Consider the following 56,706-nt stretch of genomic DNA (forward strand, 5'->3'; position numbering starts at 1 on the left):
CATTGGCACGCATTGCGCGCAGCAGAGGCTCCAGCAACGGTGAGGACGCCTTGTCCACGAGGCCGACGGCGCGCGCGCGTCGGACCGCCGCGGGTGCGGGCGGGCTGGCCGCCGTCACCGACGTCACGGAGTCGGACGGGCCCCGGCCGGAGCCGTCGTCGTTCACCAACTTACGAACCTGCTCTCGGAGACGACATCATCATGAGGTGTGTCGGCAATTGTACCCCCGGAGCGCGCTTGTCAGCGCCGTACGTCATCACCCGCCGGATGAGCTCCGCCACCGTCCGGGGTGTGCCCCTCGGGCTCGAACCCGGTGATGACGATCTCCAACGCTTCGGCGTCCTCCTCATCCTCCGGCTCGGGCTCCGGCAGGGGCGGGAAGGGCACCGGCCGACCCTGCTCGTCGAGCGGGGTGCCGGAGAAGGTCACCGTGCCGATCCCGCGCTCCGCCCGCAGGCGCAGGACCTCCTCGGTGTGGGCGACGATGTCGGCGTCGTTCCGGCGCGTCCGCGCATAGAGCGGCGCCTGCACGAAGATCGTGGCCAGGGTGCCGACGATGACCCCGACGAACAGCGCCAGGGAGATGTCACGCAGTGTTCCGGCGCCCAGCAGCCAGGCACCGATGAACAGGATGGATCCCACAGGCAGGATGCCGACCACCGAGGTGTTGATCGAGCGGACCAACGTCTGGTTGACCGCGAGGTTGACGCGTTCGGTGAACGTCTGGTCCTTCTGCTGGCGCAGTGACTGCACATTCTCGCGGATCTTGTCGAAGACGACCATCGTGTCGTAGAGGGCGTAGGACAGGATGGTGAGGAAGCCGATGATCGCACTGGGGGTCACCTCGAAGCCGGTCGCCGAGTAGATGCCGGCCGTGGTGATCACCACGAAGCCCAGGCCGAGGATGGCTGCCAGAGACATCTTCCACGTCCGGAAGTAGAGCGCCATGTACAGCGCCACCAGGATGATGAAGATGACCAGGCCCAGCATCATCTGCTCGGAGACCTGTTCGCCCCAGGTCGGGCCGATGAACGTGGAGGTGACGTGGTCCGGAGTGACCCCGTAGGCCTGCTGCAGGGACTCGGCGACCTCCAGGGTCTCGTCATCCGTGAGCTGCTCGGTCTGCACACGCATCGTGTTGGCGGCGATGTTGGTGACGGTCGCGTCCTGACCGGAGACCTCCGCGACGACCTCCTCGCCCAGGGCGATGTCCGTCTCCTCCGTCTGGGAGATGGTGAACTGCGACCCTCCGGTGAACTCGATGCCCAGGTTGAACCCTTGCCGCACGAAAGGGACGGCGATCGAGATCAGCACTGCGAGAGCGGCCAGGAGGAACCACAGATTGGACTTCTGGATGAACGGGTAGGCCCGCTCACCGGTGTAGAGCTGGTTGCCGGCCTTGGCGAAACCTGCGGCCATCAGCGGGCCTCCTCATCGGTGTCGGTGCGGGAGGGGGACGTCGCGGTCTGAGCCGTGGTGCCAGCGGACTGGCGGGCGCGGCGTGCGCGGGCCCGGCGACGCTCGGCGATGGTCATGGTGGCCAGGTCGGCACCCTCCCCCTCGGCGTCTGGGGCGGAGCCTTCCGGTTCAGCCGGGTCCGTGCCGTCTGCCTCTGCGGTCTGGACAGGACGCGGCTCGTCAGCCTCGTCACTCTCGTCGCCGTCGTGACCGGGCGGGGCCACGGAGGAGCCCGTGTCCCTCGCTCCCGGAGCCAGTGCTGAGGAGGAGTCCGTGACGGCCGCACTCACCTCCGGCGGGGAGCCTGCGCTCGAGGGCACTGCCTCGGCCGAGACGATCTCCCGCCGAGCGAACCTCCCGGCCCCCCGGTAGAGCACGTCGACGCCCAGCTCGCGTTCGGAGAGCCCGGAGAACCGCCGACCTGCCGCGAAGAACTTCCGCCGAGCCAGCATCTGCATCACGGGATGGGTGAACAGGAACACCAGGATGACATCCAGGATGGCTGTCAGCCCGAGGGTGAAGGCGAAGCCGCGGACGTTGCCCACGGCCACCATGTACAGGACGACGGCGGCGATGACGTTGACGGCCTTCGAGGCCAGGATCGTGCGCCGAGCCCGGGCCCACCCTGATTCGACCGCTCCCGCCAGCGATCTGCCCTCGCGCAGCTCGTCCTTCACACGTTCGAAATAGACGATGAACGAGTCAGCCGTCAGACCGATCGACACGATCAGACCGGCGATCCCGGCGAGCGAGAGGCGGTAGCCGTCCGACCAGCCGAGCAGCCCGATCGCCCACCAGGTGAGCAGGCCGACGACGGCCAGGGAGGAGATCGTCACCAGCCCCAGGGCTCGGTACTGGAACAGTGCGTAACCGGCCACCAGGACCAGGCCGATGATGCCCGCGAGCAGACCCATGCGGAGCTGGTCAGAACCGAGGGTGGCGGAGATCTGCTCCTCGGACTGGATCTCGAAGGTCACCGGCAGGGAGCCGTAGCGGAGCTGCTCGGAGAGCCCCCGGGCCTCCTCCTCGGAGAAGGAGCCGGAGATCTCTGCACGGCCGTCCGTGATCGGCGAGTTCATGCGCGGGGCGGAGATGACCCGGCTGTCCATGACGATGGCGAACTGGTTGCGTGCGCCCTCCAGACCGTAGAGGCGGGAGGAGGATTCGGCGAATTCTTCGGTGCCCTCCCTGTCCAGGACCAGGTTCACCACCCATCGGCCGGTCTGCTGGCCGGTCTGGGTCTGTTCCATGCCGAAGCTTGCGTCGGAGAGGTGGGTGCCGGGCACCTCGACAGGGCCCAGCACATACTTCATCCCGGTCTCCGGGTCGCAGGTCACCATGGGGGCGTCCGATTCGGCAGCCTGGTGCTCCTCGATCGACACCTCACGACTGCAGGAGAAGTTGGCGAAGTCGGCCGCCACCTCCTGGGTGATCCAGTTGGGATCAGAGGGGTTCTCCGGATCGGCCGTCGGCTCGGGGAAGTCCTCGGGCTGGGCGGTCTCACCTTCTGGAATCTCGTCCTCAGCCACCTCCTCCTGAGCCTCGGCGGCCTCCTCCAGCTCTTCGGCCTCCTCTTCGGACAGCCCCTCCTCGACCAGCTGGTCGACGTAGGTGGGGTCCATCTCAGCCTGGAGCACCGGGCGGAACTCCATGTCCGCGGATGCCTGGATGAGCTCACGGGTCTCGGGGTCAGGAGTTCCGGGCATCCCGACCACGACGTTCTCGGCACCCTGGGTGGCGATCTCGGCCTCGGACACACCTGATCCGTCCACACGCTGGCGGATGATCTCCACCGCCTGCTCCAACTGCTCACTGTCGAGCTGCTCGTCACCGTCCACATGGGGGGAGAGGACCATCTGTGTGCCTCCCGAGAGGTCCAGAGCCAGCAGCGGGGCCCACTGCGCACGGTCCTGGGAGACTCCGTAGGCCAGCAGGCCGCCCATCCCCAGGATGAGCACCAACAGTCCGATCAGGGCCGCGCGTGCGCGGGCCACCGGTGTGCTTTTCGCCATCAGGCTCTGATCAACCTTCCGCTCGTCGGATGATCCGAGGGCCGGGCGCGGTCGCGCCGTCATGGCCCTCAGACGCCACAGCCCGCGCACCGGTCAGGTGGCGGGCTGTGCAGGGGTGCACGGGGTCAGCGGTCCTCGTGCTCCGAGGTCTCCTCGGAGGGGTCCTCAGAAGGCTCCTCGGACGGTTCCTCGGGGGAGGTCGCCGGGGTGAGCACGTGCTGGACCGCCGGAAGCTGGAAGTCCACGCGGTCGCCTCCGGAGAACTCCAGGGTGACGCGCTGACGCTCCTCGTCGCGAGCCACCACGGTCCCGACGATCCCCCCAGCGGTGACCACCTCGGCGCCCGGGACGGCGCCGCTGACGGCGGCCGACTGCGCGTCACGCATCTTCTTCCCGCGCCGGAAGGTCATCAGCATGAAGAGCGCGAGGATGGCGATCATGATCAGAAGAAAGGGATCCATCAGAGCGCACCCCCGTCCGCCACGTCTGCCGGGTGCATTGCGAAGACTTGAGGTTCGTTCACCGGTTGGGCCAATCTGTTCGCTCGGAGGGCAGGTCACGACTGGATGACGCGCACTGGATGCCAGGCACCGTACGGTGCCGTTCAACCGGACAGACTATCAGCTGTCCCGGCCGTTCCAGGGCCCACTCGGCGCGTCGCCCGGGATCCGTCCGCTCTGAGCGGAGTCAGGAGGGTGGAGCCCCAGGTGGCGCCAGGCGTCGTCCGTGGCGATGCGCCCGCGTGGGGTGCGGGCGAGCAGGCCTTCCCGGACGAGGTACGGCTCCGCCACGGTCTCGACCGTCTCCGTCTCCTCACCCACCAGGATGGCCAGTGTCGAGAGTCCCACCGGTCCGCCGCGGAACTTCACGCACAGCGCCTCCAACACCGCTCGGTCGAGGCGGTCCAGCCCGCGCCGATCCACCTCATAGGTGTCCAGGGCCTCTCCTGCGGCGCCGCTGTCCACCACCGCGACCCCGTGCACCAGCGCCCAGTCGCGGACCCGACGCAGCAGCCGGTTGGCGATGCGGGGGGTCCCTCGGGAGCGTGTGGCGATCTCGGCGAATCCGGCGTCGTCGACCCTGATGTCCAGCATCCCCGCAGACCGCCGGAGCACCCGCTCCAACTCCTCGGCCGAGTAATACTCGAGATGCCCGGTGAACCCGAACCTGTCCCGCAGCGGGCCGGGCAGCAGGCCGGCACGGGTGGTGGCACCCACGAGGGTGAACGGAGGAAGCTCGAGCGGGATGGAGGTGGCACCCGCCCCCTTGCCGACGATGATGTCGACGCGGAAGTCCTCCATCGCCATGTAGAGCATCTCCTCGGCGGGACGAGACATCCGATGGATCTCATCGATGAAGAGCACCTCTCCCTCGGTGAGCGAGGAGAGGATGGCCGCGAGATCCCCGGCGTGCTGGATGGCGGGCCCCGAGGTGATGCGCAGGTGGGCGTTCATCTCGGCGGCGATGATCATCGCCAAGGTGGTCTTCCCCAGGCCGGGCGGCCCGGAGAGGAGCACGTGGTCGGAGGCCGCCTCACGGAGACGCGAGGACTCCAGCACCAGCGAGAGCTGGCCGCGGACGGTCGTCTGCCCGACGAAGTCCTCCAGCGACTTCGGACGCAGAGCGGCTTCGAGGACCTTCTCCTCAGTGGCCGGCGCGGAGCCGACGAGTTCACGCGGATCCCGATCGCTCATCGGCCGATCCCGGCGGGGGTGGAGCCGAGCATCCTCAGGGTGTGCCGCAGCACCACGGCCACCTCGGCGTCGGCGAGTTCAGGCTCTTCCCGAAGCACGCGCTCGACGGCAGACCGTGCATCCTTCTCCGTCCAGCCCAGGGAGCTCAGAGCCTCCTGCACCTGGGCGCCGGTCTCCTCGAGCCGAGAGGGCACCGTCGTGGCAGGTTCGGCCGCGGGCTGATCGATGACGAGCTTGCCGGCCAGCTCCAGCAGGATCCGTTGGGCCGTCTTCTTGCCGATCCCGGGAACCTTGGTGAAGGCGGCGGTATCGGAGTCGGCGATCGCCTGACGCACCTCGGCGGGGACATGCACGCTCAGCACCGCCAGTGCCAGCCGCGGCCCCACTCCCGAGATCCCGAGCAGCGTCGTGAAGATCTCCCGCTCGCCGACGTCGGCGAAGCCGAACAGCAGCGGAGCGTCGTCCTGCCTGGGCACGAACGAGGTCTGCAGCCTGGTCTCCTGGCCGGGGCGAAGCTCGGCGAGCGTCTGCGGTGTGGCCGTCACCTGGAGTCCGAAGCCGGAGACCTCCACGACAGCATGGTCCAACCCCACATGGAGCACCTCGCCCCGGATAGAAGAGATCATCGTCCACCAGTCCTGTCTTGAGCGGGTGCGCCGTCAGGAGCGGCCGATTCGGCCGACGATCGCCACGGCGCCTCGTTAGTACACATCTTCGAAGAGACTACCGTCCGAGGCGGGGATCCCCGCGCCCGACGCGCCCGGCGCGGCCGCCTGCCGCTCGCCGCTCAGCATCTTTCCAAGCCTGCTGGGCGGCGGTGAGGCCGCCGGTTCTGCTCTCAGTCGCCTTCTGCAGAGCTGTTCGGGCGCCCTGATGGGTCCGGGTGCCGGCGGACATGTCCTGCCGCGTCCCGATCCCGGAGCGCCAGGCGTGGCAGATCGCGACGGCGTAGGCATCAGTGGCGTCCACCGGCTTCGGCAGCGTGGGCAGCCGCAGGATCCGCTGGACCATCCGGGCGACGGCCGCCTTGTCTGCGGCTCCGTCGTCGGTCACCGCCGCCTTGACCTCCGACGGCGTGTGCCACGCGACCGGGATCCCCCGGGCGGCGGCCGCCGCGATGACCACTCCCGAGGCCTGGGCGGTGCCGATCACCGTGGGCGCGTTGTTCTGCGCGAAGACGCGCTCGATGGCGAGCACATCAGGGGCATGGACGTCGAGCAGCCGCTCAGCCGCGCGCTGGATCGCGAGGATCCGCTCGGCCAGCTCCTGATCCGAGCGGGTCCCGGTGACCTCCACATGCACTGACTCGCCGGTGCGGTCTCGGTTCATCTCCACGATCGCGAAGCCGCAGCGGGTCAGCCCCGGATCCACTCCCAGGATCCGCTGGGCGACCCGTGAGTCGCCTGCCGTGCCGCCGACGCGCGCCGATGCCGCCATCGCCGGACCCAGGTCAGCTCTCGGCGTCGAGCGCGGCCATGGTGTCCGCGCTGAGGTCGGCGTTGGTGTGGATGTTCTGCACGTCGTCGAGGTCCTCGAGCGCGTCGTGGAGCTTGAGGAATTTCTTGGCCGCCGCGAGGTCCAGATCGACCTTGACCTCGGAGACGAACTCCACCTCATCGGAGTCGCAGGTGATCCCGGCCCCCTCGAGCGCCGTGACGACCTCTTGGAGATCCTGCGGCTCGGACTGCACCTCGAAGGTGTCCTCGTGCTCCAGGAGCTCCTCGACGCCGGCCTCGAGGACCGCGGCGAGCACGTCATCCTCGGTGAGGCCCTCCTTGGGAACGGTGACGACGCCCTTGCGCTGGAACATGTAGGCCACGGAACCCGGGTCCGCCACGGTGCCGCCGGAGCGGGTCACAGCCACCCGCACCTCGGAAGCCGCGCGGTTGCGGTTGTCGGTGAGGCACTCGACGAGCAGCGCAGAACCCTGCGGCCCACGCACCTCGTACATGATCTCCTCATACTCGACGGCGTCGCCGGTCAGGCCGGCCCCACGCTTGATGGCACGGTCGATGTTGTCATTGGGGACCGAGTTCTTCTTGGCCTTGGAGACCGCCAGATCCAACGCCGGGTTGCCGGCAGGGTCAGGGCCGCCGTTGCGCGCGGCGACCTCGATCTGCTTGATGTAGCGAGCGTTGATCTTGGCGCGCTTGGCGTCCACAGCAGCCTTGCGGTGCTTGGTGTTGGCCCATTTGGAGTGGCCGGCCATAGTTCTCCGATCTCGTCAGTCAGGGTTTCAGGGCATGGCATGTCGAGGTGACATGCGACAAGTACTCTGGGGATCAGCCTACCGTCGACACGATCGGAAAGCAGTCGCCTTGAGTCACACCGCCTCCCCCGGCTCACCCCCCACCGAACGAACCGCGGACGCGGCGCCCCAGGCGTCCTCCTCCGGGGATCCCTTCGGGGAGGGGTTCCTCCTGGAACACCAGCACCCGGACCTGCGCCGGGTCTCTTCGACCGACTGGCTGCCGGCGCTGCGGGCCGGAATGGCCGATGCACGTCGGGACCTGGACCAGGTGGCCGACGACGACGCCCCCGCTGACGCGGAGAACACGCTGCGAGCCATCGGCCGCGCCGGTCGCCGGCTCACGCGCGTCCACCGGGCCTTCTCCTGTCGGTTCTCCGCAGACGGCACCGATGAGCTCCAGCAGGTTCAGGCCGAGATCGCCCCCGAGCTGGCCGCGCACCGTGACTGGTTCCAGCTCCATGCCGGTCTGCATCGTCGTCTGCAGGAGCTCGCCGAACGTGCCGCCTCAGGAGAGACCGCCCTGAGTGAGGAGCAGTCACGGATGCTCGGACAGCTGCTGGCGGAGGCCCAGGCGGCCGGAGCGGGTCTCGACGCAGACGCCCGGTCCGAGCTGCGTGCGCTCAACCGAGGCCTCGCCGAGGAGGAGTCCGCCTATCAGCGTCTCCAACGACGAGAAGCTGAGGAGAGCGCCGTGCTCGTGACCGATCCTGCCGCTCTCGCCGGGCTCGAAGGCGCCCCGCGGTCCTCGGCCGCTGAGGCCGCCCGCGACGCCGGCCACGCGGAGAGTCACCTGCTCCGGCTGTCCATGCCGGTCCAGCAGCCGTTGCTGGCCTTCTTGGAGGATCGCGACACCCGCCGCCGCCTCCACGAGGCCTCCGTCTCGCGCGGCACGCTGCCTGGCGAGGACGGGCGCACCACCCGACAGATCGGGGCCCGGATCGCCGTGCTCCGAGCACGGCGGGCCCGACTGCTGGGGCACGCTCACCACCTGGACGCGGTGCTGCCGCTGCGCACCGCCCCGGACAGGAGAGGCATCGAGGAGATGCTGCGTCCGCTGGCCGAGGGCGGACTCCGACGGCTGGCCGCCGAACTGGCCGCCGTCGAATCGCACCTGCACGCTGCAGGAGAGGTCGACGGCGCACTGCAACCCTGGGACATCAGTTACGGGCTGGCCGTCGTCGCACGGGCACGTGCGGCCCGGACCGAGCCGGTCGGTGACCGCGATGACGGCTCCCTGCCGCTGGAGACCGCCCTGAGCCGGGTCTTCGAGGCGGCGCGTCGTGTCTATGGACTGCAGGTCCTCGAACGCGAGGACCTCCCGCCTTTCGTCGAGGGAGCACGGTCCTTCGAGGTGCGTGAGTCGGACGGTGCCGTGCTGGGCCTGTTCCTGCTGGACCTGCACAGCCGCCCCACCAAGGCCGGCGGTGCCTGGATGAACTCGTTCTCTGTGGCCTCCACGCTGACCGGGGCACGCCCGGTCGTCATCAACTGTCTGAATCTGGCGCGGCCCGCTGCCGGTGACCTCCCCCGCGTCACCAGGGCTGAGCAGCGCACCCTGTTCCATGAGTTCGGGCATGCCCTGCACGGGCTGCTGGCCGAGGCAGAGTTCGAGGAGCTCTCCGGCACCGCCGTGCCGAGGGACAACGTCGAGTTCCCCTCCCAGGTCAACGAGGTCTTCGCCGAACTGTGGCGCCACTCCCCCGGCGACGCCCGGCACCACGAAGAGGGCGGCGTCCCCGGACGGGACGATCGTGAGGACATCCGGCTGTGGGGACGCGGGATGAAGACCGTCGAGCACGTGGCCGCCGTCGTGCTCGACCTGGCCTGGCACACCATGAGCGTGGAACAGGCGGAGGAGGCCGCGGAGGATCCGGAGGGGTTCGAGCGTCGGGCCCTGGCCGCCTGGGGCCTTGACCATCCCCTCGTGCCGCCGCGCTACGGCACCGGGTTCTTCAAGCACATCTTCGCCGGCTCCGGATACGCCGCCGGCTACTACTCGTACCTCTGGGCGGAGGTTCTCGCGGCCGACGCCGCCGACTGGTTCCGCGAGCTGATGGGTGACGAGACGGCCCTCGCACGGGCCGGGCAGCACTTCCGCCGTGAGGTGCTCAGCAGGGGCAACACCCGTGCGCCCGAGGAGTCTTTTCGCCGAGCGGTCGGGCACGCTCCCTCGATCACCCCGATGCTGCGCAGCCTGGGTATGGACGTGCCCGCCTGATCAGTGACTCTGCCGGTCCGCCTGAGCTCTGACGCTGACCATCCGTTGGACGACCGTCACGGCCGAGGCGACGGCCAGCAGGGTGAGCACTCCGAGCAGCACACCGGGGTGCAGGCCGAGCCCGGTGAAGCCGGTGAAGACCAACGTCACCACCATGCGTTCGGGCCGTTCGGCGATGCCCACGTCCGCGATGTAGCCCAGAGCCTCGGCCTTGGCGCGGACATAGGAGACCAGACCCCCGAGCAGCAGGCAGGCCGCCGCCGCCACCCCGATCCACGGCTGGTCTCCTCCCGTGAAGAACCAGATCAGGAGCCCGAGGAACACGGCGCCGTCCTGGACACGGTCCAGGGTGGAGTCCAGGAAGCCGCCCAACGGCGAGGTGCGATCGCTCAGGCGGGCCATGAGACCGTCGACGAGGTCCGAGAAGATGAACAGAGTGATGAACACGGTCCCCCAGAAAAGCTCCCCCAACGGGTAGAGCACCAGGGCTCCCAGACTCACCCCGAGGGTGCCGATGATGGTGACCGCGTTCGGCGTCACTCCCATCCTGATCAGCAGCCGCGCGAGCGGGGTGAACAGGGAGGCGAAGAGGTTGCGGGCGTGTCTGTTCAGCATCAGGCCTCACCCTCCTCGACCCGGGCCCGGGGATCCCGCTCGCTGCGGGCCTGCTGCTCGGCGAAGCTGTGGGCGGCGTCGTCCCAGACGTCGTGAAGCATGCGGTGGGTCTCCCCCAGGGTCTGTGCCATGTTCTTGGTCTGGGCGATGATCGGCAGGAAGTTCCCGTCCCCGCCCCAGCGCGGCACCACATGCTGGTGCAGGTGGGCCGAGATGCCGGCGCCGCCGTCCTTGCCCTGATTCAGCCCCAGGTTGAACCCTCCGGGGGCCGCGACGGTGCGCAGGGCCACCATCGCCACCTGGGAGAGCCGGATGAACTCCTGGGACTCCGCGAGGGTGAGATCCGTGAGGTCGGGGACATGCCGGTAGGGGCACACCAGCAGATGCCCGGGGTTGTACGGGTAGAGGTTGAGCAGCACGTAGCAGTGGTGGCCCCGGTGGACGATGAGGGACTCATCGTCGGAGCGCCTCGGCCCGACGCAGAACGGGCAGTCCTCAGCCCCTGAGACCTGGTCCTGGCCGCGCCGCATGTAGGCGATGCGGTGGGGGTTCCAGAGCCGCTGAAACGCATCGGGCACGCCGGCGAGAGGAAAGTCATCCGTCTCTGCGTCAGCACCGCCGGCGACGTCCCGCTCCTGGTCCATCACGAGAAGCTCAGGCCTCTCGGTCTTCGATGGCCTTCAGGATGCGGGACACGGCCTCGTCGACGGGGACCTGGTTGTCCTGGCTGCCATCGCGGAAGCGGAAGGACACCGCTCCGGCCTCGGCATCCTCGCCACCGGCGATGAGCACGAAGGGGATCTTGTCCTTGGAGGCGGTGCGGATCTTCTTCGGGAACCGGTCGCTGCCGTCCTCGAGCTCGGCGCGCACCCCGGCGGCCTTCAGCCGATCGATGACCTCGGCGAGGTAGTCGTTGAAGGGCTCCGCCACCGGAATCCCGCGCACCTGCACCGGGGCCAGCCATGCCGGAAACGCCCCGGCATAGTGCTCCAGCAGAATGGCGAAGAACCGTTCGATGGAGCCGAAGAGCGCCCGATGGATCATGATGGGACGCTGCCTGGTGCCGTCTTCGGCGGCGTACTCGAGCTCGAAGCGTTCAGGCAGGTTCGGGTCCACCTGCACCGTGGAGAGCTGCCACTTGCGTCCGATGGCGTCCGTGACCTTCAAGTCGATCTTCGGGCCGTAGAACGCCGCCTCTCCGGCGATCTCGGTGAGCTTCAGCCCGGAGCTGACGGCGACGTTGCGCAGCGCCTGGGTGGAGGACTCCCAGAACTCGTCCGAGCCGACCCACTTGGCCTTCTCGTCATCACGCATGGACAGTTCGAGCTCGAACGTCTCCAGCCCGAAGTCCCTCAGCAGCGAGACCACGAACTCGACCACCTTGGTGACCTCGTCCTCGAGCTGGTCCTGGCGCACGAACAGATGGGCGTCGTCCTGGGTGAACCCCCGCACCCGGGTGAGTCCGTGCAGGGCGCCGGAGCGCTCGTTGCGGTAGACGGTGCCGTTCTCCGCCAGGCGCAGCGGCAGCTCCCGGTAACTGCGCCCGCGCTCCTTGTAGATGAGGATGTGCATCGGGCAGTTCATGGGCTTCAGGAAGTAGTCCTGGCCCTGCTTGGTGATGTTGCCCTCGTCGTCGCGCTCCTCGTCCATGTGGATGGCGGGCCACATGTCGTCCTGGTAGTTGGCCAGGTGACCGGAGGTCGCGAACAGGTCCGCCTTGGAGATGTGCGGGGTGTACACGTACTGGTAGCCGGACTCCAGGTGCCGTGCCCGTGCGTGCTGCTCCATCAGGCCGCGGACCAGGCCGCCCTTGGGGTGCCAGACAGAGAGGCCCGAGCCGATCTCCTCCGGGAAGCTGAAGAGGTCCAGCTCCCGACCGAGACGACGGTGGTCGCGGCGCTCCGCCTCAGCGAGACGGTCTTTGTAGGCCTTCAGATCATCCTTGGTGGGCCACGCGGTGCCGTAGAGGCGCTGGAGCTGCGGATTGGCCTCCTTGCCGCGCCAGTAGGCGCCCGCTGCCCGCATCACCGAGTAGGCGTTGGCGATCGGCTTGGTGGACGGCAGATGCGGGCCGCGGCAGAGGTCCGCCCAGACCCGCTCTCCGTGGCGGTCCACGTTGTGGTAAAGGGTGATCTCACCCCCGCCGATCTCCACCGAAGCGCCCTCGGTGGCGGAGGCGCCGTTCTGCGAGTCGAGCAGCTCCAGCTTGTACGGCTCCTGGGCCATCGCCGCGCGCGCCTGCTCCTCCGTGACGACCTCACGCTCGAAGCGCTGGCCCTGCTTGACGATCCTCTGCATCGCCTTCTCGATCTTCTTCAGGTCCTCCGGGGTGAAGGGCTCGTCGACGTCGAAGTCGAAGTAGAAGCCGTCGGTGATGTAGGGACCGATGCCCAGCTTGGCATCGGGGAAGAGCTGCTGGACCGCCTGGGCCATGACATGCGCGGTGGAGTGACGCAGCACCTCGAGGCCCGCCTCCTCGGTGATCTGGACCGGCTCGACGACGGCACCTGCGGGGAGCTCACGGGATAGGTCCCAGAGCTGGCCGTCGACGCGCATGACCACGATGGTCGGCTGCTCCGCGAAGAGAGTGGTCCCAGTGGTGCCCGGCGTGATGGCGGTGGCCTCGCCGTCGATCGTGATGGTGATCTTCTCGGACACTGCGTTGTCGGACACTTGGAGCGGTTCTCCTCACGGATCGGCCAGGTTCACCGGCCACGGTCGGGGCACGTGGGACCTCGTCAACGGGGTCGGATGCGATTCTACGGGAATCGGCCCGTGCTTATGCACCGCAGGCAGGACATGCACACCGAGCAAGGGGGCGATCCGCCGGCCCTCAGCGTTGGCATCCCGGGCACCAGTAGAGTCTGCGACCCTGCAGCTCCTGCGCGGCGAGGGTCTCCCCGCAGCGCAGGCAGCTGGTGCCCTGGTGCTGATAGACCCAGTGGCGGCGTCCGGCGGCGCCGTCGTGGGAGGCCGCGGCGTCCTCGGGCCGCAGGGTGCGGATCACACCCTCGGCGACCCCCTGGCGGAGCTGTGCGGTGAGTCGGTGCCAGAGCGAGGCCACGGCCTCCTGGCTGAGACGCTGGGCAGGCGTCTGCGGGTCCATCTGCTCCAGGAAGAGCGACTCGGCCCGGTAGATGTTGCCCACTCCCGCGATGACAGACTGATCCATCAGAGCGGCCGCGATCGGAATGCGCCGGCGTGCCAGCCGGGCTGCGAAGTCCCCCGCGGCCTGCTCACTCAGCACCTCGGCGGGCTGCCGCAGGGGATCCGGGCCGAGGCGAGTGATGACGCGTTCATAGTCCGGGACGTCCAGCACCGCACAGGTGGCAGGGCCACGGAGGTCGGCCCAGCCATGGCGGACGTGGATCCGGGCGCGGACCGCTCCGGCAGGAGCGGCGGGGACGATCCAGCCGGCGTCGTCATAGTGGGCCTCCACGGGCTCGGCGGCCGTCCGCGGCGCACCCAGTGTGGCCGCACCGGAGAACTCCTCGTCGCCGCGGAAGCTGAAGGCGCCGTAGAGCCCGAGGTGGACCTGCCAGATGTCGGCGCCGACGTGGACGAACAGGTGTTTGCCCCACGCCTCGGCCCGCTCCGGGGTCCGGCCGTCGAGGCGCGCGGCACCGGCGGCGAAGCGCCCCTGCGGCGAGCTGACCCGCCAGGGGTGACCGACGAAGAGGCGGTCCAGCTGACGAGCGAGACGGTGGAGGGTGTGACCTTCAGGCATAGGACGTGTGTGAAACGCGTCGACGGCGGGCTCTGGGCTCAGTCGACGATCTCGCCGGACTCCTCATAGCGGGCGATCTTGCCGATGCGGCGCGCATGGCGCTCCGCCTCACTCCACCGGGCGGCGAGAAAGGCCTCGACGATCTCGGCGGCCTGCTCGACGCTGTGCTGGCGTCCCCCCAGCCCCACGACGTTGGCGTCGTTGTGCTCGCGCGCCAGTCGCGCCGTCTCCAGGTTCCAGGCCAGCGCGGCGCGGATGCCCCGGACCTTGTTGGCCGCGATCTGCTCCCCGTTGCCGGAGCCGCCGAGCACGATGCCCAGCGAATCCAGTCCTTGGAGGCGCTCCTGAGCCACGGCCTCGGCCGCACGGAGGCAGAATGCCGGGTAGTCGTCCAGGGCGTCGTACTCCCGGGGCCCGTGGTCGATCATCTCGTAACCCAGGGCGCTGAGGTGCTTCACGAGGTGGGTGGAGAGCTCCATGCCGGCGTGGTCGGTGGCGATGTGGACGCGCATGTCGGGCGGTGTTCCTCTCGGGGACATCAGATGGCGGTCGGCTCGAGGGCGACAGCAGGTGCTGCCGCGCCGATGACATCCTATGGGGAAATCGCCCTGCGCCCGGCACGCCTCGCTCCGGGCGGTATCGTGAGGGAGGAGCGACCACAGATGAGGAGAGCATGCAGATCGACCAGCACACCTTCCGGGTGGAGGTCGCCTGGAGCGACGCCGACGGCGGCACGACCGGAGCGCGCGACTACCGGCGTGAGCACACCATCACGGCGATGCTGAGCGAACGAGAGGTGGCCCGGGGGCTCGAGTCCCCGCCCCCGCTGACCGGTTCGGCCGCGCGCGCCTTCCACGGCGACGCTGAACGGTGGAACCCCGAGCAGCTGCTCCTCGCCGCCCTGGCACAGTGCCACACGTTGTCCTACCTGCACGCCGCGGCCGGGGCAGGAGTGGTGGTCACCGCCATGACGGTGCGCGGCACCGCCGAGCTGCGCGTCCACAGCGACGGCTCCGGGGACATCACCGCCGCCGTGCTCCGCCCCGAGGTCACGTTGGCCGAGGAGTCCCAGCGGACCCAGGCAGACGCACTGCACGCCGAGGCGAGCGGGCGCTGCTTCATCGCGCGCAGCGTGAACTTCCCGGTCACCCACGAACCGGTCACACCGGCCGCGGCGGCCTCCGACGACGACTCACGGCCCACCTTCTCTCGGCGGCTGGGCGCGCCTATCGCCACGGTGAGGCCCGTGGGCAGGCCACCCTCTCAGGTCAGCGGCCTCGCCCGCCGGGACCAGCCGAGCGGAGGGGCGGAACAGGCCCCTCAGCGGCCTGATCCCCGTCCGACGGGTGCCGACATGGGGTATCTGCCGGCACCTGGCGGTCTCCCCCTGGGCGAGGAGGCCCCCTCGCCGGAGGAGAAGAGCTTCTTCGAGGAGGTCGGCGGCCATGAGACGTTCCGCAGGATCGTGGACGTCTTCTATGACCAGGTGGCCGAGGACCCGGAGTTCCGCGCCCTGTACCCGGAGGAGGACCTCGAGCCGGCCAAGCGCCGTCTGCTGATGTTTCTCGAGCAGTATTGGGGCGGGCCCCGCACCTACCAGGCCGAGCGCGGCCATCCTCGTCTGCGCATGCGTCACATGCCCTTCCGCGTGGACGCCGCCGCGCGTGACACCTGGCTGAGGTACATGCGTCGGGCTGTGGAGGAGGCGGAGCTCTCTCCCCTGCATGAGCAGATCCTCTGGGACTACCTGGAGCGGGCAGCCCACTCCATGGTTAACAGCTGAGCGGCTGAGGCCGCGGACGAACCGCTCTGCCTGCGCTGGCCCCGGAGACCCCGGCCTCCTCCGCCGAGGGTCATCGGCGCTCAGAGCCCTGAGCGGCGGCAGAGGATGAATCCCCCTGCGGAGCTGAGCCGCACCCACCGGCCCCGTGAGTGCAGGGTGGTGCGTCCACCGGCGCCCTGTGCGGTCAGGAAGTTCAAGGCGTGGGCGCCGAAGGCGGCACCTGCCGGCACCTCACAAGACTCGGCCTGACCTGCGAGTTCGGCCAGGTCACGGCCCCACACGCGTTCGCGCACCTGCTCCACCACGGCCGCACCGGCGGTGGCGGGAAGAGTCTCGGTGATCTCAGCGATGCCGTTCTCCGCGGCAGCGCGGACCACATCGTCGTCGAGCTCTCCCTGCACCTCCCAGCCCGCACGCGGCGGGGTGACCGCGGCCCACGGCACCGTCAGTCGGCTGGGCGGCAGAGGAAGCACGGTCTCTGCAGGGTTCAGGCGGGCGAGCCGCTCCGTGATGGAGCTGAGTTCCGCCGTGACGTCGGCGTCGGAGGGCTCGGCCAGCGCCATGGTGCGCAGCCCGAGGACCGCGGGGAGTCGGCCGACCAGGGAGCCAGGGGTCATCACCGGCACCCACGCGGCGAGCACCGAACCGACGACCTGCAGTCTGATCCCCTGCTCCTGGATCCGCCGGGCGCGGCGGATGTAGGTGCTCAGGTCCTGCAGCGCGACCGCCTCGGCGAAGCGGAGCACCTCGGTCTCGGCGTCCGAGCCTCCAGAGGACCGGGTCCCGGCGGCGGCCGCCGAGGGCCCGTCGGAGGAGACGTCGGAGGGCTGGGGCGCGCTGCGCGGATCGGTGCTGGTCATGTCTGACATTGTCCCACCCGGGCTGGCCCGGGTCGTCTCGGCGGCCAGGACTGTGTCCCGCAGTGACGCTCCCAGCCGTGCCTCCTCCGGAAAGGGCTCTGTCACGGGGCACGATCACGTCCCCGTGGGGTGGACCGCGCCGACAGGGGGTCGGTCCCCCGGCCCGCTGGAGGTGTCTGGATAGAGTGGTCCTCAGCAGCTGCCCAGCTGTTCGCCCGCGCCGCGCTGACCGAGTCTGGGCGCAGCGCCTGGTGCGCCGTGGACCGGTGACCGGTGACTGTGTCATCTTGCCCACAGCGCCCGCCGACCGCATCGAAGACCGGAGGTCCCATGCCTGAGCGTCCGTACCGCATCCCCACCCCTGCCGAGGCTGTCGAGCGGCTCGTGGGCATGCTGGACCTCGAGCAGCTGGATCCGGCGGAGGCGGCGGGCAGTGAGGAGCGCTTCCGCGGGCCCGTCTTCGATCAGGCGTTCTGGAGGGTCTTCGGCGGTCAGGTGCTCGCCCAGTCGGCGATCGCCGCCGTGCGCACGGTGGATTCCGCACGGGTCATCCACTCGGTGCATGGGTACTTCCTCCGGCCCGGCGACGCCACCAAGCCCCTGGAGATCGGCGTCGAGCGGCTCCGGGACGGCGGTTCGTTCTCGGCCCGCCGCAGCCAGGCCTACCAGGACGGTCGGCCGATCCTGTCGATGATCGCCTCGTTCCAGCGGCCCTCCCCTGGACCCACTCACCAGCAGGAGATGCCGCTGGACATCCCGGCCCCGGAGGAGCTGGCCCCGCCACACGAGCTGGTGGGGCACGTCAAGCATCCGGTGATGCAGGAATGGGGCCATGGCCGGCCGTTCGAGATACGCCATGTGGACCGGCCCATCTACCTGGAGGGGGACACCGTGCCGCGGGCCTCCAACGCCGTGTGGATGCGCGCCCGCGCCCCGCTTCCCGAGGACCCGAACATCCACCGTGCCGCGATCCTCTACGCCTCGGACTACACCTTGTTGGAGCCGGTGCTGCGCCGCCACGGCCTCTATTGGGCGAAGCCCGGCATGAAGGTGGCGTCCCTGGACCACGCCATGTGGTGGCATCGTGATGCGGCCGCCGATGAGTGGCTGCTCTACGTCCAGCACAGCCCCAGCGCGCAGAGCTCCCGCGGGCTCGGTGCCGGAGCGATCTACAACCGCGACGGCGCACTGGTGGCCACCGTCGCCCAGGAGGGCATGGTGCGCCGGCCCCAGGGGCTCAGGCCGCGTATCCAGGAGCGCATCCAGCATTCGATGGTCCGTAGCTCCCGGACCCAGCGGCAGCTCGATCGCAAGTACGGAAGCGCCTGGGCCTCTCGTTACTTCACTCGCTGAACGTCACTCGCTGAGTGACGAGGGAGCAGAGGCGCCCATGCACGTCGGGCCCCTCTGGCCGGTGCTCAGACCGACACCGGGCTGAGGGTGCGATAGAGCCGTCGGCTGGCCGTCGCAGTCGCCGCCCAGGAGTACTCTTCGGCCAGGACGGCGGCGGTGCCGCTGTAGCGTGCCCAGGCGCGGCGGTGCAGGATCAGCCACCGCATCTCCTCGGCCCATGCGGCAGGATCCAGGGTCTGCACGAGGCGGCCGGTGCGCTGGTGACGGACCAGCTCTGACAGCCCGCCGACGTCGTGGGCCAGCACCGGGGTGCCGCAGGCCATAGCCTCCAGGGCGACCAGCCCGAAGGATTCGCTGTAGGACGGCATCAGCACCGCGTCGCTGTCTCGGAAGAGGTCGGCGAGCTGGGGATGCGGCAGCGGGTCCGTGGTGCGCACCAGGTCCTCGACGCCGTGGGCGGCGGCGAGCTCAGCGATGTCGAGGGCGTCTTGGCCGCTCTGTCTCCCAGCCACCGTCAGCTCCACCGGGGTGTCGGGCATCATGCGGCGGAGCTTCCCCAGTGCGGCGACCGCCACCTGGGGGCCCTTGTGCGGCTGCAGCCGGCCGGCGAACGTCAGCCGAAGGGGCCGCCCCTCGAGGTGCAGCCGAGCGTCCTCCCCGGCAGGCGGATGGAACACGCTGAGGTCCACGCCCGGGCGCACCAGGGCCACGCCGGCGGGCTTCACGTCGAAGAGCCGCACCAGGTCGTCCCGCTCACGGAGGGTGTTGGCGGTCAGCATGTCCGCGGAGCGTGCGATCCGCGACTCGGCCGCATCACGGCGAGGATCCTCTGCGGCCTGCGGATCGCACTCCTGCTTGACCGCGCCGATGGTGTGCATGGTGTGCACCAAGGGAGCCCTCAGCCGACGAGCCATGGTCAGCCCGGCCAGTCCGGAGATCCAATAGTGCGAGTGGACGGTGGTCACCGCCCCCGGATCGACGGCCGCCAGGCTGCGCAGTGCGCGCTGAGCCAGTGACTCCGTCTCGTCCACCAGGCTGTTCTTGTCCCCATCGGTGCCTGCCTGGAGGTGGTGGACGCGTCGCCCGTCGGCGAGCTCCCGCACGTGGTCGGGTCCCTCACCGGTGGTGACCAGATCGATGCAGACACCGGCGGCGCGCAGAGCCCGGGAGAGGGAATTGACATAGACGTTCAGTCCTCCGGCGTCGCCGGCTCCCGCCTGCGCCAGCGGGGAGGTGTGCAGGCTCACCATCACGATGCGAAGTGCTGAGGTGCCTCCGCAGGGAAGCGTCGCCGTGGGGCTGGACATGGTGTGAGTCTCCATGGGCGGCTGATGGGGTCGTGGCGGTCCTGGACATGGGCCCGCAGTCTCCATTGTGCCTGAGCGCCGGTGGGCTGTGGGCCGTGAGTCGGAAGCTTCAGAGCGGCGCAGGCATCCCGGGACCCGTCGGTGTCGGGAGCGGGAGCCAGGGAGACCAGGCCTGGTCAGCCCAACGACTCAGCGAGCCAGATATTCCGCACAGCGGGTCGTGTCGACGTCGTCGTCGAGCTCCCTGGTGAACACCCACAGCCCCTGGTCGTCGGCGATCACGGGCTCGAAGCCGAGCTGCTCGGCACGGTCGAAGGCCTCCCGGGGGGTCAGCGGATCGGAGCCGCCGAGCTCCTCGACGCGGTCATCGATGATCAGCCAGCTGAGCCGTTCCGCGTCGGTGGTGCCGTTGAGCCCCACACGGGTGCGGTCCACCAGATGCGGCACCGCGGTGTCCGCGGCCTCGATGCAGACACCGTCAGGGATCACCGCAACGGCACGCTCGTGAGCCTGCGCGCGCTCCGTCATCTCCCAGTTACCGGCGGTGAGCGTCCGCTGGAACGGGAAGACCTGGGGGAAGAACAGCGTGCCGATCAGGCTGACCGCCAGCACGGTGGAGGGCAGCGCGACCGCGAGCCGGCCCGCGGTGCGCGGCGCGGTGCGTGCCGCGATCCGACGCAGAACGTCCAGGGCCGCCAGCAGGAAGACCGGAGCGAGGATCGCGTCGTACTGGTAGACGGGCGCCCAGACGTTGAGTCGGTCGTTGAAGAGGCGAGAGAGCAGGATCGGCGCGCCGATGATCACATAGGGCGAGGCGAAGGGCAGCAGCCACAGCGGCAGGAAGTGCAGCAGCCACAGGCCGACCTTGAGCGGATGGTCGACCAGGACGACAGCGGCGTTCCACGGCTGGGTGAGCATGAAGGCCACGGCGGCGCCCGCCGAGGCGCCCAATGCGGTGAACTCCCAGTAGCCGAACTCTCCGGCCGGCGAGAAGTGCGGGATGACCACCTCGGTGGCGAACCAGTAGCCGAGACCCCCCAGTGCCGCCGTGGTGAGGGCCGGCAGCCACCAGCGACGCAGGGCGAGCACGAGGGCGATCGCGATCAGTGTGACGCCGAGATCCTCGCGGACCAGCAGAAGGATCGCCGAAAGGCCGACCGCCAGCCAGGGACGGTGACGCTCGATCGCCCAGATCACCCAGGCGATGATCGGAACCCCGAAGGCGATCTCGTGGAAGTCCCAGTTGATGATCGCCTGGAACGGCCAGTACAGCAGCAGGGCGGCGGCGCTGAGCAGACCTGATCGATGGCCGAACCAGCCTCGCACCACCAGATAGACCGGGATCGCGGTGGAGACCAGCAGAGCCGTCATCGCGATGTTGAGCATCCGCGGATCGTCCCAGAGCCAGTAGAGCGGGGCCAGAGCAGCGATGATCGGATGGAAGTGATCGCCGAGCAGGTGGAAGTCCTCACCCTTGATCGGGACAATCGGTGCGCTGAACAGGGCGTACTGCCGGACCGCCTGGTCGAAGATGCCGAGGTCGTACCCCTTGGCCTCGAAATTGCGGAATCGCAGCAGAGAGTGCACCAGGTACAGCAAGGAGGCCGCCGTCATCACGGCGGCCAGCTGCATCTTCTGTGAACGCGTCAAGCGCCCCGGGAGGGATTCGAACCCCCGACCGGCGGATTAGAAGGCCGCTGCTCTATCCCCTGAGCTACCGAGGCTGGTGCTGGTCGGAGCCCCGCACGCCACACCCTGAGGCAGGATCGTGCCGCGGTTCCCCTCCAGTCCGATCATCTAGTCTACCGAGTTCGTTCCTCCACAGGCGACCTGCACCCCCTGGCGACACGCCGTCACCTCCACAGGGGCCGATGATCTGCTCGCTCCTGACCGGATGGCCGAACAGACTGGCTCCACCGGATCACATGCACCGGATCACATGCACGACCCCAACTCATCCGAGCATCACCACCAGCACGAGCTCCCCAGGAGGACATCATGAACGAGACCGTCACCGTCCGCGGATTCATCGGCAACGAGGTGCGAACCATCACCACCGACAAGGGACTGCCGATCTCCAGCTTCCGGCTGGCCTCCACTCCGCGGCGCTTCGACCGCGAGCGTGGCGAGTGGGTCGACGGAGAGACCAACTGGTTCACCGTGACCTGCTTCCGCGCTCTGGCACAGAACGTCCGCACCACCGTCTCCAAGGGCGATCCGGTGCTGGTCACCGGTCGTCTCAAAGTTCGCCAGTGGGCCAACGACACCGGCCAGCGCGGCACCTCCGTGGAGATCGATGCCGACGGCGTGGGTCATGATCTGACCTTCGGCACCGGTTCCTTCATCCGGCTGGGCGGGCAGCCCGCCGACTCGGCGAGCGGCTGGGGCACAGCAGGGGCGGGCCTGACACCGACCGAGGACGCCGCGGACCTCGCCGACTCGGACGCACGGGATCCAGGACCGGATGCCGCGGCAGGGGCAGGCCACGGCTCCTCCCCTGAGGTCTCCCCGGGAGGGGACGAGGAGCTCGCAGGGGCCGAGACTGTCGACGCCCCCTTCTGAGCAGAGTCTCCGGCCCGGCCCCCGCGCAGCACTCGAGCCGGACGGTGCGGCGCGGGAGGGGCGGTGCGGAAGCCGTGTCCCCCAGGCGCTTCAGGCGCGATGTGAGACGGGTCGGGCGCGGTCACATGGGGCACACGACGGCGGTCCATTGGGCGAACAGCACAGGAGCCGACTAGCCTGGGGTCCATGGCAGAGTTCATTTACAGCATGGTCAAGGCCCGCAAGAAGGTGGGCGACAAGGTCATCCTCGACGACGTCACGATGTCGTTCTACCCAGGAGCGAAGATCGGCGTCGTGGGTCCCAACGGGGCAGGAAAGTCGACGATCCTGAAGATCATGGCGGGTCTCGACCATCCCTCCAACGGCGAGGCTCGGCTCTCCCCGGGATACTCGGTCGGCATCCTCCTGCAGGAGCCGCCGCTGAACGAGGACAAGACTGTGCTCGGCAACGTCCAGGAGGGCGTGGGAGAGATCTACGGAAAGCTCCAGCGCTACAACGACATCTCCGACGAAATGGCCAATCCGGACGCTGACTTCGACGCCCTGATGGACGAGATGGGCAAGCTCCAGGAGTCCATCGACGCGGCGAACGCCTGGGACCTGGACTCCCAGCTCGAGCAGGCCATGGATGCCCTGCGCTGCCCGCCGGGCGACGAGCCGGTCACCCACCTCTCCGGCGGTGAGCGTCGCCGTGTGGCCCTGTGCAGGCTGCTGCTGTCCAAGCCGGACCTGCTGCTGCTCGATGAACCGACGAACCACCTCGACGCCGAGTCCGTGCTGTGGCTCGAACAGCACCTGGCGGACTACGAGGGTGCGGTCCTCGCCGTGACCCACGACCGCTACTTCCTCGACCATGTCGCCCAGTGGATCTGCGAGGTCGACCGCGGACGCCTCTACCCCTACGAGGGGAACTACTCCACCTACCTGGAGAAGAAGCGCTCCCGTCTGGAGATCCAGGGCAAGAAGGACGCCAAGATGGCCCGGCGCCTCTCCGACGAGCTCGACTGGGTCCGCTCCAACGCCAAGGGACGACAGGCCAAGTCCAAGGCTCGTCTGGCCCGGTATGAGGAGATGGCCGCTGAGGCTGAACGCACCAAGAAGCTGGACTTCGAGGAGATCCAAATCCCGCCCGGCCCTCGCCTGGGCACCCAGGTCATCGAGGCCGGGAACCTGCAGAAGGGATTCGGGGACCGGCAGCTGATCGACGGCCTCTCCTTCTCTCTGCCCCGTAACGGCATCGTCGGGGTCATCGGCCCCAACGGCGTCGGCAAGTCCACCCTGTTCAAGTCCATCGTGGGACTCGAGGGACTGGACGACGGCGAGCTCACGGTGGGTGAATCGGTGAAGATCTCCTATGTCGACCAGTCGCGCGCGGGCATCGACCCGGAGAAGTCCCTCTGGGAGGTGGTCTCTGACGGGCTCGACTACATCAAGGTCGGCAATGTGGAGATGCCCTCCCGCGCCTATGTCTCCGCCTTCGGTTTCAAAGGACCAGATCAGCAGAAGAAGGCCGGGGTGCTCTCCGGCGGTGAGCGCAACCGCCTGAACCTCGCCCTGACGCTCAAGCAGGGCGGCAACCTGCTGCTGCTGGACGAGCCGACCAACGATCTCGACGTCGAGACCCTGGGCTCACTGGAGAACGCACTGCTGGAGTTCCCGGGCTGCGCCGTGGTCATCTCCCACGATCGCTGGTTCCTCGACCGTGTGGCCACCCACATCCTGGCCTGGGAGGGCACCGAACAGGACCCGGCCCGCTGGTACTGGTTCGAGGGGAACTTCGAGTCCTACGAGAGCAACAAGGTCGACCGTCTCGGTCCTGAGGCGGCTCGCCCGCACCGGGTCACCCACCGCAAGCTCACCCGCGACTGAGGCTCGACCCCAGCCGCCGTCACGACGAGGCCCCGGACGAAAGGTCCCTCTCAGGATCATTCGTCCGGGGCCTCGTCATCGACAGCACCGCGTGACCCGGCGCTGCGGGACCAGAGGTCGGCTCAGACGGGAGCTGCGGCGAGATCCTCCACGCGCGGGAACTTCACGGGGGCGGCATCGGTCATCTGCTCCAGGGTGCGGATGACCTGAGCGGAGTAGCCGAACTCGTTGTCATACCAGACGTAGAGGATCGCCTGGCGCCCGTTGACGATCGTGGCCAGGCCGTCGACTATCCCGGCCGCGCGGGTGCCCACGAAATCGGTGGAGACGACCTCGGCGGAGTCGATGTAGTCGACCTGCTTGTGCAGCGAGCCCTCCAGCGACTCCCGGCGCAGGAACCGGTTGAGCTCGTCCTTGCTGGTCTCCCGCTCCAGCTCCAGGTTCAGGATCGCCATGGAGACGTCCGGGGTGGGCACGCGGATCGAGTTGCCAGAGAGCTTCCCGCTCAGCTCCGGCAGCGCCTTGGCCACGGCCTTGGCGGCCCCGGTCTCGGTGAGCACCATGTTCAGCGCCGCCGAACGACCCCGACGCTCGCCCTTGTGGAAGTTGTCGATGAGGTTCTGGTCATTGGTGTAGGAGTGGACCGTCTCCACGTGCCCATGATCGATCCCGTAGGCCTCGTGCATCAGCTTGGCCACCGGCGTGATGGCATTGGTGGTGCAGGACGCCGCGGAGAGGATGCGGTCCTCAGAGGTGATGTCATCATGGTTCACGCCGAAAACGATGTTCTTGATACCCCCCTGGCCCGGTGCGGTGAGCAGCACCCGGGACACGCCAGGTGCCCTGAGGTGCTGGCTGAGGCCCTCCTCGTCGCGCCAGCGGCCCGTGTTGTCCACCACCACCGCGTCGTCGATGTCGTGGACGGTGTAGTCCACCGCCGCGGGATCGTCGGCGTAGATGACCTTGATCCACGTCCCGTTGGCGATGATCGCCTGGTTCTCCTCGTCGAGACGAATCGAACCGGCGAAGGGACCGTGCACCGAGTCTCGCCGCAGCAGCGAGGCGCGCTTGGCGAGATCGTTCTCCGAACCACGGCGCACCACGATGGCTCGCAGTCGCAGTCCGGAGGCCGAGGAGGCTCGGCCCACCAGGATCCGTGCCAGCAGACGGCCGATGCGGCCGAAACCGTAGAGGACGACGTCACGCGGCTCGGAGCCGCCCTCTCCTCGGCGGCTCACGACCTCGGAGAGCTCGTCGCGCAGGAAGGCGACGAGATCCTCGGATCCCGACTTCTTGAACTTGGAGTTCAGGCGGGCGATGTCCACGCTGGCCGCGCCGAGGTCCAGAGTGGTCAGGGCCTCCACCAGGGGAAGCGTCTCAGCGATGGGGAGCTCAGTCTCATCCACCTGACGGGCGAATCGGTGGGCCTTGAGGATGTCGATGGCGGACTGATTGACAAGTTTCCGGCCGTGGATCCCGGTCACCACGTTGTTCTCGCGGTAGAGCCGGCCGATCAGCGGAATCATGGCTTCCGCCATGGACTCTCTGTCGATCCACTGCTGGAGGTGCTCGTCAGCATGGTGCGGCACAGTTGTGTTCCTTCCGTGAAGACGTCATTGTCTTGGGCGGAGTGCCTCGCACCGCCGGCATCCTCGCCGCGGCGCGTCGTCGAAGCGTTCCTCGGCCCAGTCTAGAGCGTCGGAGCGGGGGTCGGAGTCACAGCGGCCACCACCGACGTCACATGTGAGACAGAACACCCCGCGCGCCGAGTTCGGCGGGCGGGGCGAGTGGGACGGGCCGGCCTGTACGCCGGATTCTGTTCCGCACGTGACGTACGGAGGCCATCATCCATCTGGGCCGCGTGTCACCACGGGCCTCGAGCGGTCAACCCGGATGCTCAGGCGGGCAGCCCTCGGACGCATCCTGTTCGACCTTGCACCGGATGGGGTTTGCCGAGCCGCAGCAGTCACCTGCCGCGCTGGTGGTCTCTTACACCGCCGTTTCACCCTTACCCGCTGCGAACGCCCGAGGGCGCACAGCGGGCGGTCTGTTTTCTGTGGCACTGGCCTGCGGGTCTCCCCGAGTGGGCGTTACCCACCATCCTGCCCTGTGGAGTCCGGACGTTCCTCGACGCCGCAGTTATCCGACCGCGCACCCTGGCGCAGTCGGGGCCTTGCGGCGGCGCGATGGCCCGGCCGACCCGTCCCGGGTGTCCATAGTACGCCAGCGACGAGCCCTGCCCGGACCGATGCTGGGCAGGGGTGACCCTTCTCTCCCGAATCTGCCGGACCTCGAGCCGGACGGGGCCCTCAGCTGGGCGGAGCGACCCGAAGTCGGGTCGGTGAGACGACATCCTCTACGGCGAGCTCCTCCCCCTGGACGACGTCGTGTTCCGCCACTGCGGAGATCTTCAGGGGGTGACCGTGATGCGGAACGGTGAACTCGAAGGGGCTGCCCGCGGGCGCTCCGGTGAGAGCTTTGCCCAGGGTCCCGATCGTGTCCTCCAAGCGAGCCTGGGGAGTCTCCGCACGGCGCACCGCCCGCAGTGCCAGGCCGGTCACCGCGAGCACCACCAGGGCGGCCAGCCCGGCCAGCAGCAGTCCGCCGGCCGTCCCGAGCTCGAGCGCGCCCAGCCCCATCCATCCCCCGTAGCCGGCGCCGGCCACCGCGGCGCAGAGCGATGTCGAAGACAGCAGCCCGTCCCCGCCGAGGTCCGGCAGCACCGAGTCCAGCAGGCCGTCGAGGAAGAACGTGACCACCGTCAGGACGGTGAAGACGACGGCGACGAGGATGAACCAGATGACCACGGCGTCTCCCGGGTCAGTCCTGCCCGAACGCGGAGGTCCTGGCTGCGTCAGAGTCCGACCCAGCAGACTTGGCCTCCTCGGAGTCGCCGTCCGTGACGGCCTCGGCAGAGGACTGCTCGTGGTCGGCCTGTACGCCGGTCGCCGTGAGGTCCTGGCCGGTGAAGTTCTTCAGCAGCTCGCGCAGGTCGACTCCCAGGGTGGAGCTGGCCAGCTCCACGGCCTGATTGACGTTGTCGATGCCGTTCTTGACGACCTTGTTGGCGCCGGCGGAGTCGATCACCGTCAGCGAGTCGATGTTGTTCATCGGCGCGGCCGCCTCATGGGCGATCTCCGGCAGCGTGGCGATGATGCGGTCCATGATGGCCGCCTGTCCGAAGCTGCGGTAGGCCTCGCCCTTTTCATGCAGTGCCAGGGCCTCCGCCTGCCCCCGCTCGCGGATGGCGGCAGCCTCGGCCTCGCCCTCCAACAGAACGGCCCGCGCCTCCTTCTCGCGGCGATCCAGGTCCGCCTCGGCGGCCAGCCGGACCCGCTCAGCCTGAGCCTGCGCCTCAGAGACCTCCGCCACGCGCCGCGCCTCGGCCTCCTGCTCGGCGCGGTAGCGGTCGGCGTCGGCCTGCTTGTGCACCTCGGCCACGAGCTCCTGCTCGCGCAGCTGGGCCCGCCGCTCAGCAGTCTCGCGCTGCTGGTCGACCACCGCGCGCTGGGCCTCGGCCTCCGCCCGCGGACCGGCGGCCGCGGCCTTCGCCTTGGCCTGGTCGGTCTCCTCACGGATGGTGGCGTTGCGCAGGTCCAGCTCTCGCTGTGATTCGAGGATCTCCTGCTCAGCAGCGATATGGGCCCGCTCCGACTCCCGACGGGCGTTCTCCTCGGCGATGTCAGCATCGCGCTTGACCTTGGCGGCCTCGGGGCGGCCGAGGTCGACGAGATAGTCGTTGTCGTCACTGATGCCCTGGATTTGGAAGGCGTCCAGCAGCAGGCCCTGGTTGGTCAGAGTGGACTCGGACTCGTCCAGTGCACGGGTGGCGAAGGCCTCCCGCTCCCGGTTGACCTGCTCCACGGTCATGGTGCCCAGGATGGAACGCAGGGAGGCTTCGAGGACGTCCTTGGTGAACCGCTCGATCTCCTGCTGCTGTCCCAGGAAACGCTGGGCGGCGGCACGGATGGAGTCCTCCTTGCCGTCGACCTTGACCAGTGCGACGGCCTCCACGTGGAGGTTGATGCCGTTCTGGGTGATCGCCGAGGTCTCGAGGAGGACCTTGCGGGACTCCAGGGACATGGAGTCGGACTTCTGGACGAAGGGCAGGACGAAGGTCCCTCCGCCCTGGACGATCTTCTGGGTCGCCGGCAGTCCGGAGTCGGCGCTGCGCTTGGATCCCGATCCGGAGACGATGATCGCTTCGTTCGGCTTCGCGATGCGGTAGCGCGCGACGATCGCGGCGATCGCCACGACCACCACCAGGATCAGGCCGAGGATGGGGACGAACAGGCTCGCCCCGAGCAGTGTCTCGAGCATCAGGTCAGTACCTCTTCAGCTGGATGTTCTTCAGGTGCGTCTCGTGATTCTTCAGTGTCCGCGGGTCAGCCGATGCACCCACGCCACGGCGGCTGCGTCGCCGCCCCGACCGTGATGTGCAGGCATGACCCTGGGGCCGAGCGTATCAGCAGGAGGATCACTGCTGACTCGCTTTTCCACAGGGCGGGAAGCCTCCTGCGCCTGCCATTGATCACACTGTATTGCGAATCGTTCGCATTTCTCCTAGATTCTTCTCCTGTGTTTCCCTTCACTGCCGTGCTCGGCCAGGACGCGTTGAAGAACTGTCTCGTCCTCAACGCCGTGGACCCCGCCATCGGCGGCGTCCTCGCCCTCGGAGACCGGGGGACGGCGAAGACCACCACCATCAGAGCCCTGGGCGATCTCCTCCGCCACCACGAGATCGACATGCCGGTGGCGGAGATGCCCCTCGGCGCCACCGAGGATCGCGTGCTCGGCAGCCTGGACGTGGACAAGGCGCTGCGGGGAGAGATCGTCTTCGCTCCCGGGATCCTCAGCGACGCCCATGGTGGCTTCCTCTACATCGATGAGGTCAACCTCCTCGACGACTTCCTGGTGGACGTTCTGCTCGACGTCTCGGCCTCAGGGGTCAACCGGGTGGAGCGGGACGGCCTCAGCCACACCCATCCGGCCCGGTTCGTGCTGGTGGGCAGCGGCAATCCCGAGGAGGGTCAGCTGCGCCCTCAGCTGGAGGACCGCTTCGGCCTGGCCACCGATGTCCGCACCATCACGGACCCGGCGCTGCGGGTCGAGATCGTGCGCCGCCGGCTGGAGCACGACGCCGACCCGGAGGCCTTCGCCCGAGGCTGGCAGGGCCGCCAGACCCAGCTCGCGGACCGGATCCTCTCCGCCCGGGCACGCCTGGGAGCCGTGGCGCTCCCGGACTCGATGCTGGACCGGATCGTCGACGTCTGCGTGGAGTCGGGTGCCGTCGGACATCGTGCTGACCTGGTGCTGGCGCGCAGCGCGCGAGCTCTGGCGGCGCTGGCCGGCCGTGACGAGGTCACCCCCACCGATGTCGCCTTCGCCGCCGTGCCCGCACTGCAGCACCGCACCCCCTCCCGCCCCGGGGACCGCAGCACCACACCGGCCGCCCGGGTGAAGCTCAGCGCCGCCCGCGTGCTCAGACTTCGCGCTGCATGAGGGGCCAAGCCCTCCCCGGAGACCCCCGACGTCTCCAGCGGCGCCCGGATCGAATCACGTCGCTGGCCTCGGCACTGGGCGGAGACGCGCTCCCGGCCATCGAGGTGCCGCTGCAGCTGGTGATGACGGCGTGGGAGGCTGGGGCAGCATGCGGTGTGCTGTGCACCGGGGATGCGCTGCTGGCCGAGGCCGCATTCCGTCGTCTGCTTCCGGCGGCCGATGCCTCGATCGGCCACGCGTCGATGATGACGGCAGAGCAGATCGCGGCACTGGACTCGCCGCGCCTGCTCGCCATGGCGGCTGATCTCGAGGACGTGCCGCCGGCACTGCTGCGCCGGTGCACTGCCATTCTCCGATTCACCGGCACCACGTCGCCTCTGGACCGAGCAGACCGAGCAGACCGGTTGGATCGGGCGGATCGGGCTGACTGGGCGGGCCAGGCGCGCGCGGTGGACGACGATGAGCCAGGGGCCGGGACCTCCGATGCCCTCGCCGCCCGCGTGGTCTCTCTCCTGGCACGGGCCGACTGCCACGACCATGCACTGGACGCCGCGGCGACCCATCTGGCGGCGGGACTGGCGGAACAGGTCGGGGTCGACCATGCACTGGCGCTGGTGGAGGCGGTCGTCGCTGTTCCCCGGCAGGTGGCGCGTGGTTCCTCCGACGACCTCGCCGAGGAGGCTTCCAGCTGCACGCCCGAGGACGGGTCGGCCCCCGACCAGGGCACCGTGGAGGAGGAACCCTCCGCCGAACAGGCGCCGGGAAGCGGTCCGTCCCCGGATGTCGACCAGCCCTCGGAGCCCGACGCCCAGCCCGGCGACGACGAGCCGGCCGATCTCTCGGAAGCCAGCGCGACGGAGGAGGAGCAGCCCCCTGCACCGGGTGCCGGCGCGGAGACCGCCCCATCCGCCGAGGATCCTGAGGAGATCCAGGCGGCGGCACTCACGGAAGCCAGCTCCCCAGGAGTCCCCTCGACCCCCGCCCCGGCCGATGTCGAGGGCGGGGAGCAGACGGGCGAAGACGGCGTGGAGGACGCCGACGAGGACGCCGACGAGGACTCGGCGAGCGATTGTGCCGCCGCGCCCGACTCTCCCGGTCCGGACGCGTCGAGTCCTGCGGGAGGCCCCGGCCACGACGACGCCGAAGCTCTCGCCGTCGACCTCGGCGAGCTGCGCCTGGATGCGGAGAGCCTGGAGTTCAGCCTGCAGGCAGGGGCGGGGGTGAGACCCTCCGGGATGCCCACGACGGCGACTCCCCCGGCTCGTCGAGACGCCATGGCCCGCCGCCATCATGCGGGCCGAGGCGGCTCCGAGAGCCTCTCCACAGATCGCGGTCGGATGATGCGCGAAGTCCCGGTGGAGCGCGCGGGCGGGGTGATCGCCATCGCCCCGACTCTGCGCCGGGCTGCCCGACGCCACGCCGCTGCGCTCGGAACAGGCCAGGCCCCCGCCACAGTCCAGAGCCAGGACCTCCGCGGCGTGCTGCGTCGGCGCAGAGGCGGCCTGCACACCGTGGTCGTGGTGGACGGCTCGTCATCGATGGGGGCAGGCGGAATCGCCCGGGCGGCCCAGGAGGTCGACGAGCTGATCTCCTCCTCGGTGTCCCGGCGGGGCGCGGTCAGCATGGTGCTGGCCTCGGGCGCCGCCGCCCGCGTGCTGGTCACCCGCTCCACCAGCGTGTCTCGGATCCGAGAGGCAGCACGGCGTGAGCCCGCCGGCGGCGGCACTCCCCTGGTCCATGCGCTCGAGCTCGCCGCAGCCATGGTGTCCGAGGACGAACCGGCGCACCGCCGAGTGGTGATCATCTCCGACGGCCGCCCCACCGTCGGCCGCGGAGGCACTCACCTTCGGCAGGAGGCCGCCGTCCTGGAGCTGGAGGAGCAGCTCGAGACTCTCATGGACCTGTGTGCCCGCGTCTCTATCCTGCCGGTCGGAATAGCATCGGAGGGCGGTCTGCGCCGCGCCATGGCTCCGTTCCGGCGCGCGGGAGCGCAGGTGCTCTGACCATCGCGGCCGTCGTATCCCCGGCGGCCGTCGGCGCTGGTAGCCTGCTGCGGTGCTGATCTTTCTCCCACCCTCCGAAGGCAAGACTGCTCCGCGAGACGAGCACGCCGCGCCCCTTGACCTGACGTCCATGGCCCTCCCCGAGGTCGAGGAGCAGCGCCGGGCCGCCGTGGACGCACTCATCCGGATCAGCCGGCAGGACGACGCCCAGCAGGTCCTCAAGGTCGGAGCCAGGGTGATGGAGGAGGTCGAGCAGAACCGACGGCTCTGGGAGGCACCGGCCGCGCCGGCCCATGAGGTCTACACCGGCGTGCTCTTTGATGCTCTGGACGCCTCGGCGCTGCCTGCGGCGGCCTCGGCGCGAGCCGCCGAGCAGGTGCTGGTCTTCTCCGGCCTCTTCGGGGCGACCTCGTTCGCCGACCGGATCCCCGCCTACCGGCTCTCCATGGGGGTCGACCTCTCCCCCGCAGACGGTGAGGGTCCGGGCAAGCTGGGCGGCTACTGGCGCCGGGCTCTGGCCGAGCCGCTGCGCCGGCGGGTGGGCGACCAGCTGGTGCTGGACTGCCGGTCGGCCGGCTACGCGGCGGCCTTCCGGCCCGAGCCGGACCAGACCCTGGTGGTCAACAGCTTCACCGAGCGTGCGGGCGAGAGGAAGGTGGTCACCCACTTCGCCAAGCACGCCCGTGGCGTGCTCACCGGCATGGCTCTGCGTGCGGAGCAGGAGCCGCGCACGGTCGACGACGTCGCCCAGCTCGCCGCCGCCCGCTGGGAGGTCGAGGTGCGCCCGGCCACCGGCCGCACGCCCCACCAGCTGGACCTCATCGAGCGGGGCTGATTATCGACCCGAGCTGAGATCGAGCGGGGCTGAACAGCCTCTCGGCCGGGCCGTCGACCCGCTCCGCAGGGCGCCTCAGCGGGTCGGCTGGATGCGACTGGCCGCCGGGTCCCACGAGGTGCCTGCGGCGGCGGCGTCCATCGCCTCGTTGCTCAACGCGTCGGCGTCGCCGTTCTTGGCCCGGGGAATCCAGGTGAAGGTGACGTTCATCAGCGGCAGGATCTGCGACGCCTCCTGGGCCAGACGCTGCATGTCGGGGTGCTTGATCTTCCAGCGTCCGCTCATCTGCTCGACGACGAGCTTGGAGTCCATACGCACCTCGACGGTGGCCTCAGGATCGATCTGCCGAACCAGGTTCAGGCCGTCGATCAGCCCCGTGTACTCGGCCACGTTGTTCGAGGCCTTCCCGATCGGGGTCGCCTGGGTGGCGAGGATCCTGCCCTGCGCGTCCCGCACGAGGGCTCCGGATCCGGCGGTGCCCGGGTTGCCGCGGCTGCCGCCGTCGGCCTCGATGATCAAGGTGGTCACGTCTCTCCTGTCACGTCCTGGCTGAGTGGCTCGTCACCGGACCAGGCGGGCATCACCGAAGTGTCCGGATCACCGACCCGGAGTGATCACGAAGTCCCAGGGGTCGGTGTTGATGCCGCTGACGGCGACCTCCACATCGTAGCCGCGATCGGTCAGCGCACGGTCCAAGGCGTGCGCCGCGGCGGGGAGCCACAGCCACTCGCTGGCGAAGTGGGAGACGTCGATCAGATAGGGCCGCCCGTCCCGCACCCCCTCACGAGCTTCAGAGGCCGGGTGGTGGCGCAGGTCGCCGGTGATGTAGACGTCGGCCTCCGCGTCGCGCGCGGCCTGCAGCAGGCCGTCACCGGCGCCTCCGCACAGCGCCACCTTCCGGATGAAGGCGTCGCGATCCCCGGCCACCCGCACGCCGCCTGCCACCGCCGGCAGGATGGAGAAGACCGTGGCGGCGAACTCCCCGAGCGTGGTCCCCTGGGGAAGAGTCCCCAAGCGGCCCAGGCCCTCCTCCTGAAGACCGTCGGGGGCAGGACGCAGCGGCTCGGCATCCTCGAGCCCCAGGATCTCGGCGAGCACGTCGTTGACCCCGCCGACGGCGGAGTCCCCGTTGGTGTGCGCAGTCAGCAGCGCACAGCCGGACTCGATGAGACGGTGGATGATCTCCCCCTTGAAGGTCCCTGCCTCGACGCTCTGCACCGGCCGCAGCAGCAACGGATGATGGGTGATGAGCAGGTCGGCGTCGGCGGCGCAGGCCTCCTCCACCACTGCGCGGACCGGGTCCACGGCGAAATGGATGAGCTCCACCGGGCGGTCACGGCGACCTGAGACCAGTCCGACCGCGTCCCAGTCCTCGGCCAGGCCGACGGGCCAGAGCTCCTCGACGATCTCGAGCACGTCGCCGAGCAACGGGGTCTGGCGGTGCGGCGGCACCGGCGATGCGGCGGCGACATCCTCGGCGGGCTGGTCGGTGCGGGATCCGATCCCGGAAGTGTGTGCCATGGCTCCAGTTCTACCCCGTCGGCCTGAGGGATCACCAGGGACACACCAGATCCGGGGCACTTGCCCGATGGAGGAATGTCCGCGCGTCCGCCGGAGTTGTCGCAGTCATGACGATCCACAGTGACCCGACGAGACCCGGTGCGCCCTCGCTACGGACCCTGGTGCTGGCAGCCGGATGCTTCTGGTGCCTGGACTCCCTGGCCCGTCGCCTGCAGGGTGTCCACGCGGTGCGCAGCGTCTATACCGGCGGTCAGGGTCCCGCGGACTACGAGTCCGTCTGCTCCGGGACCACCGGACATGCCGAGGCGGTGGAGATCGTCTTCGACCCGGAGGTGATTCCTGCCGAGATCCTCTTCGAGGTCTTCTTCACCTCCCATGACCCGACCTCGCTGAACCGGCAGGGATACGACGTCGGCACCCACTATCGCTCGGCGATGTTCTACGCCGATGAGCACGAGCGTGCGGAGTTCCACGCGGCGATCGAGCGGGCGCAGGCCGCCTATGAGCGTCCCATCGTCACGCAGCTGGAGCCGCTGGGCCCGGTCTTCGAGGCCGAGCCGGTGCATCAGAACTTCCACGCCCGCCGGCCCGGCGTCGGCTACTGCCAGGTGATCATCGACCCGAAGGTCGCGCGACTGCGCCAGCATTACGCCGCGTGGCTCCGGGAGGACATCCTGGTCTGATCAGCCGATAGAGTCAGAGCCGGGGTGCTCTGCCCGACGGGGTGAGGCAGCCCCACCAGCCTGCGCGTCAGATCCCACCACCCTCCTGGAAGAGGTTCCACCACCATGGCCAAGATCCTGGACAACATCACCCAGGCCGTCGGCAGCACGCCGCTGGTGCGGCTCAACCGACTCGACGCCGATCTGCCCGGAAATGTGGCGGTCAAGCTCGAGTACTACTCGCCCGCCAATTCCGTGAAGGACCGCATCGGCACCTCCATCGTGGATGCCGCGGAGGCCGCAGGAGTGCTCAAGCCCGGCGGCACCATCGTGGAGGGCACCTCCGGGAACACCGGCATCGCCCTGGCCATGGTCGGAGCCGCACGCGGCTACCGGGTGGTGCTCACCATGCCGGAGACGATGTCCACAGAGCGGCGGGTCATGCTGCGCGCTTTCGGCGCCGAGATCGTGCTGACCCCGGGGGCCGACGGCATGCGCGGCGCAGTCGAGAAGGCCAAGGCCATCGTGGAGGAGACCGAGAACTCCATCTGGGCACGACAGTTCGCCAACGAGGCCAACCCGCTGGTGCACTACAACACCACTGGTGCGGAGATCTGGGAGGACACCGACGGTGCCGTCGACGTCCTGGTCTCGGGCATCGGGACCGGAGGCACCATCACCGGTGCCGGTCGGCGTCTGCGTGAGCACAAGCCGGAGATCCACATCGTCGCGGTGGAGCCTGAGGACTCGCCGATCCTCTCCGGCGGAGCTCCCGGTCCTCACAAGATCCAGGGCATCGGTCCGAACTTCGTCCCGGACATCCTCGACCGGGAGATCTATGACGAGGTCGTCACCGCCAACCTGGACAAGGCGCTCGAGACCGCGCGTGACCTGGGCACGCAGGAAGGCATCCTCGGCGGGATCTCCACGGGCGCCAACGTGGCCGCCGCACTCGAGGTCGCCGCCCGCGAGGAGTATCGCGACAAACTCATCGTGACCCTCGCCTGCGACTTCGGCGAACGCTACATCTCCACCCTGCTCTACGAGGACATCCGCAGCTGATCCCCGCGGCCGGCGTCGCACGCTGACCAGGGGAACCCCTCCTGACGGCGGACGTGCCGACTGGCCGCGGCCGCTCGGCCGCCGATAGCCTGCAGTGACCCGCCGTCGACGTCGAAAGGCACCGATCCACCTTGGGCATCTTCAAGCGCCTGCGTGAGGACATCTGCTCCGCGCGCGAGCACGACCCCGCCGCCCGCAGCGACGTCGAGGTGGTGCTCGTCTACTCCGGTCTCCACGCGATCTGGTCCCACCGGGTGGCACACCGCATGTGGGGCGTCCGCCCGCTGAAGACTCCAGCCCGTGTGCTTTCCCAGGTCACCCGTGGACTCACCGGCATCGAGATCCATCCGGGCGCGCACATCGGCCGGCGCTTCTTCATCGATCACGGCATGGGCGTCGTGATCGGCGAGACGGCGGAGGTCGGTGACGACTGCATGCTCTACCAGGGTGTGACGCTCGGGGGCACGTCCCTGGAGCAGACCAAGCGGCACCCCACCCTCGGGAACGGGGTCGTCGTCGGCGCGGGAGCCAAGGTCCTGGGACCGGTCGAGATCGGCGAGCAGTCTGCGGTGGGGGCCAACGCCGTGGTGGTGAAGTCTGCTCCGGCGCATTCCGTGCTGGTGGGCGTCCCGGCCAAGGACCGCAAGCGCCGCCAGGAGGAGCACCGGCCGCTGGTCGACCCCGCCAGCTACGCCCTCGATCCGGCGTTGTTCATCTGATCGGGGCCCAGCTGACGGGTGATCAGCTGACGGGGATCACGCCGCCCCAATCGGTGAAGTAGTACTCCACCGGCGCGTGGGGGATCTCCTCCCAGATCTCCGGGGCCAGTGCGAAGGTCTCTCCGCTGGCCAGCCCTTCCAGCCAGGACTCCACGCCCAGGATGTTCTGCTGCACGAACTTCCCACGACCGCGCTGGCCGAGGTCCCCGTCCTGCGTGTTCCCGGAGGTCTCGAAGAAGATCGCCGCATGGGCATGACCGTCAGGGTTCAGGCCGGCCCAGTCCAGGCCGAGCATCATCGCCGAGACGACGCCGCCCCGGATGTCGATCACCTGACCCCCTCCCACGTCGTAGCGGTCCGCGGTGATGTGGCCCCGGTGCCGGGTGCCCAGCCACACCTGCGAGGCCATCTGTCGGGTGAGCACGTCGAACTCCCCGTCGCGGATCCCGGGCAGCGTGGGCCCTCCCGGAGCCAGGGAGACTCCCAGTGAGAACGTGATCGGCTCGCCGGTCTCCGGATCGAGCTTCTGCCCCTGGTGATGGATGTCCAGGGCGTAGCTGGGCCGGACCATCGTCCAGTACTCGTACCAGGCCCGGGACTCCCGGGCGAGGAAGCCTTCCGCCGTCCAGTCCCGGTTCAGGTCGACGGTCAGCTCGGCGCCCTGGGCGTCGCGGCGCGGCGCGTCGGCCTCCCGGTCCCACAGCGTGGTGGTGCGTGTGTTCATCTCCGAGCCGTCCGGGTTGTACATCGGGATGATGTGCAGGGTGAACTCTTCGCGCAGCCGGCGGTGAGCAGGCTGTCCGCTGCTGCCCAGCGCCTTGAGCACCGCCAGTGTCGCCTCGAGCCCGTAGGGCTCGTCACCGTGGATCCGCCCCATGATCCACACGTGGCGATCGCCGTGGCCGACCTGCGCCACGTAGAGCTCCCGCCCCTGCTCGGAACGGGTCTCGGCAGTGCCGATCTCGGCCAGCGTCCGCACGGTCACCTGCCCCTGGGAGGAGCGCTCGATCTGGGCGAGCTCACGGATCATGTCGTCGTAGCTGCGGATGGCGCCGGTCGGGGTGGAGGTGCTGGACTCCGCACCGGGACGGGCGATCGCCGCCTGGACGCCCAGCGGCAACAGGGCCAGTGAGCCGAGCGTCCCGAGCGCGGCACGCCGGGAGAGGGACCGACCGCCGGGCACCTCCGGTGAGGTCGGCCCCGAGGGCTGACCTGGGACAGTTCGAGAAGGGAACGATGCATCATGTGTCATGCCTGTGAAGCATAGAGCAAGCTGGCCGTGATGCCCATCACTGCGGCCACGGCTCATGCGACCGGACGAGTCAGGGCCCGGCCCGCGGAACTTTCCGCGGGCCGGGCCCTGACTCGTCCATCGTGCGACGCCGGCGCGTCGACGAGGTGATGCTCGGCCTCAGCCGTCGATCTCGGTGCGGTCGCCCGACCACTGGGTGTGGAAGGTGCCTTCCTTGTCCACGCGCTGGTAGGTGTGGGCGCCGAAGTAGTCGCGCAGCCCCTGGGTCAGCGCGGCCGGAAGACGGTCGCGACGCAGGCTGTCGTAGTAGGCGAGCGACGAGGCGAAGACTGGAGCCGGGACCCCGTGAGTCGCCGCGGCGGCGACCACCCGGCGCCAGGCGGGAAGGCACTCATTGATGGCCTCGGTGAACTCCTCGGCGAGCAGCAGGTTCTTCGGCCGCTCGTCGGCGTCGGCGTCGTAGGCCTTCATGATGGTGTCCAGCAGGTCGGCACGGATGATGCAGCCGGCCCGCCACAGCGAGGCGATGGACTTCAGGTCCAGGTCCCACCCGTACTCCTCCCCGGCGGCGACCAGCATGTCCAGACCCTGGGCATAGGCGACCAGCTTGGAGGCGTAGAGGGCCTTGCGCACGTCCTCGACGAAATCGGAGCCGAACTCGGCGGCCGGTGCGTTCTCATCGATTCCGGAGCTGAATGCGGCGTTGGTCTCAGCGCGCAGCTCCTGCTGGGAGGAGATCGAACGCGCGAACACCGACTCGGCGATCGCGGTGACCGGCGAGCCGACCTCCAGGGCGGAGATCGCGGTCCAGCGGCCGGTGCCCTTCTGACCGGCGGAGTCGACCACCACGTCGACCAGGGGGCGGCCGGTGAGCTCGTCCTCCTGCTCGAGAACTTCGGAGGTGATCTCAATCAGGTAGGAGGCCAGGTCGGTGGTGTTCCATTCGCGGAAGACCTTCGCCTGGTCGGCGGGCTCGATGCCGGCGAGGCTGCGCATGAGGTCATAGGCCTCACCGATGACCTGCATATCGGCGTACTCGATGCCGTTGTGGACCATCTTCACGTAGTGGCCCGCTCCGTCGGTGCCGACCCAGGCGCAGCAGGGCTCGCCGTGGTAGTCCGCTGAGATCTTCTCCAGCATCGGACCGAGGGTCTCGTAGGACTCTCGGGAGCCGCCGGGCATGATCGACGGACCGTTGAGGGCGCCCTCCTCACCGCCGGAGACGCCGACGCCCACGAAGTGCAGGCCCTTCTCGCGGAGCGTCTCCTCGCGACGGCGAGTCTCCTCGTAGAAGGAGTTGCCGGCGTCGATGATGATGTCACCCTCGTCGAGCAGCGGGACGAGGTCCTCGATGACGGCGTCCACCGGGGCCCCGGCCTTCACCATGATCAGCACCCGACGTGGCCGCTGCAGAGACTCGACCAGCTCGGCCAGGGTCTCAGTGCGGACGAAGCTGCCCTCGTCCCCATGCGCCTCGAGCAGCGCATCGGTGCGGCCCACCGACCGGTTGTGCAGGGACACGGTGTAGCCGTTGCGGGCCAGGTTCCGCGCCAGGTTGGCTCCCATCACGGCCAGTCCGGTCACGCCGATATCGGCACTCATGCAGTCTCCTTATCGAGGTCTGGTGATCGATCGAGTGCATCCTAGTCCCGGGAGGTTTCCGGGATGACGCAGCCTCCTCATGCGGCACCGGCCCCGTGGTGAGGCGGTGGCGCGAGGTGCTCAGATGACACGATGCTCGCCGTCGACGGTCGACGACGACCGAGGAGGCGAGCGTCTACACTCTATCGCCTCGGGGACCGCAATGTGATGACCATTGCTTCCCGGGGCCAGTCCCCCACGTCAGCGGCGGCGCGGACGTCAAGGAGGGCGCGGGTCAGTCGCCGACGGCGTCGCGACCGCGCCGCACGATCAGCGGGTCGGGCTCCCCCACGACCTCGTGGTCCTTGCCCTCGTACTCGAACTGGCTGAGGAAGTAGCGCATCGCGTTGAGGCGGGCACGCTTCTTGTCATTGGACTTGATGGTGATCCATGGAGCATGATCGGTGTCCGTGCGCCGAAACATCTCCTCCTTGGCGTCCGTGTAGGCCTCCCAGCGATCCAGGGACTCCAAGTCCATCGGCGAGAGCTTCCATTGCCGGACCGGGTCGATCTGCCGGATCGCGAAGCGGGTCCGCTGCTCCTTCTGGGTCACGGAGAACCAGAACTTCGTCAGGTGGATCCCGGCATCGACGAGCATCTGTTCGAACTGCGGAGCCTGCCGCATGAACACCTCATACTCGTCATCGGAGCAGAAGCCCATCACCCGCTCCACACCTGCCCGGTTGTACCAGGAACGGTCGAACAGGACCATCTCCCCCGCAGTGGGCAGGTGATGGACGTAGCGCTGGAAGTACCACTGGCCACGCTCCCGGTCTGAGGGCTTGTTCAGCGCCACGACGCGTGCGGTCCGGGGGTTGAGGTGCTCGGTGAATCGCTTGATCGTGCCGCCTTTGCCCGCCGCGTCCCGACCCTCGAAGACGAGGACGTGCTTGAGCCCGTAGTCCTCTGCCCAGTATTGGAACTTCAGCAGCTCCACCTGCAGGTGGTACTTCTCCAGCTCATAGATGTCCCGCTCGAGGCGATACTCGTAGGGGTAGTTCTCCTGCCAGGTCTCAACGGCGTTGCCCTGGGGGTCGATGAGGTCCGGGTCCGGAGTGTGGCCGTCCTGGACCGTGTAGCCACCTTCGCGGAGGCGGTCGATGAACTCGCGGAGGTTCTCCCGGGGCGCCTGGTTCAGATCCCCCACGATGTCCTGCACCTGGTCCCTGATCATGCTCTGCTCCCCTTCTCTCCTGCGACGTCCTCCATCCGATCAGACGCCGATGAACGGCCCGTTAACGACCTCCGATGACGACTTCCGAGAGCGGGGCACACGCGCCGCTGGCACGTCCACGTCTGCCCCGAGGCGCGTCGGCAGCCCGTCGATGGTGAGGATCGAGTCTACGCCTCTCTGCGGCGCGGCACAGCAGTGCGCGCACCACCGGCGTGGTCAGAGCGCCTTCTCCCCCATCTGGCCGGACCGGACCAGGGCGGTCAGGCGAGAGACGGCCCGATGGTACTTCTTCATGTACCCGCCGGACATCATCTCCTCGGTGAAGAGCTGGTCGAACGGGACCCCCGAGGCGATGATCTTCACGTCCTGGTCATAGAGCCGGTCCGCCAGCACCACGAAGCGCAGTCCCAGGGACTGGGCTTCGATGGTGGTGACACCCTTGAGCACGAGCACCTCGACTCCGCTGAGCAGGTGCCGGTATCGACTGGGGTGCACCTGGCTGAGGTGCTCGGTCAGGGCCTCGAAGTCGTCCACGACGATCGTCGCTCCCTCGTGGTGCGCGGCGGCGAAGTCCTCCAGCTTCTCGGTGGCCAGCGGCGGGGGCGCCTCGGGCAGGCCACGGTGGCGGAAGTCCTCGCCGTCGACCCGGACCACGGCGAACTGGTCGGCCAGCACCTGGATCTCACGCTGGAAGTCAGAGGCGGCGAAGCGTCCGTCGCCCAGCGAGCCGGGCAGCGTGTTGGAGGTGGCGGCGAGCTTGACGCCGGCGTCGGTCAGCTCGCGCATCAGTCGGGACATCAGCACGGTGTCCCCGGGGTCGTCCAGCTCGAACTCGTCGATGCAGACCAGCGAGTAGTCCGAGAGCACGTCCACGGTGCGCCGGAAGGACAGCGCGCCCACCAGGTTGGTGTACTCCACGAACGTCCCGAAGGCACGTTGTCCCGGGGAGGCGTGGTAGAGCGAGGCCAAGAGGTGGGTTTTGCCCACGCCGAAGCCGCCGTCGAGGTAGATGCCGCCCGTTCTGGGACTCTTTGTGCTTCGCCCCCGCCTGCCGCTCGGGGCTCCCGAGGATCCTCCCCCGAAGAGTCGGGACAGCAGTCCGCCCGATCCGCGAGGGCGCCCCACGGTCTCGGCGAATCCGCGCAGTTCCTCCACAGCCTGCGCCTGGGAGGGGTGCCCGGGATCCGGGATGTAGGAGTCGAAGGAGACATCGGCGAAGCGGAACGAGGGCGTCAGGCCCTCGAGGAGCTCCCCGACGCCCACCTGCGGACTCCTTCGGCTCAGCGGCGTGGCGTCAGACGGCATGAGGCCATGCTACCCATTGAGCACGGGCGCCAACGCATGACGGTTCGTGACATCTGGTGGGAACACAACGCGTGCCTCGATACGCTGGCACCAGGCGTATGCCCGAGCCCGACAGAAAGGCCCCGCAGATGAGCGAGAAGGACTTCAGTCAGTACGCCCACCCGGAGAAGCTGGTCTCCACCGCATGGGTGGCGGAGCACAAGGACGACGACGGCGTGGTGCTGGTCGAGTCGAACGAAGACGTGCTGCTCTACGAGACCGGACACATCCCCGGTGCAGTGAAGATCGACTGGCACACCGAGCTCAACGACCCGGTCACCCGAGACTTCCTCGACGGCGAGCACTTCGCCGAGTTCGCCGCGGCCAAGGGCATCAGCCGGGACTCCACCGTGGTCTTCTACGGTGACAAGTCCAACTGGTGGGCGGCCTATGCGCTCTGGGTGTTCACACTCTTCGGCCATCAGGACGTCCGCCTCATGGACGGCGGCCGCCAGAAGTGGACCGAGGAGGGGCGCGAGGTCAGCACCGAGCGGCCCTCGCCGGCCCGGGGTGAGTACCCGGTGGTCCCCCGGGACGACTCGACCCACCGTGCCTTCCGCGAAGACGTGCAGGCCCACTTCGGCAAGCCTCTGGTGGACGTGCGCTCTCCGCTGGAGTACTCCGGGGAGCGCACCCATATGGAGGGCTATGAGGAGGAGGGCGCTCTGCGCGGGGGACACATCCCCTCGGCAGCCTCCGTGCCCTGGGGGAAGGCGGCCCGGGAGGACGGCACCTTCAGGTCCCGCGAAGAGCTGGAGAAGATCTACCGCGAGGACGCCGGGCTCGGCGAGGCCGACGAGGTCATCGCCTACTGCCGCATCGGCGAGCGTTCCTCGCACACCTGGTTCGTGCTCCAGCACCTGCTGGGCCACGAGAACGTGCGCAACTACGACGGCTCCTGGACCGAATGGGGCAATGCGGTGCGGCTGCCCATCGCCGTGGGCGAGGAGCCCGGCGAGGCGCCCCGCGGCTGAACGCCCTCGTCGACCCCGCGACGCCCGGGTTCTTGAGCGCCCGTCGCCCGTGCCTGTCATCGTCAGGCGGGCGGCGGGTCGGCTCAGGACGCCCTCCCCGCTTATCCTGGAGACATGATGACCACCACGACCGCCGCGCGCCTGCCCGAGCCGCTGGCCGAGATCATCGAGGAGTTCCAGGCGGTGCCGGACCAGCAGAAGCTGGAGCTGCTGCTGGAGCTCTCCCGAGAGCTGCCCGAGGTTCCTCCTCGGTATCAGGGCTCCGCCGACTCCATGGAACAGGTGGTGGAATGTCAGACTCCGCTGTTCCTGGCCTTCGAGTACGACGACGAGGCCCGCACAGCCGAGATCGTCTTCTCCGCGCCGCCGGAGGCTCCCACCACCCGAGGCTTCGCCTCGATCCTGCATCAGGGGCTCAACGGCCTCAGCTACGAGGAGATCCTCGCGGTGCCCGATGACGTCCCCGCACGGCTGGGCCTGTCTAAGGCCATCACGCCCCTGCGTCTGCGTGGCATGTCAGCGATGCTGGGCCGCATCAAGCGGAACATCACCGCGCACGTCGCGTCGCTGAGCTGAGGTGCGCCGGTGCGTCGCCGCCGAACAGCTCCGTCACCCACGCCACCACGCTCTGCTCCCAGCGTTCACGGTCGTGGTTCCACTCCTTGACGTGCCGCGCCTGGGTGAACGGTACGAAGGTGACCATCTCGTTCCGCTCGGCGAGGTTCCGTGAGGGGACGTAGGGCACGACGTCGTCATCGCTGCTGTGCAGGATCAGCGTGCGCACGTGAAGCTGGTCGGCACGGTCGATCCAGTTCAACGCCTTGAGGTCCACCGGGGCAGCCAGCCCGGTCACGCGGCGTCCCGCCGGATGCGAGATGAACCAGCTTCCCAGGCGTCCCACGGCCTCCGGGATGCGGTTGGCCCGTGCCTGGTAGCCCAGCACATCGATCCAGTCCACGACCGGCCCGGTGAGCACCAGCCCTCGGATCGCCGGTGCGAGCCGCGACCGGTCCGCAGTCTGCAGAGCGATGGCCCCGCCCATGGACCAGCCGAAGAGCAGGACGTCCTCGGCCCCCTGGTCCAGAGCGTGCTGCACCGCGGCCTCCACGTCCTCCCATTCGGTGATGCCGAGTCCGTAGCGTCCATCGGGCGCGTCCGGGGCCTCGCCGTCGTTGCGGTAGGAGATCAGCAGGGCGTCGATGCCGAGCCGCTCGGCCACCCCCAGCGCACGGATGCCCTCGGCGCGTCGACCCCCACGTCCATGGACCATCACCCCCCAGACGTTCTTCTCAGCCAGCGGGCCGGTGCGGGTGCGCGGGGGCACGTGCCACGCCGGGGCCGGTCCGCCCGGGAGCTCGACGACGACGTCGCGGGAGATGAAGCCGGCGGCGTCGGGCGTCGGGTCCGGCACGGAGGTCCACCATCCCCGGTTCACCTGGCGAAGGTCCCCGTCGTGGACCTTCTCGACGCGGCGGGCGATCGTGCCGTCGCGAGGGCTGAAGGAGCTGATCTCCCCGATCCGTGCGCTGGCCCGGCCACCGTGGAAGTTGAGTCCGTAGGTGCCCTCCACGACCGTCTCGGGAGTGGCCGGCAGGATGACCTCGTCACCGGCGGGTCCACGCACCACAGCGAGGATCTCCAGGTCCTCGGCATGCTCCTTGGCCGGCGTGACCACCACGCGTGCGAAGTGGCCCGCCAGGGCGGAGGCGGCCCCGGCCAGCGTCATGCCGGCGGCCAGGCCGGTGCCGACGCCGAGCATCGAGGCTCGCAGCCAGGGCGTCGGCGGGTCCGGATCGGGAGTCCGTCGGGAACGTCTCTCGGGGAGCCGCTCGATGACCCGTCGGATCCGTGCTGTCAGGCCGCCGACCTGAGCGGGCAGGGCACGCGCTGCCGTGCCGGGCGCGTGAGCGCGGGATGACATGACTGGGAGGCCTCCACGAGGTCGGTTCCGGGTGTCTCGAGGGCCACGATGCCCACAGGTCAGCTTACGCGCGCCTCCGGCCGCGTGCTGTGTTCCACGCCCCAGGCGAGTCCGGTGCCGGGCTGCGCCTGCCGCCTCGGGAAGCTCCGTTGCGGTCCGGACGTTGTGCCTGCTGAACACCGCTGACCCGCAGGGTCGGCGGCCGCGGGCGCCGCACGGGCCCGTGGAGGACACCCGACGATGTGATCGTGATGTGATGGAGCCATGAGCACTGACCAGACCGACCCCGGCGCCCCGGCCGCATTCGCCTCGCTGAGCGACGCTCAGTGGCGAGAACGACTGAGCCCCGAGGAGTACTACGTCCTGCGCCAAGGGGGTACGGAGCGCCCGTTCACCGGAGAGCACTGGGACGCCGGCCAGCCCGGCGTGTATCGCTGCCGCGCCTGCGGCGCCGAGCTCTTCACCTCCGAGACCAAGTTCGACTCCCGCTGCGGGTGGCCGAGCTTCTACCAGCCCGCCGAGGGTGCGAACGTGCGCTATCTTCGCGACACAGGGATGGGCATGGAGCGTGTGGAGGTCCGTTGCGGCTCCTGCGACTCCCACCTGGGACACGTGTTCTCCGGGGAAGGCTTCGACACCCCGACTGATCAGCGATACTGCATCAACTCCCTGTCGATGACCTTCCAGGAGGAGGACGAGTGACCAGCATCGACCTGACCGCCGCTGAGAGGGCCGCGGAGTCAGCGGCACCAGCTGTGCCGGCGGACCTGCTCGACCCGGGCTTCGCCTCGGACAACACCGCCGGGATCTCGCCGGCGGTCCTCGGGGCCATCACCGACGCCAACACGGGTTCTGCCCTCCCCTACGGCGGGGACGGTGTGACAGCACGGCTGGAGCATGTCATCCGTGAGGAGTTCGGATCGCAGGCGCAGATCTTCCCGGTGTTCACCGGCACGGGCGCCAACGTGGTCTCCCTGCAGGCGATGCTGCCTCGCTGGGGAGCCGCCATCTGCACCCGCCAGGCACATGTGAACACTGACGAGGGTGCCGCGCCGGAACGAGTGGGGGCGATCAAGCTGCTGGCCCGCCCTCGCCCCGACGGTCGCCTCACCCCGGAGGACGTCGACGCGGAACTGGGTGCACAGGGCTTCGTCCATGCCGCACAGCCGCTGGCCGTGACGCTCACCCAGTCCACCGAGGTCGGCACCGTCTACTCCCCCGCCCAGATCGCCGCCGTGGCCGAGCGGGCGCACGCCGCGGGCCTGGGAGTGCACATGGACGGATCACGGATCTCCAACGCGGCCGCGGCCTTGGGCGTGTCTCTGCGTGAGGTCACCACCGACGTCGGCGTCGACGTCCTCAGTCTGGGCGGCACCAAGAACGGGGCGCTGGCGGCCGAGGCCGTCGTCGTCCTGAACCCGGACAGGGTGACCGGGCTCGACTACATCCGGAAGTTCTCGATGCAGCTGGCCAGCAAACAGCGGTTCGTCTCCGCCCAGCTGCTCGAGCTCTTCGGCACGGACCTGTGGCGGCGCAACGCCGAGCATGCCAACGCACAGGCGCGGCGGCTGGGCGAGCGGCTCGCGCAGATCGACGGCATCGAACTCTCCTCCCCCGCCCAGGTCAACGCCGTGTTCCCGAAGATGCCCCGCCATGTGGTGGCGGCCCTGCAGTCGCGGTACCTGTGCCATGTCTGGGACGAGGCGGCCGACGGTGACCCGATCATCCGCCTGATGTGCTCCTTCGCCACCTCGGATGCGCAGATCGACGAGCTGGTGGACCACGCGCGCAGAGCCTCCACGGCGCGCCTCGCCCACGGTGGCTGATCCTGTCCATAGGCTGGATGCGTGACAGCACTCGATCCAGCCGGATCTGCGAGGGGACGCGGGCTCGGCCCACAGATCTCCACTCCCGGCATCGACGAGCTCCCAGAGTCCTTCCGCTCGGCCCTGGGGGAGCTGCGCCGTGCCCGACCTCGGCACCAGGCGCTCGTCGAGGAGATCCCGGCCCCGGTGAAACTCGCCCCCTACGCGGTGGCGCTGCGTGCCGAGGTGTTGGAACCTTCGGCGAAGACTCCGGTGCACGGCCCTGCCCGGCTCCGGCCGGCGCCGGAGGAACCGGACATGCTGGCGACGGGGCGCTTCATCCTGCTGCACGATCCCCAAGGCCAGGAGACCTGGGGCGGGACCTTCCGGGTGGTGATCTATATCCGTGCCGAGCTGGACGCGGACATGGGCAACGATCCCCTGCTCGCGGAGGTCGCCTGGACCTGGCTGAGTGATTCGCTGGACCAGTGCGGCGTCGAGCACAGCCACGCCGGCGGCACTGCCACGCGCATCCTCTCGGAGTCCTTCGGCAGTCTCGAGGAGCGTCGGGCCAGCAACACTGTGGAGCTGCGCGCCTCCTGGACGCCCACGGGCTCGCACCTGGGCCGGCACTTGGAAGCCTGGGCCGACATGGTCTGCTCCTTCGCCGGACTCCCGCCCCTGCCCGACGGCGTGGTGGCCCTGCCCCATGTCAGGAGGAACTGACCACATCATGGAGGACCAGGAAGAGCATCTTCCGCCCCTGCTGACCGAGCCCGCCGACGGAGTCCCCTTCGTCATCGACACCCCGCGAGGCCTGCAGCGCTGCGCCGAGGCCCTCGCCGCAGGCACCGGACCGGTGGCGGTCGACGCGGAGCGCGCCTCGGGCTTCCGCTATGGCCAGCGGGCCTTTCTCGTGCAGCTCAAGCGTGAGGGCTCAGGACTCTGGCTGATCGACCCCGAGCCCTTCGACACGCTCATCCCGCTGCAGCGCGCCCTCGGCAGTGCGGAATGGATCCTGCACGCCGCCTCCCAGGATCTTCCCTGCCTGGCCGAGCTGGGGATGCACCCGCACGCGCTCTTCGACACCGAGCTGGGAGCCCGGCTGGCCGGGTTGCCCCGCGTCGGCCTCGGTGCCGTCGTCGAATCCCTGCTGGGCGTCCGGCTGGCCAAGGAGCACTCGGCGGCGGACTGGTCCCGACGCCCTCTGCCGCAGGACTGGCTGCGCTATGCGGCTCTGGACGTCGAGCTGCTGATCGAGCTGCGCTCCTCGCTCAGCCAGATGCTCGAGGAGCAGGGAAAGACGGACTGGGCGGCCCAGGAGTTCGAGCATGTGCGGACGCATCGACCGGCCGCGGTCCCGAGGAAGGACCGATGGCGCAAGACCACCGGGATCAACAAGCTGAAGAGTCCGCGCCGCCTGGCAGCCCTGCGCGAGCTGTGGCGCGCCCGCGAGCACCTGGCCGAGCAGAAGGACATCGCCCCGGGCCACGTGCTCCCCGACTCTGCGTTGGTCGCCGCGGCCCAGGACATGCCCGGGACCGTGCCGCAGCTGTTGGGAGTGCCGGGATTCCACGGGCGTGCCGCCAAACGGGAAGCCCCGCGATGGCTGCGGGCGGTCAAAGCCGGGGCGGCGTCCGAGGACCTTCCTGAACTGCAGCGCCGCACCGGCGCTCCCCCTCCTCCGCGCTCCTGGAAGGACCGGAATCCGCTGGCCTTCCGCCGGTACCGCACGGCCCGGGAGCGCCTGGTCCGGCAGGCCGAGAGGCTGGAGGTCATGTCAGAGATCCTGCTGACTCCGGCGGTGCTCAAGCAGGTCTGCTGGGAACCTCCGGAGCCGATCGATCTCGAGACGGTCGCAGCAGCTCTGGCCGAGCTGGGCGCCCGTCCATGGCAGGTGGAGCAGGCCGCGGCCATCGTCACGGTCGCTCTGCTGGACCCGGACCGTCTGGACGATCTCTGAGGCAGCCGACGAAGGCGCTGGCCAGGTGAGCTACTCGTCGGTAGCATGTGATGCAGAACGCATTCTTCCCTGACGACGACGCTGTGGAGGCACCCATGAACGCGCAGTCCGCCCGCTCCAGCTCCGCCGGAACCGACCGGCAGGCCATCACCCCCGCACAGACCGACTTCTCCGGCTACGCCGCCCTTGCGGAGGCCTTCTCCGACGAGGTGCTCACGCACAGCCGGGTCGAGGACGTCGCACTTCCCGACGACGCCGGCACCCTGGCGCTCATCCGGCTCGACAATGATGCGCCGAAAAGGCCCACCACGCTCGGACCGAACTCGCTCATCGCGTTCGGCGAAGCCGTGGCCGCTCAGCTGCCCCGTGCTGAGTCCGGCGAGATCGTCGGCCTCGCCGTGATCGGCAAGCCCGGATACCTGGTGGCCGGCGCGGATCTCGGCGCGGTCAACACCATCGAATCCTCGGAGCTCGCCCGAAACATGGCTGAGCTGGGCCATCAGGCCTACAACCTGCTCGAAGACTTCCCGGTGCCCAGCTTCGCCTTCATCAACGGCACCGCTCTGGGCGGCGGTCTGGAGATCGCACTGGCGGCCCAGTGGCGCACCGTCTCCACGGGCGCCAAGGCGCTCTCCCTGCCAGAGGCCTTCCTGGGGCTCATCCCCGGATGGGGCGGTGTGTACCGCCTGCCCCGGCTCATCGGCCCCGAGGCGGCCGCGCAGGTGATCTTCAGCAATGCGCTGGCCAACAACCGCACACTCAAGGGCCCGCAGGCCTATGAGCTGGGAATCGCCGACGCCCTGCTCGGGGCCGACGACTTCGAGCAGGAGTCCCTGGCCTTCGCGGCCAGGGTCATCTCCGAGGACCCCGAGACGCTGACCTCACTGACGCGACACCGGGACCGTGACACCTCCGAGGAGGCCTGGGAGCGCGCCGTGGGCTCCGCCCGCAGGACCGTGGCCACGAAGACCGGAGAGTCTGCGCCCGCCCCGGTGAAGGCGCTGGAGGTCTTCACCGCCGGCAAGGATCTGGATCGGGAGCAGGATCGGGTCGCCGAATGCGATGCGCTGGCCGAGCTCATGGTGACCGCCGAGTTCGCCAACACCGTCTACGCCTTCCTGGAGCTGGTCCAGAAGCGCGCCAAGCGTCCGGCCGGAGTGCCGGAGACGGCTCCGCGTCAGGTCGGTAAGGTCGGCATCGTCGGGGCCGGGCTGATGGCCTCTCAGCTCGCCATGGTCTTCGCCCAGCACCTGCAGGTGCCCGTGGTGATGACCGACGTCGACGACGCCCGCGTGGCCAAGGGCCTGGACTTCGTCTCCTCCCAGGTGGAGAAGCTGCAGACGAAGGGCAGGCTGAGCGCCGATCAGGCCGCAGGCCTCAAAAGCCTGGTCACCGGCTCCACGGACAAGTCCGTCTACGCGGACGCCGATTTCATCATCGAGGCGGTCTTCGAGGAGATCGGGGTGAAGAAGCAGGTCTTCGCGGAGCTGGAGGAGATCGTCCCTGCCGAGACGATCCTGGCCACGAACACCTCCTCCCTGTCGGTCACGGAGATGGCCGCCGATCTGCGGCACCCTGAGCGGGTCATCGGTTTTCACTTCTTCAACCCGGTCGCCGTGATGCCGCTGATCGAGATCGCCCGGACCCCGCAGACCGCTGACGAGCCGATCGCCACGGCCTTCGACCTTGCCGCACGGCTGCGCAAGACCCCGGTGCTGACCACCGACTCGGCCGCGTTCGTGGTCAACCGGATCCTGCTGCGCCTCATGGCCGAGGTCCAGAAGGCGTTCGATGAGGGCACCGACGCGGCCACTGCGGACCAGGCACTGCGTCCGATCGGCCTGCCGATGACGCCGTTCACCCTCCTGGCCATGGTGGGCATCCCGGTGGCCCAGCACGTGACCGAGTCGCTGCACGCAGCGTTCGGTGAGAGGTTCCATGTCTCGGACAATCTGCAGCGACTCATCGAGGCAGGCGTCACCGAGATCTGGAGCACCGACGAGGATGGCCGCCCGTACATCAAGGAGGAGACGCTGGCGCTCATCGAGGTGGGCGACTCCCCGCGCACCGGCGAGCAGCTGCTCCACGACGTCGAGGACGCCCTGGCCCAGGAGATCGGTCTGATGCTCACCGAGGGTGTGGTCAGCTCGCCGAAGGACATCGATCTGTGCATGATCCTCGGGGCCGCCTGGCCGATGCACCGCGGCGGCATCACTCCCTACCTGGATCAGATCGGCGCCAGCGCGAGGATCAACGGCCGCACCTTCCACTGAGGTCGGCCCCACAGTCGATCAGCTCGGCCCGGCAGGTGGGCGCGGCACTGCGTTCCTGGTCCCGGTAGACTCGGGACCGATGAGTGACACATGCTGCGCCCGCCGGGCCTTTCTCCGCTCCACCGCTGCCGGGGCCGTCGGCCTGACCGGGCTCTCACTGGCAGCCTGCGGCGGCGGCACGGAGGACTCCGAGTCCGCGGGCGAGGCCGTGCATCCCGGCGACACGTGGGAATCGGTGCTCGCGGCCGAGGAGCTGCCGCCGGGAGCCTCCACGTCAGCCAGCGTCGGAGAGCATGACCTTCTGCTGCACCGCAGCGGCGAGGAAGAGGTGCACGCCTTCACGTCCGTCTGCACCCACCAGGGATGCACGGTGGAGGCTGAGGACGAGCGGTTCCCCTGCCCCTGCCATGGCTCCGTCTTCGCCGTCGACTCGGGCGAGCCGATCTCTGGGCCCGCGACCCGCCCCCTGACCCGGTTCGAGGCGGAGATCACCGACGGCGAAATTCGTGTGCTGATCTGAGCAGTACGACCCTCTGAGGAGCCCGGACCGGAGGCGGATCCGTGCGATCAGGATCAGCCGATGCGGATACGCACCTTCGAGGCCGGCACATCCGTTCCGCGGATGGCTCCGCGCACCGCGTCTCCAGCCTTGCGCCGATGCAGTGTGCGGCCGCTCATGACCAACGCCGAGACACCGTCGAACTCCGCCGGCTCAGGATCGCTCAACGCACCCAGGCCGCGCCAGGCCAGGGTGGTCAGCACCGTGGCGTGCACGGTGTCCGCGTTCCGCCGTTCCGCAGCCGAAGGCTCCGGGCCCTTCAGCGGGACAGCCACCACCAGCTCGGAGGTCTCCTCCTCGGACACCTCGCGGTAGCCGTCGGCCGCACACTGGGCGGTGAAGCTCTCCAGCAGCATCTGAGCCTCCTCGGGCTGCGCCTTCTCGGCGGTCAGCGTGCCGTTGACGCCCACCGCACCGTGATGGACCACGAACTCGCCGGCGGCCTCGTCGAACCAGGCCTCGCGATACTGCCAGCCTGACGGCTCGGCGGGACGGAACAGACTGATCATGGAGCCTCCGGAAGGACTGGGCCGCACGGAGGTCCCGAGCGGCGGGAAGTGTGAGCTGGTCAGGGGTAGGTTCAGGTGTCCCGGCTGAAGGGGAAGCTGGGGATCTCTCCCGTGGGGAGGTCCTCCCCGGGTAGCGGGCGGGCGAAAGGCACCTTAGTGCCCAGCACCTGGGCCACGGTGTCCTGGGCGATCTGGGCGGAGGTCAGTCCGACCCGTGCGAGCACCTCGCCCCGCGATCCATGCGAGAGGAACTCCACCGGCAGACCCACCTCGTTGAGAGCGGTGTCGACTCCGGCCTCACGCATGGTCTGACGGATCCGCGACCCGACGCCGCCGGCCTTCACCCCGTCCTCGGCGCACACCACGATGCGGTGCCTCGCCGCCAGGGAGACCACGGTGTCCGGCACCGGCAGCACCCATCGCGGGTCGACCACCGTGGAGGTGATGCCCTGGTCGGCGAGTCGCCGAGCGACGTCGAGAGACAGTTCAGCCATCGTGCCGACCGAGACGATCAGCACGTCGTTGCTGTAGGCGCCGTCGTCGTCGGTCTGGCCATGGAGCACCTCCACGCCGTCGTCGAACCGATGCAGGGCGTCGATCTCGCCGTTGACCGAGCCCTTGGAGAAACGGACCACCGTAGGAGCGTCGTCAACCGCCACTGCCTCACGCAGCTCTTCACGCAGCCGCGTCGAGTCACGTGGTGCGGCGATCTGCAGCCCCGGGACGATCTGCAGGAGGGAGAGGTCCCACATGCCGTGATGGCTGGGGCCGTCCGGACCGGTGACCCCTGCGCGGTCGAGGACCAGGGTGACTCCCGCCTTGTGGAGCGCGACATCCATGAGCAGCTGGTCGAAGGCCCGGTTGAGGAAGGTCGCGTAGAGGGCCACCACCGGGTGCAGCCCCCCATAGGCCAGCCCGGCCGCAGAGGTGACGGCGTGCTGCTCGGCGATGCCGACGTCGAAGACCCGCTCCGGGTGCTTCTGGGCGAAGCTGCGCAGCCCTACGGGGTTGAGCATCGCTCCGGTGAGCGCGACGACGTCGGGACGCTCGTCGGCGATGGCAGTGATCTCCTCCTCGAAGACCGAGGTCCAGGACCGTGCGGCCCCCCGCGAGACAGGCTCGCCGGTCTCCGGGTCGATCACCCCGACGGCATGGAACTGGTCCTTCTCGTCCGCGCGGGCCGGTGCATAGCCGCGACCCTTTTCCGTGAGGGCATGGACGATGACCGGGCCGCCATAGTTCTTGGCGTCCTGGAGAGCCTCCTCCATGGAGCGTTGATCATGGCCGTCCACCGGGCCGATGTATTTCATGCCCAGGTCCTCGAAGAGGCCCTGCGGTGACCAAAAGTCTTTGGCGCCCTTCTTCGCCGCATGCAGGCTGCGGTAGACCATCTGGCTGACCGGCCCCCCATGTTGCAGACGCTGCTTGGTGCCGTCCATCGTCCTCTCGTAGACGTGGTGTGTGCGCAGCTTGTCGAGGAAGCCGCGGCGCAGCCGACCCAGCTGGTCGGCGAGCCCGCCGACTGTCGGAGCGTAGGAGCGACCGTTGTCGTTGACGACGATGATCACTCGACGGTCCTTGTCCGCGGCGATGTTGTTCAGCGCCTCCCAGGCCATGCCGCCGGTCAGCGCTCCGTCCCCGATGACGGCGACGACGGACCGGTCGTCCTCTCCGCTGAGGACCCGGGCCTTGGAGATCCCGTCGGCCCAGGACAGCGACGAGGAGGCGTGGGAGGACTCGACGACGTCGTGGATGGACTCCGCCCGATCGGGGTACCCCGCCAGCCCTCCCTGCTGCCGCAGGGTGGAGAAGTCCTGACGCCCGGTCACCAGCTTGTGGATGTAGGACTGGTGTCCGGTGTCGAAGATGATCGAGTCACGAGGCGAGTCGAAGATGCGATGGATCGCCAGGGTCAGCTCCACCACGCCGAGGTTGGGGCCCAGATGCCCGCCCGTCCTGGAGACGTTGTCGATGAGGAACTGCCGGATCTCCGCGGACAGCCGTTCCAGCTGCTCATCGGACAGCCGGGTCAGATCCTGGGGAGACCTGATGGTCTCCAGAATGGTCTTCACGGACTCGATCCCTCCCATGCGATCAGGCTTCCTGCGATTCTACCGTCCGTCGTCCCGGATCCCGCACCCGCAGGACGCCGACGGCGGGCGGCCCAGAGTCTCCCCTGGCCCGCCCGCCGTCGCTCCGGCGGCTTCCGCCGCCTCGATCAGCCGGTCACTTCACCAGCTGGCGCAGCACGTACTGCAGGATGCCGCCGTTGCGGTAGTAGTCCGCCTCGCCGGGGGTGTCGATCCGGACCACCGCGTCGAAGGACACCTCGGTGCCGTCCTCCTTGGTGGCGGTGACCGTCACGGTCTCCGGGGTGGTGCCCTCGTTCAGCGCCGTGATGCCCGAGATGCCGAAGGTCTCGAAGCCGGTCAGGCCCAGAGTGTCGGCGGTCTCGCCCTCCGGGAACTGCAGCGGGAGCACGCCCATGCCGATGAGGTTCGACCGGTGGATGCGCTCGAAGGACTCGGTGATGACCGCTCGGACCCCGAGCAGCTTGGTGCCCTTGGCCGCCCAGTCACGCGACGAGCCTGAGCCGTACTCCTTGCCGCCGAGCACGACCAGCGGCGTGCCTGCCTCCTGGTAGTTCATCGCGGCGTCGTAGACGTAGGCCTGCGGGGCGCCGTCCTGGGTGAAGTCCCGGGTGAAACCCCCCTCGACGTCGTCGAGGAGCTCGTTCTTGATCCGGATGTTGGCGAAGGTGCCCCGGATCATGACCTCGTGGTTGCCGCGCCGGGAGCCGTAGGAGTTGAAGTTCTTGCGCTCCACGCCGTTCTCCAGCAGATAGCGTCCCGCTGGGGTGTCCGATTTGAAGGACCCTGCGGGGGAGATGTGGTCAGTCGTCACGGAGTCGCCGAGCTTCAGCAGCACCCGGGCGTCGGTGATGTCCTCAACCGGGGAGGCCTCCAGCTGCATGCCGTCGAAGTACGGGGCCTTCCGCACATAGGTGGAGCTCTCGTCCCAGGCGAAGGTCGAGCCCTCCGGGGTGTCCAGCGCCGTCCAGCGGTGGTCACCGTCGAAGACGGTGTCGTACTTCGAGGTGAACATCTGCGTGTCGATGGACTCGTCGATGATCCTCTGGACTTCGACGGGGTCGGGCCAGATGTCGCGCAGGAAGACGTCACCGCCGTCGGCGTCCTGGCCCAGCGGTTCGTTCTCGAAGTCGAAGTCCATCGTGCCGGCCAGCGCGTAGGCGACCACCAGCGGCGGGGAGGCCAGGTAGTTCATCTTCACGTCGGGGTTGATGCGGCCCTCGAAGTTCCGGTTTCCGGAGAGCACCGAGGTCACGGCGAGGTCCTCGTCCTGGACCTTCTGGGAGATCTCCTCCTCCAGGGGACCCGAGTTGCCGATGCAGGTGGTGCAGCCGTAGCCGACCACGAAGAACCCGATCTTCTCCAGGTACTCGATCAGGCCTGACTTCTCGTAGTAGTCGGTAACGACCTTCGATCCCGGGGCGATGGAGGTCTTCACCCAGGGCTTCTGCGTGAGGCCCTTCTCCACCGCGTTGCGCGCCAGCACACCTGCGGCGAGCATGACATTGGGGTTGGAGGTGTTCGTGCAGGACGTGATCGACGCGATGGAGACCGCACCATGGTCCAGGGTGAACTCACGGCCGTCGGGCATCGAGATGCCCACCGGCTTGGACGGGCGGCCCACCACGGGTCCGCTGTCGTCGTGGCGCGGACGGTCCTTGGCGTCCTGCTCCTCGTCGGCGGCGTGCGCCGGAGCGTCGGAGGCCGGGAAGGAGGCCGCGGAGGCGGCGTCGGCGTGGCCGTTGGTGGAGGTGTCGACCGTGTGCTCCACGTAGTTGTGGATGTCCTTGCGGAACTGCTGCTTCGCGTCGGTGAGCTCGATGCGGTCCTGCGGACGCTTCGGTCCCGAGATGGACGGCACCACGGTGGAGAGGTCCAGCTCGAGGTACTCCGAGAAGCGCAGCTCGCGCGACGCGTCGTGCCACATGCCCTGCTCCTTGGCGTAGGCCTCCACGAGGGCGAGCTGCTCCTCGGTGCGGCCGGTCAGGCGCAGGTAGTCGATGGTGACCTCGTCGACAGGGAACATGGCCGCGGTGGAACCGAACTCCGGGGACATGTTGCCGATGGTGGCGCGGTTGGCCAGCGGCACCGCAGCGACGCCCTCGCCGTAGAACTCGACGAACTTCCCGACCACGCCGTGCTCGCGGAGCATCTGGGTGATGGTGAGGACGACGTCGGTGGCCGTCGCGCCGGCCGGGATCTCACCGGAGAGCTTGAAGCCGACCACGCGCGGGATCAGCATGGAGATCGGCTGGCCGAGCATCGCAGCCTCGGCCTCGATGCCGCCCACGCCCCAGCCCAGCACGCCCAGGCCGTTCTCCATCGTGGTGTGCGAATCGGTGCCCACGCAGGTGTCCGGGTAGGCGCGCAGCACGCCGTCGATCTCCCGGGTCATCACCACACGGGCCAGGTTCTCGATGTTGACCTGGTGCACGATGCCCATGCCCGGGGGCACGACCTTGAAGTCGTCGAAGGCCATCTGACCCCAGCGCAGGAACTGATACCGTTCGCCGTTGCGCTGGTACTCGATGTCCATGTTGCGCTCGATCGCGTCCGAATTGCCGAAGGAGTCGATCTGCACGGAGTGGTCGATGACCATCTCGGCCGGCGCCAGCGGGTTGATCTGGTCCGGGTTGCCGCCGAGATCGGCCACAGCCTCGCGCATGGTCGCCAGGTCCACCACGCAGGGCACGCCCGTGAAGTCCTGCATCAGCACCCGGCCTGGGGTGAACTGGATCTCAGTGTTGGGCTGTGCCTTCGCGTCCCACTGCCCGATGGCCGTGATGTGCTCGGCCGTCACATTCGCCCCGTCCTCAGTGCGCAGAAGGTTCTCCAGGAGGACCTTCAGGCTGTAGGGCAGGGAGTCGTACCCCTCCACAGTGTTGAGGCGGAAGATTTCATAGTCGGCGCCGTTGACGTTGAGAACGCCTTTTGCTCCGAAGCTGTCCACAGTGCTCACGCGGGACTCCTCTGTAGTTGCCAGACGGACACGGTCCGGCGGCGCACGGCCCCCGGACTACGGGCGCTGAGGTATCTCACATGGCGGAGTCTCCGGTGCCGGCCTCGGTCGCCCCGTGGACGCAGCGACGCTCAACAGTGAGCACGACGGCGATCTCGGGTCAGTGGTGCGACCGGGCCTGAGCACGCGGTCCCTCCTCCAGCGCTCAGAGCCGTATCGCTGTCCATCC

47 protein-coding genes, 1 tRNA gene, 1 other RNA gene and 2 pseudogenes (1 of these 51 running past the window's edge) are annotated in these 56,706 nt (G+C 68.9%); 20 read left to right on the forward strand and 31 right to left on the reverse strand.

Annotated elements, in window-relative coordinates:
* From HNR09_RS15115 to HNR09_RS15150, 8 genes and pseudogenes are all read right to left on the reverse strand, one after another.
* A protein-coding gene (locus tag HNR09_RS15115) for a RelA/SpoT family protein (protein ID WP_343047592.1) crosses the window boundary here: on the reverse strand, nucleotides 1-58 show its 5' portion. 2,207 nt of this gene lie to the left of the window's left edge; 58 of the gene's 2,265 nt are visible here — the first part of the coding sequence; its start codon is at nucleotides 56-58; its stop codon lies off the left edge, out of view.
* Between the two features lie 386 nt (nucleotides 59-444).
* Nucleotides 445-1,419 (reverse strand): annotated as a pseudogene (gene secF, locus HNR09_RS15120) (protein translocase subunit SecF); the annotation flags it as partial.
* Nucleotides 1,419-3,470, reverse strand: coding sequence for a protein translocase subunit SecD (secD, locus tag HNR09_RS15125; RefSeq protein WP_179542784.1), 2,052 nt, complete (start codon nucleotides 3,468-3,470; stop codon nucleotides 1,419-1,421). The gene secD and the pseudogene secF, both read right to left, overlap by 1 nt.
* Nucleotides 3,471-3,595: 125 nt before the next feature.
* Nucleotides 3,596-3,931 carry a preprotein translocase subunit YajC gene (locus tag HNR09_RS15130; RefSeq protein ID WP_179542785.1) on the reverse strand — a complete coding sequence of 112 codons (336 nt, stop codon included), beginning with the start codon at nucleotides 3,929-3,931 and terminating at the stop codon, nucleotides 3,596-3,598.
* A 159-nt stretch (nucleotides 3,932-4,090) separates the two neighbouring features.
* Nucleotides 4,091-5,164 (reverse strand): Holliday junction branch migration DNA helicase RuvB, encoded by a 1,074-nt coding sequence (gene ruvB / locus HNR09_RS15135; RefSeq protein ID WP_179542786.1) that lies wholly within the window; start codon nucleotides 5,162-5,164, stop codon nucleotides 4,091-4,093.
* A complete protein-coding gene (gene ruvA, locus HNR09_RS15140; protein WP_179542787.1) occupies nucleotides 5,161-5,790 on the reverse strand; it encodes a Holliday junction branch migration protein RuvA in 630 nt (209 codons plus the stop codon). Before ruvA ends, ruvB begins: the two co-directional genes overlap by 4 nt.
* Before the next feature lie 97 nt (nucleotides 5,791-5,887).
* Nucleotides 5,888-6,601 carry a crossover junction endodeoxyribonuclease RuvC gene (gene ruvC, locus HNR09_RS15145; protein ID WP_179542788.1) on the reverse strand — a complete coding sequence of 238 codons (714 nt, stop codon included), beginning with the start codon at nucleotides 6,599-6,601 and terminating at the stop codon, nucleotides 5,888-5,890.
* Nucleotides 6,602-6,614: 13 nt separating this feature from the next.
* A complete protein-coding gene (locus HNR09_RS15150) occupies nucleotides 6,615-7,373 on the reverse strand; it encodes a YebC/PmpR family DNA-binding transcriptional regulator (RefSeq protein ID WP_179542789.1) in 759 nt (252 codons plus the stop codon).
* A gap of 109 nt (nucleotides 7,374-7,482) precedes the next feature.
* Between HNR09_RS15150 and HNR09_RS15155 the strand changes: the two genes are divergently transcribed.
* Nucleotides 7,483-9,633, forward strand: a complete 2,151-nt coding sequence (locus HNR09_RS15155; protein ID WP_179542790.1) for a M3 family metallopeptidase — start codon at nucleotides 7,483-7,485, stop codon at nucleotides 9,631-9,633.
* On the opposite strand, the gene pgsA is transcribed toward HNR09_RS15155, so the two are convergent.
* The 5 genes from pgsA to HNR09_RS15180 all read right to left on the reverse strand — a co-directional run bounded on the left by pgsA (nucleotide 9,634) and on the right by HNR09_RS15180 (nucleotide 14,487).
* Entirely contained in the window at nucleotides 9,634-10,248 is a 615-nt protein-coding gene (pgsA, locus tag HNR09_RS15160) for a phosphatidylinositol phosphate synthase (protein WP_179542791.1), read from the reverse strand.
* Nucleotides 10,248-10,892, reverse strand: a complete 645-nt coding sequence (locus HNR09_RS15165) for an HIT family protein (RefSeq protein ID WP_179542792.1) — start codon at nucleotides 10,890-10,892, stop codon at nucleotides 10,248-10,250. The genes pgsA and HNR09_RS15165 overlap by 1 nt, the downstream gene beginning before the upstream one ends.
* A gap of 10 nt (nucleotides 10,893-10,902) precedes the next feature.
* Nucleotides 10,903-12,906 (reverse strand): threonine--tRNA ligase, encoded by a 2,004-nt coding sequence (gene thrS / locus HNR09_RS15170; protein WP_179543248.1) that lies wholly within the window; start codon nucleotides 12,904-12,906, stop codon nucleotides 10,903-10,905.
* A 175-nt stretch (nucleotides 12,907-13,081) separates the two neighbouring features.
* A complete protein-coding gene (locus HNR09_RS15175) occupies nucleotides 13,082-13,975 on the reverse strand; it encodes an Fpg/Nei family DNA glycosylase (protein ID WP_179542793.1) in 894 nt (297 codons plus the stop codon).
* Between the two features lie 38 nt (nucleotides 13,976-14,013).
* Nucleotides 14,014-14,487, reverse strand: coding sequence for a ribose-5-phosphate isomerase (locus tag HNR09_RS15180; RefSeq protein ID WP_179542794.1), 474 nt, complete (start codon nucleotides 14,485-14,487; stop codon nucleotides 14,014-14,016).
* Nucleotides 14,488-14,753: 266 nt separating this feature from the next.
* Here HNR09_RS15180 and HNR09_RS16275 point away from each other — a divergent pair.
* Nucleotides 14,754-15,116, forward strand: a pseudogene (locus HNR09_RS16275) (OsmC family protein); the annotation flags it as partial.
* Between the two features lie 213 nt (nucleotides 15,117-15,329).
* Complete coding sequence (locus tag HNR09_RS15995) at nucleotides 15,330-15,758, forward strand: globin (RefSeq protein WP_218882213.1); 429 nt, start codon at nucleotides 15,330-15,332, stop codon at nucleotides 15,756-15,758.
* Between the two features lie 80 nt (nucleotides 15,759-15,838).
* On the opposite strand, the gene HNR09_RS15190 is transcribed toward HNR09_RS15995, so the two are convergent.
* On the reverse strand, nucleotides 15,839-16,618 hold the full coding sequence (locus tag HNR09_RS15190; protein WP_246348898.1) for a DUF8185 domain-containing protein: 780 nt from the start codon (nucleotides 16,616-16,618) through the stop codon (nucleotides 15,839-15,841).
* A 330-nt stretch (nucleotides 16,619-16,948) separates the two neighbouring features.
* Here HNR09_RS15190 and HNR09_RS15195 point away from each other — a divergent pair, with 330 nt between their 5' ends.
* Nucleotides 16,949-17,971: an acyl-CoA thioesterase gene (locus tag HNR09_RS15195; protein WP_179542796.1), complete on the forward strand. Its 1,023-nt coding sequence runs from the start codon at nucleotides 16,949-16,951 to the stop codon at nucleotides 17,969-17,971.
* Between the two features lie 65 nt (nucleotides 17,972-18,036).
* Here HNR09_RS15195 and HNR09_RS15200 read toward each other — a convergent pair whose 3' ends face one another.
* From HNR09_RS15200 to HNR09_RS15210, 3 genes are all read right to left on the reverse strand, one after another.
* Nucleotides 18,037-19,278, reverse strand: a complete 1,242-nt coding sequence (locus HNR09_RS15200; RefSeq protein WP_179542797.1) for a glycosyltransferase — start codon at nucleotides 19,276-19,278, stop codon at nucleotides 18,037-18,039.
* A 189-nt stretch (nucleotides 19,279-19,467) separates the two neighbouring features.
* Nucleotides 19,468-20,928, reverse strand: coding sequence for a DUF2079 domain-containing protein (locus HNR09_RS15205; RefSeq protein WP_246348900.1), 1,461 nt, complete (start codon nucleotides 20,926-20,928; stop codon nucleotides 19,468-19,470).
* A 1-nt stretch (nucleotide 20,929) separates the two neighbouring features.
* Nucleotides 20,930-21,002: transfer RNA gene (locus tag HNR09_RS15210), tRNA-Arg, on the reverse strand.
* 274 nt (nucleotides 21,003-21,276) lie between these two features.
* Between HNR09_RS15210 and HNR09_RS15215 the strand changes: the two genes are divergently transcribed.
* Both HNR09_RS15215 and ettA read left to right on the forward strand, forming a co-directional pair.
* Nucleotides 21,277-21,840 carry a single-stranded DNA-binding protein gene (locus HNR09_RS15215; protein ID WP_179542798.1) on the forward strand — a complete coding sequence of 188 codons (564 nt, stop codon included), beginning with the start codon at nucleotides 21,277-21,279 and terminating at the stop codon, nucleotides 21,838-21,840.
* Between the two features lie 186 nt (nucleotides 21,841-22,026).
* Nucleotides 22,027-23,709, forward strand: coding sequence for an energy-dependent translational throttle protein EttA (ettA, locus tag HNR09_RS15220; RefSeq protein ID WP_179542799.1), 1,683 nt, complete (start codon nucleotides 22,027-22,029; stop codon nucleotides 23,707-23,709).
* Between the two features lie 122 nt (nucleotides 23,710-23,831).
* Here ettA and HNR09_RS15225 read toward each other — a convergent pair whose 3' ends face one another.
* The 4 genes from HNR09_RS15225 to HNR09_RS15240 form a co-directional block, all read right to left on the reverse strand.
* Complete coding sequence (locus tag HNR09_RS15225) at nucleotides 23,832-25,298, reverse strand: glyceraldehyde-3-phosphate dehydrogenase (protein ID WP_179542800.1); 1,467 nt, start codon at nucleotides 25,296-25,298, stop codon at nucleotides 23,832-23,834.
* A 200-nt stretch (nucleotides 25,299-25,498) separates the two neighbouring features.
* Nucleotides 25,499-25,912, reverse strand: an RNA gene (gene rnpB, locus HNR09_RS15230) — RNase P RNA component class A.
* Nucleotides 25,913-26,018: 106 nt separating this feature from the next.
* Nucleotides 26,019-26,516, reverse strand: coding sequence for a hypothetical protein (locus HNR09_RS15235; protein ID WP_179542801.1), 498 nt, complete (start codon nucleotides 26,514-26,516; stop codon nucleotides 26,019-26,021).
* A gap of 13 nt (nucleotides 26,517-26,529) precedes the next feature.
* Nucleotides 26,530-28,029, reverse strand: a complete 1,500-nt coding sequence (locus HNR09_RS15240; RefSeq protein ID WP_179542802.1) for a flotillin family protein — start codon at nucleotides 28,027-28,029, stop codon at nucleotides 26,530-26,532.
* 258 nt (nucleotides 28,030-28,287) lie between these two features.
* On the opposite strand from HNR09_RS15240, the gene HNR09_RS15245 reads away from it, so the two are divergent.
* The 3 genes from HNR09_RS15245 to HNR09_RS15255 are packed head-to-tail and all read left to right on the forward strand — an operon-like array spanning nucleotide 28,288 to nucleotide 32,049.
* A complete protein-coding gene (locus tag HNR09_RS15245) occupies nucleotides 28,288-29,211 on the forward strand; it encodes an AAA family ATPase (protein ID WP_218881958.1) in 924 nt (307 codons plus the stop codon).
* On the forward strand, nucleotides 29,208-31,214 hold the full coding sequence (locus tag HNR09_RS15250) for a VWA domain-containing protein (protein ID WP_179542803.1): 2,007 nt from the start codon (nucleotides 29,208-29,210) through the stop codon (nucleotides 31,212-31,214). Before HNR09_RS15245 ends, HNR09_RS15250 begins: the two co-directional genes overlap by 4 nt.
* A 52-nt stretch (nucleotides 31,215-31,266) precedes the next feature.
* Entirely contained in the window at nucleotides 31,267-32,049 is a 783-nt protein-coding gene (locus HNR09_RS15255; RefSeq protein WP_179542804.1) for a peroxide stress protein YaaA, read from the forward strand.
* 75 nt (nucleotides 32,050-32,124) lie between these two features.
* Here the strand turns inward: HNR09_RS15255 and HNR09_RS15260 are convergent, their stop codons facing one another.
* Together HNR09_RS15260 and HNR09_RS15265 are read right to left on the reverse strand one after the other, a co-directional pair.
* Nucleotides 32,125-32,577, reverse strand: a complete 453-nt coding sequence (locus tag HNR09_RS15260; RefSeq protein WP_322479596.1) for a reverse transcriptase-like protein — start codon at nucleotides 32,575-32,577, stop codon at nucleotides 32,125-32,127.
* Nucleotides 32,578-32,646: 69 nt separating this feature from the next.
* Nucleotides 32,647-33,570, reverse strand: coding sequence for a Nif3-like dinuclear metal center hexameric protein (locus HNR09_RS15265; RefSeq protein WP_179542805.1), 924 nt, complete (start codon nucleotides 33,568-33,570; stop codon nucleotides 32,647-32,649).
* Nucleotides 33,571-33,677: 107 nt separating this feature from the next.
* Here HNR09_RS15265 and msrA point away from each other — a divergent pair, with 107 nt between their 5' ends.
* The 3 genes from msrA to epsC all read left to right on the forward strand — a co-directional run bounded on the left by msrA (nucleotide 33,678) and on the right by epsC (nucleotide 36,013).
* Nucleotides 33,678-34,253 (forward strand): peptide-methionine (S)-S-oxide reductase MsrA, encoded by a 576-nt coding sequence (gene msrA / locus HNR09_RS15270; RefSeq protein WP_179542806.1) that lies wholly within the window; start codon nucleotides 33,678-33,680, stop codon nucleotides 34,251-34,253.
* 105 nt (nucleotides 34,254-34,358) lie between these two features.
* A complete protein-coding gene (gene cysK / locus HNR09_RS15275; RefSeq protein ID WP_179542807.1) occupies nucleotides 34,359-35,294 on the forward strand; it encodes a cysteine synthase A in 936 nt (311 codons plus the stop codon).
* A gap of 131 nt (nucleotides 35,295-35,425) precedes the next feature.
* Nucleotides 35,426-36,013 (forward strand): serine O-acetyltransferase EpsC, encoded by a 588-nt coding sequence (gene epsC / locus HNR09_RS15280; protein WP_179542808.1) that lies wholly within the window; start codon nucleotides 35,426-35,428, stop codon nucleotides 36,011-36,013.
* A 22-nt stretch (nucleotides 36,014-36,035) separates the two neighbouring features.
* On the opposite strand, the gene HNR09_RS15285 is transcribed toward epsC, so the two are convergent.
* The 4 genes from HNR09_RS15285 to zapE all read right to left on the reverse strand — a co-directional run bounded on the left by HNR09_RS15285 (nucleotide 36,036) and on the right by zapE (nucleotide 41,385).
* Nucleotides 36,036-37,265: a M14 family zinc carboxypeptidase gene (locus HNR09_RS15285; protein ID WP_179542809.1), complete on the reverse strand. Its 1,230-nt coding sequence runs from the start codon at nucleotides 37,263-37,265 to the stop codon at nucleotides 36,036-36,038.
* Between the two features lie 159 nt (nucleotides 37,266-37,424).
* On the reverse strand, nucleotides 37,425-38,867 hold the full coding sequence (gndA, locus tag HNR09_RS15290; RefSeq protein WP_179542810.1) for an NADP-dependent phosphogluconate dehydrogenase: 1,443 nt from the start codon (nucleotides 38,865-38,867) through the stop codon (nucleotides 37,425-37,427).
* A 274-nt stretch (nucleotides 38,868-39,141) separates the two neighbouring features.
* Complete coding sequence (gene ppk2 / locus HNR09_RS15295; protein WP_179542811.1) at nucleotides 39,142-40,080, reverse strand: polyphosphate kinase 2; 939 nt, start codon at nucleotides 40,078-40,080, stop codon at nucleotides 39,142-39,144.
* A 216-nt stretch (nucleotides 40,081-40,296) separates the two neighbouring features.
* Entirely contained in the window at nucleotides 40,297-41,385 is a 1,089-nt protein-coding gene (zapE, locus tag HNR09_RS15300; protein ID WP_179542812.1) for a cell division protein ZapE, read from the reverse strand.
* 128 nt (nucleotides 41,386-41,513) lie between these two features.
* Here zapE and HNR09_RS15305 point away from each other — a divergent pair, with 128 nt between their 5' ends.
* Nucleotides 41,514-42,398: a sulfurtransferase gene (locus HNR09_RS15305; RefSeq protein WP_179542813.1), complete on the forward strand. Its 885-nt coding sequence runs from the start codon at nucleotides 41,514-41,516 to the stop codon at nucleotides 42,396-42,398.
* A 117-nt stretch (nucleotides 42,399-42,515) separates the two neighbouring features.
* Nucleotides 42,516-42,974, forward strand: coding sequence for a SufE family protein (locus tag HNR09_RS15310; protein ID WP_179543253.1), 459 nt, complete (start codon nucleotides 42,516-42,518; stop codon nucleotides 42,972-42,974).
* Here HNR09_RS15310 and HNR09_RS15315 read toward each other — a convergent pair.
* Entirely contained in the window at nucleotides 42,946-44,319 is a 1,374-nt protein-coding gene (locus HNR09_RS15315; protein WP_179542814.1) for an alpha/beta hydrolase family protein, read from the reverse strand. The genes HNR09_RS15310 and HNR09_RS15315 overlap by 29 nt on opposite strands.
* Before the next feature lie 264 nt (nucleotides 44,320-44,583).
* Between HNR09_RS15315 and msrB the strand changes: the two genes are divergently transcribed.
* The 6 genes from msrB to HNR09_RS15345 all read left to right on the forward strand — a co-directional run bounded on the left by msrB (nucleotide 44,584) and on the right by HNR09_RS15345 (nucleotide 50,880).
* A complete protein-coding gene (gene msrB / locus HNR09_RS15320) occupies nucleotides 44,584-45,021 on the forward strand; it encodes a peptide-methionine (R)-S-oxide reductase MsrB (RefSeq protein ID WP_179542815.1) in 438 nt (145 codons plus the stop codon).
* Nucleotides 45,018-46,145, forward strand: coding sequence for a threonine aldolase family protein (locus tag HNR09_RS15325; RefSeq protein WP_343047565.1), 1,128 nt, complete (start codon nucleotides 45,018-45,020; stop codon nucleotides 46,143-46,145). Before msrB ends, HNR09_RS15325 begins: the two co-directional genes overlap by 4 nt.
* Nucleotides 46,146-46,166: 21 nt before the next feature.
* Nucleotides 46,167-46,850 (forward strand): DUF3000 domain-containing protein, encoded by a 684-nt coding sequence (locus HNR09_RS15330; protein WP_179542816.1) that lies wholly within the window; start codon nucleotides 46,167-46,169, stop codon nucleotides 46,848-46,850.
* Nucleotides 46,851-46,857: 7 nt separating this feature from the next.
* Entirely contained in the window at nucleotides 46,858-48,087 is a 1,230-nt protein-coding gene (locus HNR09_RS15335) for a ribonuclease D (protein WP_246348904.1), read from the forward strand.
* A 50-nt stretch (nucleotides 48,088-48,137) separates the two neighbouring features.
* Nucleotides 48,138-50,360, forward strand: coding sequence for a 3-hydroxyacyl-CoA dehydrogenase NAD-binding domain-containing protein (locus HNR09_RS15340; protein ID WP_246348907.1), 2,223 nt, complete (start codon nucleotides 48,138-48,140; stop codon nucleotides 50,358-50,360).
* Between the two features lie 79 nt (nucleotides 50,361-50,439).
* A complete protein-coding gene (locus HNR09_RS15345) occupies nucleotides 50,440-50,880 on the forward strand; it encodes a Rieske (2Fe-2S) protein (RefSeq protein WP_179542818.1) in 441 nt (146 codons plus the stop codon).
* 53 nt (nucleotides 50,881-50,933) lie between these two features.
* Here the strand turns inward: HNR09_RS15345 and HNR09_RS15350 are convergent, their stop codons facing one another.
* The 3 genes from HNR09_RS15350 to HNR09_RS15360 all read right to left on the reverse strand — a co-directional run bounded on the left by HNR09_RS15350 (nucleotide 50,934) and on the right by HNR09_RS15360 (nucleotide 56,477).
* Nucleotides 50,934-51,428, reverse strand: a complete 495-nt coding sequence (locus HNR09_RS15350) for a hypothetical protein (RefSeq protein ID WP_179542819.1) — start codon at nucleotides 51,426-51,428, stop codon at nucleotides 50,934-50,936.
* 71 nt (nucleotides 51,429-51,499) lie between these two features.
* Nucleotides 51,500-53,518, reverse strand: a complete 2,019-nt coding sequence (gene dxs, locus HNR09_RS15355; RefSeq protein WP_179542820.1) for a 1-deoxy-D-xylulose-5-phosphate synthase — start codon at nucleotides 53,516-53,518, stop codon at nucleotides 51,500-51,502.
* Nucleotides 53,519-53,654: 136 nt separating this feature from the next.
* Nucleotides 53,655-56,477, reverse strand: a complete 2,823-nt coding sequence (locus HNR09_RS15360) for an aconitate hydratase AcnA (protein WP_179542821.1) — start codon at nucleotides 56,475-56,477, stop codon at nucleotides 53,655-53,657.
* Nucleotides 56,478-56,706: the final 229 nt, after the last annotated feature.

It is taken from the genome of Nesterenkonia xinjiangensis (assembly GCF_013410745.1).
Classification (GTDB): domain Bacteria; phylum Actinomycetota; class Actinomycetes; order Actinomycetales; family Micrococcaceae; genus Nesterenkonia; species Nesterenkonia xinjiangensis.

Bases quoted from the DNA above. Each gene is read 5' to 3' on its own strand.
- dxs (WP_179542820.1), bottom strand. From the start codon at position 53,518: ATGGGAGGGATCGAGTCCGTGAAGACCATTCTGGAGACCATCAGGTCT.
- ppk2 (WP_179542811.1), bottom strand. From the start codon at position 40,080: ATGATCAGGGACCAGGTGCAGGACATCGTGGGGGATCTGAACCAGGCG.
- HNR09_RS15340 (WP_246348907.1), top strand. From the start codon at position 48,138: ATGCAGAACGCATTCTTCCCTGACGACGACGCTGTGGAGGCACCCATG.
- HNR09_RS15335 (WP_246348904.1), top strand. From the start codon at position 46,858: ATGGAGGACCAGGAAGAGCATCTTCCGCCCCTGCTGACCGAGCCCGCC.
- HNR09_RS15180 (WP_179542794.1), bottom strand. From the start codon at position 14,487: ATGCGCGTCCACATCGCCACCGACCACGCCGGCATGGAGCTCTCCACC.
- ruvC (WP_179542788.1), bottom strand. From the start codon at position 6,601: ATGGCGGCATCGGCGCGCGTCGGCGGCACGGCAGGCGACTCACGGGTC.
- ruvB (WP_179542786.1), bottom strand. From the start codon at position 5,164: ATGAGCGATCGGGATCCGCGTGAACTCGTCGGCTCCGCGCCGGCCACT.
- HNR09_RS15285 (WP_179542809.1), bottom strand. From the start codon at position 37,265: ATGACACATGATGCATCGTTCCCTTCTCGAACTGTCCCAGGTCAGCCC.
- HNR09_RS15240 (WP_179542802.1), bottom strand. From the start codon at position 28,029: ATGCTCGAGACACTGCTCGGGGCGAGCCTGTTCGTCCCCATCCTCGGC.
- HNR09_RS15130 (WP_179542785.1), bottom strand. From the start codon at position 3,931: ATGGATCCCTTTCTTCTGATCATGATCGCCATCCTCGCGCTCTTCATG.
- msrA (WP_179542806.1), top strand. From the start codon at position 33,678: ATGACGATCCACAGTGACCCGACGAGACCCGGTGCGCCCTCGCTACGG.
- HNR09_RS15195 (WP_179542796.1), top strand. From the start codon at position 16,949: ATGCCTGAGCGTCCGTACCGCATCCCCACCCCTGCCGAGGCTGTCGAG.
- ettA (WP_179542799.1), top strand. From the start codon at position 22,027: ATGGCAGAGTTCATTTACAGCATGGTCAAGGCCCGCAAGAAGGTGGGC.
- cysK (WP_179542807.1), top strand. From the start codon at position 34,359: ATGGCCAAGATCCTGGACAACATCACCCAGGCCGTCGGCAGCACGCCG.
- zapE (WP_179542812.1), bottom strand. From the start codon at position 41,385: ATGCCGTCTGACGCCACGCCGCTGAGCCGAAGGAGTCCGCAGGTGGGC.
- secD (WP_179542784.1), bottom strand. From the start codon at position 3,470: ATGGCGAAAAGCACACCGGTGGCCCGCGCACGCGCGGCCCTGATCGGA.
- HNR09_RS15350 (WP_179542819.1), bottom strand. From the start codon at position 51,428: ATGATCAGTCTGTTCCGTCCCGCCGAGCCGTCAGGCTGGCAGTATCGC.
- pgsA (WP_179542791.1), bottom strand. From the start codon at position 10,248: ATGCTGAACAGACACGCCCGCAACCTCTTCGCCTCCCTGTTCACCCCG.
- HNR09_RS15165 (WP_179542792.1), bottom strand. From the start codon at position 10,892: ATGGACCAGGAGCGGGACGTCGCCGGCGGTGCTGACGCAGAGACGGAT.
- HNR09_RS15250 (WP_179542803.1), top strand. From the start codon at position 29,208: ATGAGGGGCCAAGCCCTCCCCGGAGACCCCCGACGTCTCCAGCGGCGC.
- HNR09_RS15190 (WP_246348898.1), bottom strand. From the start codon at position 16,618: ATGACCAGCACCGATCCGCGCAGCGCGCCCCAGCCCTCCGACGTCTCC.
- HNR09_RS15305 (WP_179542813.1), top strand. From the start codon at position 41,514: ATGAGCGAGAAGGACTTCAGTCAGTACGCCCACCCGGAGAAGCTGGTC.
- HNR09_RS15310 (WP_179543253.1), top strand. From the start codon at position 42,516: ATGACCACCACGACCGCCGCGCGCCTGCCCGAGCCGCTGGCCGAGATC.
- HNR09_RS15315 (WP_179542814.1), bottom strand. From the start codon at position 44,319: ATGTCATCCCGCGCTCACGCGCCCGGCACGGCAGCGCGTGCCCTGCCC.
- msrB (WP_179542815.1), top strand. From the start codon at position 44,584: ATGAGCACTGACCAGACCGACCCCGGCGCCCCGGCCGCATTCGCCTCG.
- ruvA (WP_179542787.1), bottom strand. From the start codon at position 5,790: ATGATCTCTTCTATCCGGGGCGAGGTGCTCCATGTGGGGTTGGACCAT.
- HNR09_RS15200 (WP_179542797.1), bottom strand. From the start codon at position 19,278: ATGTCCAGCCCCACGGCGACGCTTCCCTGCGGAGGCACCTCAGCACTT.
- HNR09_RS15175 (WP_179542793.1), bottom strand. From the start codon at position 13,975: ATGCCTGAAGGTCACACCCTCCACCGTCTCGCTCGTCAGCTGGACCGC.
- HNR09_RS15150 (WP_179542789.1), bottom strand. From the start codon at position 7,373: ATGGCCGGCCACTCCAAATGGGCCAACACCAAGCACCGCAAGGCTGCT.
- HNR09_RS15995 (WP_218882213.1), top strand. From the start codon at position 15,330: ATGGGGTATCTGCCGGCACCTGGCGGTCTCCCCCTGGGCGAGGAGGCC.
- HNR09_RS15215 (WP_179542798.1), top strand. From the start codon at position 21,277: ATGAACGAGACCGTCACCGTCCGCGGATTCATCGGCAACGAGGTGCGA.
- HNR09_RS15265 (WP_179542805.1), bottom strand. From the start codon at position 33,570: ATGGCACACACTTCCGGGATCGGATCCCGCACCGACCAGCCCGCCGAG.
- HNR09_RS15345 (WP_179542818.1), top strand. From the start codon at position 50,440: ATGAGTGACACATGCTGCGCCCGCCGGGCCTTTCTCCGCTCCACCGCT.
- gndA (WP_179542810.1), bottom strand. From the start codon at position 38,867: ATGAGTGCCGATATCGGCGTGACCGGACTGGCCGTGATGGGAGCCAAC.